Genomic DNA, 56,570 nt, shown 5'->3' on the forward strand with positions numbered 1-56,570 from the left:
AACGGACCGGCCGGCCGCCAGATGATCGGCTGGTCGGCGATCCTGCTCGGTCTGCTCGGGCTGATCAACGTCGCCAAGGGGCTGCCGCGGACCGACAAGCCGGAACTGCTGCGCGAGGCCGGCGGCATCCTCGGCTACATCTCCTCGACCCTGCTGGCGGACCTGCTCACCGTGTGGGTGGCGGTGCCGCTGCTGGTGCTGCTGCTGTTGTTCGGCCTGATCGTCGTGATCGGGATCCCGCTGCACCAGTTGCCGGATCGGGTCCGGTCGCTGCGCGAGTTCATGCAGCGGCCCGGCGACGACGATGACGAGGACGACGTCGCGTACGGCAGCGAGGAGCCGTACGAATCCGTCCTGACCATCGAGGCCGAGCCGGCCCCGGCCGGCGAACTGACCACCGGCCGCAAGCCGAGCCCGCAACCGGAACCCGAACCGGACGAGTTCGGCGCCGACGAGCCGACGGTGATCGTCGACGAGCCGGGCGACCGCAAGCCGGTCACGGCCGGCCTGCCGCCCGGCGTGACGGTGCACGGCGAAGATCAGGAACTCGAACCGCCGATGCACACGCCGATCCCGCAGCGGGTCGAGCAGCTGCAGCTGTCCGGCGACGTGCAGTACCTGCTGCCGGACTCCGAGGTGCTCAAGCAGGGCAGTGTGCACAAGGCGCGGACCGAGGCGTCCGATTCGGTGGTGCACCGGCTGACCGGCGTCCTGCAGCAGTTCGAGATCGACGCGAAGGTGACCGGCTACACGCGCGGCCCGACCGTCACCCGGTACGAGGTCGAGCTGGGCCCGGCGGTGAAGGTGGAGAAGGTCACCGCGCTGTCCAAGAACATCTCCTACGCCGTGGCCAGCAATGAGGTCCGGATCCTGTCGCCGATTCCGGGCAAATCGGCGATCGGCATCGAGATCCCCAACACGGACAAGGAAGTCGTCTCGCTCGGCGACGTGCTGCGGTCCAACCAGGCCCGCAATGATCAACATCCGATGACGGTCGCGCTGGGCAAGGACGTCGAGGGCGGTTTCGTGACGGCCAACCTGGCCAAGATGCCGCACCTGCTGGTGGCCGGTGCGACCGGTTCCGGCAAGTCCAGCTTCATCAACTCGATCATCACGTCGATCATGATGCGGGCCACGCCGGACGAGGTGCGGATGATGCTGGTCGATCCCAAGCGGGTCGAGCTGACCGCGTACGAGGGCATCCCGCATCTGGTCACCCCGATCATCACCAACGCCAAGAAGGCGGCCGAGGCGCTGCAGTGGGTGGTCCGCGAGATGGACCTGCGCTACGACGACCTGGCCGCGTTCGGCTTCCGGCACGTGGACGACTTCAACAAGGCGGTACGGGCCGGCAACGTCACCCCGCCCGAGGGGTCGGAGCGGGTCATCACCGCGTACCCGTATCTGCTGGTGATCGTCGACGAGCTCGCCGACCTGATGATGGTCGCGCCGCGCGACGTCGAGGACTCGATCGTCCGGATCACCCAGCTGGCCCGGGCCGCCGGCATCCACCTGGTGCTGGCCACCCAGCGGCCGTCCACCGACGTCGTCACCGGTCTGATCAAGGCCAACGTCCCGAGCCGGCTGGCGCTGGCCACCTCGTCGATGACCGACTCGCGGGTGATCATGGACCAGCCCGGCGCGGAGAAGCTGGTCGGGCAGGGCGACGCGCTGTTCCTGCCGATGGGTTCGAGCAAGGCGATCCGGATCCAGGGCTCCTGGGTCAGCGAGACCGAGGTCCGTTCGGTGGTCAAGCACGTCACCGAGCAGCTCAAGCCGGTCTACCGCGAGGACGTCACCGAGAAGCCGGAGAGCAGCACCAAGGTCGCCGAGGACATCGGTGATGATCTTGAACTGGTCCTGCAGGCGGTCGAGCTGGTGGTCAACCTGCAGCTCGGCTCGACCTCGATGCTGCAGCGCAAGCTCCGGGTCGGGTTCGCCAAGGCCGGCCGGTTGATGGACATCCTGGAGACCCGCGGAGTCGTCGGTCCCTCGGAGGGTTCGAAGCCGCGCGAGGTGCTGGTCAAGCCGGACGATCTCGAAGCCGTGATGGAGAATCTCAGGTCCTCCTGACCGGATCGCGCCCCGCGCGGTGGCGTGCGGGGCGGCGCCCGGCTCAGTAGGCTGCGGCGGATGTATTACATCGACTTCCTGACCGAGGTCCATCGTCGGCACCGTCCGGGTGCCTACCTGGAGATCGGTGTCGCCAGCGGCAAGAGTCTCCGGCTGGCCGAGTGCCGGGCGGTCGGGATCGATCCCGCCTTCGCGATCACGGCCCCGCTGGACAACGACGTCGCCGTGTTCCGGACCACCAGCGACGAGTACTTCAATCGCCCGGATCCCTTGCAGGCCACGGGAGGACAGCCGTTCGAGCTGTCCTTCATCGACGGCCTGCACCTGTTCGAGTTCGCGTTGCGCGACTTGATCAACGCCGAGCGCACCTCGAGCCCGCACGGCGTGATCATCATCGACGACATGTTCCCGCGTACGGTCGACGAGGCGGCCCGGGTCCGGCACACCGATGCCTGGACCGGCGACGTGTTCTGGATCATCGACGTGCTGGCGAAATACCGGCCCGGCCTGACCGTCGTCGGCGTCGACACGCGGCCGACCGGGCTGCTGCTCGTGTTCGGCCTCGACCCGTCCGACACCACGCTGGCCGATCACTACGACGAGATCCTGGCCGACTACCGCCGGGCCGATCCGCAGCCGGTGCCGGATCAGGTGCTGCAGCGCTCGATCGTGTTCCCGGCCGATCGGCTGCTCGAGTCCGAGTTGATCGAGGCGACCCGGTCGGCCGAGACGCCGGCCGCGATCCAGGCGAACCTGCAGCGGGTGGCTGAGGCTCGCCTGGGCGCCGACTTCGTCACGGCGTGAGGATCCGCGTCACGGCTTGATCAACCGGCGGATCCGTCGGTAGACGGCCTTGGCGGTCCGCGGGGCGGTCAGCACCGGAGCCGACCCGGCCGGTCCGACCGGCTTGACCGAGGCCGGCTTCGGCGCCACGGCCGGTGGCGGCGTGGTCGGCTTCGCGACCGCAGCCTTCGGCGGTACGGCACCAGCCGGCGCCTTCGGCGGGACCGCGGCCGGGCGGGGGATCACCTGCATCCGGCCGATCGGCGAGACGTCGAGCAGCAGCTCCAGCGGCGTCCGCGCCGTACCGAACCGGGTGGACAGCTGGACCCGGCCGCTGAGTCCGGAGACGTACGCCTCGAGCACGGCGACGCCGCCCTGTTCGACGATCCGGGCCGGCACCCGGAGGCCGCCCAGCCCGATCTCGCCGGCGAGCTCCGTACCCGGTTCGGCGACGATCCGGGGGAGGGTGAGCCGGAGCAGGGTGCCGCGGGCCGAGTCGGTGATGCTCGCGTCGCCGGCGTCGGCCTGCTGGACCAGGCTGGCCCGGACACAGCCGACGTCGAGATGCAACCGGTCGTCGATGGTGACGACGCCGACCGGTCGGCCGTCGAGCACCGCGCCGCTCGGGGCGCCGCCCCGGAGCGGGGCCTGGGCCCGGATCCCGACCGCGACCAGGTCGCCGTACAGCTGATAGATCGCGGCCTCCAGCGGCCGGCCGTCCCAGCCGGACCGGGGATCGAGTTCGACCTCCAGCCGGACCCCGCGGGAGCCCGCGGCGTCGCCGGCGCTGAGCCACTGGGTGCGGGCGGGCAGGATCAACTCGGTTCCGGCGGCCGGCTCGCGGACCCGGAGCACGCCCGCCGGGGCGGGATCGTCCGCGGTCAGCCCGGACACCCGGCCGGTCGCCTCGATCTGCAGCCGGCCGTCGGACCAGCGCAGCGTCGGCCGGTCCCAGGTCAGGCTCACCGGCGGGTGCGCGGCGTCCAGCCTGCGCAGTCGTTCGGCGACGCCGCCGGTCAGCAGCGACGGGTCGGCCACCGGGCCGGGCTGCCAGCGGCCCCGCCCACGCAGATCGAGGGCGGGATAGCCGGCCAGGACCACGACCGCCGGTTCCGCGGCCAGCAGCGGCCCGCGCTCACCGGGCAGGACAGCCACCGGGGCCGCCGCCGCGAGGCCGCGCCGGATCAACAGCGCCGGCTCCCGTACGGCCGCGGCCCGGAGCTCGTCGTCGGAGGCGACCAGACCGAACACCACGGGGTCGGTGAACGCGCCGGCCAGCCCCACCGAGCGGCCGACCACCAGGTCCCCTTCCGGGGCTCGGTCGGCCAGCAGCTCCAGCGAGCGGGGGAGCAGCCGGTCCTCGGGCCGCACCGCCAGCACCCAATGGCCGGTGGCGCGCCGGATCGCGGCCGCGGCGAGCTCGGCCTCCGACGTCGCGGTCTCGTCGGCGACGATCGCGAGATTGGGGCGTCGGCCGGCGCTCACGGTCGTCCCGATCGCGTCCGGCCCGGCCGAGGCGGGGACCGCGACGACGACCTCGAACTCGTCCAGCCGCAGCGACTGGCGGTCCAGCGAGCCGAGCAGGCCGGCCAGGTCGGCCGGCTCGGCGACAGGCACGATCACACTGACTCTTGGTGTTCTTGTTCCGTTCACCTCAGGTGTCATGCCGCCTCATCCTGGCAGGACCCGCGGTGGATCGACAGCGCGAACCACCGCGGGCCCTGAGGTTGGGCCCTCCGTCAGCAGGATTCCAGCGGCGTCGCGTCGACGAGTCCGTACTCGCTGCGGGCGTCCAGCAGCAGCGGGATCAGACCGCGGGCCGGCTGCCCGAGCGGCACCAGCCGGTCCCCGTCGGCCGCTTGCGACGTGATCCCGTGCAGGGCCAGCGTCGGCTTCAGCTGCTCGTACTGCGCGCCGGTCAGCCGATAGCCGCACATCGGGTGCGGCTCCACCTGGTCGGCGTCGGTCGGGATCATGTCGTCCTGGCCGCCGAAGTAGATCACGCCGGAGCCCTCGGCACCGGCCTCGGTCTGGCGTTCGGCCGCCGCGGCGGTCTCGGTGATCAACCGGTCACGCTGCTCCTCGACCAGCTGGATGCTGCCCAGCGCGCTGTTGTAGTTGACCGTGACCCGGCGCCGGTTCAGCAGCGCGGGGTCGTCCTCCTCGGCGTCGTTCAGCGGTGCGTTCGCGGTCTCGCTGAGCATCCCGACGATGTTGGCCAACCCGGCGTAGTTGCGCAGGATCCTGGCCTGGCCGTCGCCGGCGACCTGCAGGTACGGTTCGCCGTCCTTGATCAACTGGCCGTAGACGCCGGACGTGTAGCCGAGCGAGGTGACCTGCGCGGACGCGTACTCCTCGCTCATCTCCCGGGCCAGGTCGTGGATGCCTGCATCGACGTTGCGGTTGCGCGGCCACAGATGCAGCAGATCGGTCTCGTAGTGCTCCCGCGGGCCGTACTCGTGCAGGTCGTTCAGCACGTCCGGCTTCCAGTCCCGGATCACCTCGAGCACCGCTCGCGCCTCCGGCGTCGCCGCGGCCAGGTAGTCCCGGTTCACGTCGGTCCCGTCGGCGTTGCCCCGGGTGTCGGCGACCCAGCCGTCCGGGTTGGCGTTGACGAACAGCACCGTGGTGCGCTCCAGGAACCGGGTCACGGCGGCGTCGGCGCTCAGCGCGAGGTCGCGGGCCAGCTGCAGGCAGGCCTCCCGGCCGGACGGCTCGTCGCCGTGCACCGAGCAGACGAACAGTGCGACCGAACCCTGCGCGGCCTCGGCGACCGGCTTCGGCTTCGGTGCCCCGACCGAGACCAGCTGCAGCGGGCGGCCCTCGGTGGTACGGCCGATGTTCTCGACCTTCACCCGGTCGCTGGCCGAGTCCAGCGAGCGGTAGTAGCGCAGGCTCTGCGGGTGGCTGGTCCAGCTCGCCCCGTTCGACTTCTCGAACGGGGTCGGCAACTGGTCGCGGGGCGTGTCGGCGAGGGCCTGGGCGAGCGGCCGGTCGGAGCCGGCGCCAGGGTTGGGTTCCGCCTGGGCCGAGACGGCGACGGCGGTGGTGAGCAGGGCCGCAGTGGTGACGGCGGCGAGGACGAATCTGGGCTTCATGATGCGGGATCCCCTTCGCAGATGGGTACGGCGATGGACGCCAGCCAATGTCCTCCCGCCGAGCCGTGTCAATGGCCGCGCCGGGGGTGCCGATCGAGGATGCAGGACCGAGTGCCGGGCGCTGTCATACTGGTCCGGTCATGACTGCAGACGCTCTCACCTCGGTTCACCTGATCACCCTCGGCTGTGCTCGGAACGAGGTCGACTCCTCCGAACTGGCGGCCCGCCTCGAGGTCGGCGGCTTCCGCCTGGTCGACGACCCCGAGGCCGCGGACGCGGTGATGGTGAACACCTGCGGGTTCATCGAGGCGGCCAAGAAGGACTCCGTCGACACGTTGCTCGCCGCCGCCGATCTGAAGACCGAGGGCAAGGCGCAGGCCGTCGTCGCGGTCGGCTGCATGGCCGAGCGGTACGGCAAGGAGCTAGCCGACTCGCTGCCGGAGGCCGACGCGGTGCTCGGCTTCGACGACTACGCATCGGTGGCCGAGCGGCTGCAGTCGATCCTGTCCGGCAATCAGCACCAGGCGCACGTGCCGCGGGACCGGCGCACCCTGCTGCCGATCTCGCCGGTGGACCGGCAGGCCGCAGCGGGCGGTGCCGCGATCCCGGGCCACGCCCCGGTCGCGCCGGACCTGCCGACCGGCCTGGCCCCGGCCAGTGGTCCGCGGGTGGTCCGGCGGCGGCTGGACGGCGCGCCGTCGGCGCCGCTGAAGCTGGCCTCGGGCTGCGATCGCCGCTGCACCTTCTGCGCGATCCCGTCGTTCCGCGGCGCGTACGTGTCGCGGACGCCGGACGAGATCGTCGCGGAGGCGCGCTGGCTGGCCGAGAACGGTGTCCGGGAGGCGTTCCTGGTCAGTGAGAACTCGTCCTCGTACGGCAAGGATCTGGGCGACATCCGCCTGCTGGAGCGGCTGCTCGGCGACCTGGCCGCCGTGGACGGGCTGGACTGGGTCCGGGTGTCGTACCTGCAGCCGGCCGAGACCCGGCCGACGCTGGTCCAGGCGATGGCCGGCACGCCGGGCGTGGTGCCGTACTTCGATCTGTCGTTCCAGCACGCCTCGGCGCCGGTACTGCGCCGGATGCGCCGGTTCGGCCACGCGGAGACCTTCCTGGGCCTGATCGAGTCGATCCGGGCGCTGGCCCCGCAGGCCGGGATCCGCAGCAACGTGATCGTCGGCTTCCCGGGCGAGACCGAGGACGACGTCCAGGTCCTGTCGGACTTCCTGATCGCGGCCGGCCTGGACGCCATCGGCGTCTTCGGCTACTCCGACGAAGAGGGTACGGAAGCGGCCGGCTTCGACGGCAAGCTCAGCGAGGACGAGATCGAGGACCGGCGGAACCGGCTGACCGACCTGGCCGACGAGCTGGTCGCGGCCCGGGCCGAGGAGCGGATCGGCGAGTCGGTCCGGGTGCTGATCGAGGAGGTCGCCGACGGCGAGGTGGTCGGTCGGTCCGAGCACCAGGGCCCGGAGGTGGACGGTGCGACGACCGTCACCGGGCTGGCCGACGCGCGGCCCGGCATGATCGTCTCGGCGACCGTGGTGGCGACCGACGGGGTCGATCTGATCGCCGATGCCGGTGAGCCGGCGTGACCACCGATCCGCCGGACGAGGCCCGCGAGGCCTCTCCGTGGAACGTGCCGAACGCCCTGACGGTGTTCCGGATCGTCCTGGTCCCGGTCTTCGCCTGGATGCTGCTGGCTCATCCCGCCGAGGCCGGCTGGCGGATCGCGACGACACTGGCGTTCGCGGTCGCCATCGGCACCGACTGGATCGACGGCTACCTGGCCCGTAAGTACAAGATCGTCACCAGCTTCGGCAAGCTGGCCGACCCGATCGCCGACAAGGCTCTGACCGGGATGGCGTTCATCGGGCTGTCGATCATCGGCGAGCTCTGGTGGTGGGTGACCATCGTGATCCTGGTCCGGGAGTGGGGGATCACGATCATGCGCTTCGTCATGCTGCGGTACGGGGTGATGGCGGCCGGTCGCGGCGGCAAGATCAAGACCGTCGTCCAGGCCGCGGCGTTGATCATCGCCCTGTTGCCGCTGCCCGGCTGGGCGCTGCCGATCTCCTGGACCGTGATGGGCGCGGCCCTGGTGCTCACGGTGATCACGGGCATCGACTACGTCCTGGAGGCTCGCCGGCTGCGGACGGCCGGGAAGCCGGCCGGGTGACCGAGCGGCCGGAACAGCTGGCCGCGGCGGTGATCGCCCGGCTGACCGAGCTCGGGGCGACCCTGGCCACCGCCGAGTCGCTGACCGGCGGCTCGATCGGCGCTCTGCTGACCGGAGTTCCGGGTGCCTCGCTGGCGTACCGCGGCGGGCTGATCGTGTACGCGACCGACCTCAAGGCCTCCCTGGCCGGCGTCGCCGCCGAGACCCTGGTCCGGGAGGGCGCCGTCGCCGAGAGCACCGCCGCCGAACTCGCGTCCGGTGCCGCCGACCGGTGCGGCGCGACCTGGGGGCTGTCCGCGACCGGCGTGGCCGGGCCGGATCGGCAGGAGGGCCATCCGGCGGGCACCGTGTTCGTCGGGCTGGCCGGGCCGGATCGGCCGGCCGAGGTGCGCGGGCTTGCGCTGACCGGGGACCGGGCCGCGATCCGCCGGCAGACCTGCGAAGCGGCGCTGGAGCTGCTGCTCGAGCGCCTGACCGGACTCGACCCGACGTCGAACTGAACCGGCCCTCCGGTCCGATCTCGATCAAGTGCGGTCGATTCCGGTCACGATCTCGGAATGCGGGCGGCTCGCGTGGTGTTCGGGAGTGGTGTGCGTGAGTTGTCGGACGGGGTGGGTAGAGTTTCGGTATGCGACCGGAGGATTCGTTGAGGCCAGTGCTGATGCGCGAGTTGATCGGCGAGTCCTTGCGTGAGGAACGGGTCACGCAGGGCAAGACGTTGCGCGAGGTCTCCAAGGAGGCCCGGGTGAGCCTGGGCTACCTGTCCGAGGTCGAGCGCGGCCAGAAGGAGGCGTCCAGCGAGTTGCTGGCGTCGATCTGCGGCGCCCTGGAACTCCCGCTCTCCGTCGTGCTCGGCACCGTGAGCGAGAAGATGGCCCGCCAGGAACTGCTGGCCAAGGTCCCGACGATCCGCCCGGTGGCGAGCGTCGCGGCCGCCTGAGCCGCCTGAACGTCCCGAGAGCGTCACCGGCCCGAGGGCCGGTGACGCTTCTGTGTTCCCGGGTCAGCCCTTGACGGCGCCGGCGGTCAGGCCGCGGACGAAGAAGCGCTGCAATCCGAAGAACACCAGCATCGGCACGGCGATCGAGATGAAGGCGCCGGCCGGCAGCAGTTCGAAGCCCTGGCCCTGGGTGCCGAGCAGCCCCTGCAGCGTCACGATCACGGTGGCGTTCTCGCCCGCGCCGAGGAACAGCAGCGCGATCAGCAGGTCGTTCCAGACCCAGATGAACTGCAGGATGCCGAAGGCGGCGATCGCCGGCACCGACATCGGGACGATCAGCCGCCAGAACGTCTGGAAGTGGGTCGCTCCGTCGATCTTGGCCGACTCGATGACCGAGTTCGGCAGCGTCGCCATGTAGTTGCGCAGCGTGTAGATCGCCAACGGCATCCCGAATCCGGTGTGCAGGATCCAGACCGCGAGATACTGCCCGTTGATGTTCAGGTTGTTCGGGCCGAGCAGGTCGAGCATCGGCACGAAGGCGACCTGGATCGGCACCACCATGACGGCGACGATCATGATGAACAGCACGTCCCGGCCGGGGAACCTCATGAACGTGAAGGCGTACGCGGCGAAGGCGGCGAACATCAACGGCAGGATGGTCGCGGGGACCGCCACCACGATGCTGTTCAGGAAGGAGTTGGCCATCCCGCCGCCACCGCCGCCGGAGAGCACGGCGCGGTAGTTCTCGATCGTCCAGCCGCTGCCGAACGGGTTGAACAACGCGGTCCACCAGCCGGTGGAGACCTGGTCGTCGACCGGCCGGAAGGACGTGATCAGCAGGCCGATGGTCGGGATCGACCACAGCACGACGAGCAAGATCATGATGATCCAGGCCGGGATGTTCCGCGGCTTGATCGTGGGTGCCTCGCTCATCGCATGGCCTCCTGTTGGCGGAAGGCTCTGACCTGGTAGACCAGCACCGGGGTGATCACGATCAGCAGCACGACGACGATCGCCGACGCGATGCCGGACTGGGACTTGGCGAAGATCTCCTGGAAGAACAGGTTCGCGATGACGTTGGTGTCGAACTGTCCGTTCGTCATCACGTACACGATGTCGAACACCTTCAGCACCAAGATCACCAGCGTGACGAAGACAGTGACCATGGTGCCGCGGATCTGCGGGATGACGATCCGCATGAAGATCTGGAACTCGTTCGCGCCGTCGATCCGGCCGGCCTCGATGGTGTCCTCCGGGACGCCCTTGATCGCCGAGGACAGCAGCACCATGCCGAAGCCGGCCTGGATCCAGATCAGGATCACCATCAGCAGCAGATTGTTCAGCTTCAGCTGCGTCTGACTGAGCCAGGACACCGGGTCACCGCCCACCCCGGTGACCAGGGCGTTCAGCAGACCGGTCTGCGGCTGGCCCGGCGGGTTGTAGGCGTACATGGCGCCCCAGATGGTCGCCGCACCGACGAAGGAGATCGCCATCGGCAGGAAGATCAGGCTCTTGGTGACGTTCTCGGCACCGCCGGGCAGCCGGTCGGCGAGCACCGCGACGATGGTGCCGAAGAACACGACGGCCGCCGGCACGATCAGCAGCCAGAGCAGGTTGTTGATCAAGGACGACAGGAACTCGGCGTTGGTGAAGATCGAGGCGTAGTTCGCCAGGCCGACGTAGGCGGTGCTGTCGGAGTTGGCGAAGCTGAAGTTGATCGTCTGCACCGTCGGGTAGAGCAGCATCAGGCCGATCAGCCCGACCCCCGGCAGCAGGAAGGCGTACGGCATCAGGCCGCCGGACACCCGCTTCGGCAGGGCCTCGACGAACATGTTGATGAAGTAGAAGACCGCCGCCGCGCCGAGCACGCCGAGCACCACCGCCAGCAGTCCCTGCAGCAGCTTGGGGAAGAACTGGGGGTAGTAGACGAACGCCTGGAACAGCGAACCGATGCCGGCGATCAGCACCCAGATGCCGACCACCGCGATGATCATCCGGAGCACGGCGGGCAGCCGGTGATCGCGCGCGACCGGGCCCTCCGGACTGGCCGCGGTCTGTTGTCCGCTCGCCGCGTCCGCGGCTACTTCGGCCACGATGCCTCGATCTCGTCGGTGACCTGCTTGGTCGTCTTGGTGCCGCGCACCCAATCGACCATGCCGGTCCAGAACGTCCCCGAGCCGACCGCCTTCGGCATCAGGTCCGAGCCGTCGAACCGGAACACGTCCGCGTCAGAGGCGAACGCCGCGATCTTGCGCGTCGTCTCGTCCGGGTAGTTGCTCGGGTCGAACGTCTTGTGCGGCGACAGCCAGCCGCCGTCGGCCGCCCACTCCTTGCCGAACTGGTCGGAGGTGAGGAACTTCATCACCTCGATGGAGTCCGGGTCGTTGCCGTTGAACAAGCCGGCCAGGTCGCCGCCGCCGAGCACCGGGCTGCCCGAGTACTCACCGTCGTAGCGGGGGAACTTGAAGACGTCGACCCGGTTGTCCAGATCGGCCTGCACGTCCTTGGGATAGAAGGAGTAGGCGAAGTTGCCCTGCCGGTGCAGCAGGCACTTCGGCGGATTCTGGAAGGCCGGGTTCATCGCGTCGCCGAACGGGGTGTTGATCACGCCGTCGGCGCCGCCGAAGACGTTGCCCTGGGTCTTGATCAACTTGCCGAACTCCTCGAACGCCTGCTGGACCCGCTCGTCGTTGAAGGGGATCCGGTGGCTGGTCCAGTCGTCGTAGACGTCCGGGCCCCACATCCGGAGCATGTACTCCTCGATCCAGTCGGTGCCGACCCAGCCGGTCGACTGGTCGGCGTTGAAGCCGATGCACCAGGGAGCGATGCCCTTGCCGCGGATCTCGGCAGCGACCTTGTCCAGGGCCTGGATCGAGTCGACGTCGGTGGGGTAGCCGTCCTGCGAGTACGCCTTCGGGGTCCACACGACGCTCTTCACGGCCATCCGCATCGGCGCCCCGTACACCCGGCCGTTCAGCCGGGCCGATTCGAGGAACCCGGGCACCAGGGTCCGGTCGATGGCGTCGAAGTCGAGGTACGTGTCGATCGGCGCGATCTGCTTCTGCGCGGCCAGTTCGAGCAGGCCGCCGGGCTGCGGGAAGAGCGCGATGTCGGGCTCCGAGCCGCCCTGCACCCGGGTCTTGACGATGGTCGTGAAATCCGACGAGTCGACGTACTCGATGGTGATCCCGGTGCGCTGCTGGAACTCCTGCAGCGACTTGACGAAGGAGGCCTTCTCCGCGCCGCCGAAGGCGCCGAGGATCTCGACCTTCTTGTCGTTGTCGACCGTGTTGTTGTCGGCGATGGCCTCGCCGCCGCCCGAGCCGCCGTTGCGAGAGCCGGCGTTCGGGTCACGCAGGCAGCCGGTCAGGCCGACCACCAGGACCAAGCACCCGGTGATCGCCGCCAACAGTCGCTTCGAATGCGATGTCATGGTCACGCTCGCTTCCCCACGGGCCCGATCGCCCGCCGGATCGATCAGTCCTCTATCTCTACCCCCAAACCAGGTTGCTGTCCACCGAACGCGCCAAACCGACACCGGATCGCTGCCGGTGGAACCGGTTCATGATCACGAGCCGAACCGCCGGCCATGATCGACTTGCATGATCAACTGCCGGTGTAACCGACCGTGGGCCGGATCCGCAGTCCTTGCGGTGTCATCACGAATCCCGCTTCTTGAAGCGCTTTCCGTACCGGTTCGGAGCCGAAGACATGATCACCGTCGGCGCGCTGCACGGTCAGCTTGCCGAGCTGGCCGCGGCGCACGGCTGAGGCGAGCGCGACCGCGGCGGGCTCCAGCACGTCGCGCCGGTCGGTGAAGCTGAGCAGGGTCCGGCCGCCGCGCTCCACGTAGAAGATCAACTCACCGGCGACCAGGACCACCAGGGCGCCGGCCTTGCGGCCCGGCCGGTGGCCGGCCCGGTCGGGCCAGCTCAGCGCCGCCCCGTACGGGTTCGCGGGGTCGCAGGCGGACAGCACGATCGCCTCCGGCTGCTCCGGCTCGGCCGAGGCGGCGCGGAGCCGGTCGACGGCGCCGGGCAGCGCGAACTGGGCCGCGCCGAGCCCTTCGATGAAGTAGCCGCGGCGGCATTGGCCGGACTCCTCGAGCGTGGCCAGCGCCCGGTAGGCGGCGCCGAAGCCGCCCTCGGTGCCCTCGGCCGTGACGGCGCCGCGGGTGACCACGCCGTAGCGGTCCAGCCAGCCGAACACCTGGTCGGTGAACCGGGCCGAGCGCTCCGCCTCGGTGCGCTCGATCAGGGACCAACGGCCGGCGGTGGTGGGGGAGGCGTTGATCCGGGCGGCCACCCGGGCCCGCAGTTGCGACCGCAGCTGTCCCCGATGGGTCCGGCTGCGCGGCGCCGGCCGGCTCCGGTGGACGCCGCCGGTGACCCGGGCCCGGACCGGCGCGAACGTGTCGCCGGTGACCAGTCCGGCCCAGACCAGTTCCCAGAGCGCGTCCTCGTAGCCGGCCGCCTCGTCGTCGTCGCCGAGCCGCCGGGTCAGCTCGGTCAGGAACGAGGCCCCACCGGGATGGAACACCGACAGCAACGCGGCCGCTCGCTGATCCTCCGGCTCGCGGCGCGGCGGCGGCGCCTCCAGCCCGGGCAGCAGGAACCGGATCCACCCGTCCGCCTCGCCGATCGCCCCGTCGCCGGCCCAACTCACCTCGCCGGCCGTGATCAGCTGGTCCAGCAGGGCCGGCTGGTAGTCGGCGACCCGGGCCGGCAGGATCACTGACTCGACCGCGCTGGCCGGGACCGGATAGCCGGCCAGCGACTCCAGCGCGGCGAGCACGCCGTCGGTCCCGCGGCCGGGGCTGCCGATGCCGTGCCAGTCGATCAGGAACCGGGCGTAGGCGACCCGCTCGACCGGCTCGACCTCGCGGCGTAGCCGGGCCAGCGTGCGCCGCTTGATCAACGCCAGCACCCGCTGATGGCAGTACTGGCGCAGATGCTGCAGTTCGTCGCCGAGCTGGACGAAGTGGCCGGCCACGACAGACCCGTCGTCGATCAGCCGGCGGCAGGCGTCGGTGACCACGCCGGCCGGCAGCCCGTACCGGTCGGCGATCGTCTCGGCGACGAACGGCCCGTGCTGCCGGGCCCAGCGCAGCACCAGGTCGTCGATCGGCTGCGGCACCGGCTCGGCGAAGCTGGCGGCCACCCCGGGCGGCACCGGAACGCCGAGACCGTCGCGCAACCGGGGCACGTCCTCGATCACCGCGACCAGGTCGGCGCCGGCGATCCGCACCTCGACCAGCCGGCGCGCGGTGATCAACTCCCGGACCGCACCTTCATGATCGAATTCGGGCCGGCTGCGGTCGGCCAGCTCGTCGGTCCGGAACGGGCCCGCAGTGCGGATCAGGTCGTACACCTGTTCGGTGGTCGACGCCTGGCGCTCCTCGCTGAGCCCCTGCAGGTCCGCCTCGGTCTCGGCGATCACCTGCGGGTCGAGCAGTTGCTGCAGACCGTCCTTGCCGAGCAGTTCGGCGAGCAGGGTCGCGTCCAGGGCGAGCGCCGCGGCCTTCTTCTCGGCCAGCGGCACGTCGCCCTCGTAGACGAACGCGCCGACATAGCCGAACAACAGCGATCGCGCGAACGGCGACGGCTCGGCGGTCTCCACCTCGACGACCCGCAGGTCGCGGCTGGCGATCGACTGCTGGACCTTGATCAACTCCGGCAGCTCGAACACGTCGGTGAGGCACTCCCGCATCGTCTCGAGCACGATCGGGAACTCGGGGTAGCGGGCGGCGACGCCGAGCAGCTGGGCCGACCGCATCCGCTGCTGCCACAGGGGAGAACGGGCCCGCGGATCGCGGCGGGGGAGCAGCAGTGCCCGTGCCGCGCACTCCCGGAACCGGGACGCGAACAGGGCCGAGCCGCCGACCTCATCGGTGACGATCTGCTCCAGCGCCTCCGGGTCGGCGATGATCAACTCCGCGCCGGGCGGATCGGCGTCGGTGTCCGGGATCCGCAGGATGATCCCGTCGTTGGTCGCGGTCGCCTGCACCTCCGTTCCGTACCGTTCCCGCGCGGTGTGCTCGATCGCCAGCGCCCACGGCGTGTGCACGCCGAGGCCGAGCGAGGAGTGCAGGCAGACCCGCCAGTCGCCGAGCTCGTCGCGGAACCGTTCGAAGACCACGGTCCGGTCGGTCGGCAGCGCGCCGGTCGCCTGCTGCTGCTCGGTCAGGTAGCTGACCAGGTTGCGGGCGGCCGAGTCGTCCAGGCCGGCTTCGCGCAACCGCGTGGTCGCGGGCTCCGTCTTGAGTCCGGCCAGCTCCCGGACGAAGCCGCCGAAGGCCACCCCGAGCTCGGCCGGCCGGGCCGGGGCGTCGCCTTTCCAGAACGGCAGCCGGCCGGGCTGGCCCGGAGCCGGCGAGACCAGCACCCGGTCGTGGGTGATCTGCTCCACCCGCCAGCTCGTGGTGCCGAGGGTGAACACGTCGCCCACCCTCGTCTCGTACACCATCTCCTCGTCCAGCTCGCCGACCCGCCGGCCGGGCCCGGTGTCCTCGCCGGCCAGGAAGACGCCGAACAGCCCGCGGTCGGGAATCGTGCCGCCGGACGTGACGGCCAGTCGCTGGGCGCCGGGCCGGGCGCTCAGCCGGTCCGTGTCGCGCTGCCAGACCAGCCGGGGCCGCAGCTCGGCGAAGTCCTCCGACGGGTAGCGGCCGCTGAGCATGTCGAGCACCGCGTCGAAGACACTGCGGGGGAGGTCGGCGAAGTTCGAGGCCCGCCGGACCAGCCGGTAGACGTCGTCGGCCGCGACCTCACCGCCGGCGGTGATCGCGACGATCTGCTGGGCCAGCACGTCGAGCGGGTTGCGCAGCTCCGCCACCGCCTCGATGGCGCCCGCCCGCATCCGTTCCACGACCACCGCGGACTCGATGAGATCGCCGCGGTGGTTGGGGAAGAAGACGCCGCGGGACACGGCGCCGACCTGGTGACCGGCCCGGCCGACCCGCTGCAGCCCACTGGCCACCGAGGGCGGCGCCTCGACCTGGACCACCAGGTCGACGGTGCCCATGTCGATGCCGAGCTCGAGCGAGGAGGTGGCCACCACGCAGGGCAGCCGGCCCGACTTCAGGTCGTTCTCGATCTGGGCCCGCTGCTCCTTGCTCACCGAGCCGTGGTGGGCTCGGGCGACCACCGGCGTCGTCGAACCGTCGCGGCCGGCCGACTCGCCGGACTGGGCCATGATCTGGGCCGGCGGCTGGTGTGGCTCGGTGGCCTCGCCGAGCCGCTCCGCGTGCAGCTCGTTGAGGTGCGCGGTGAGCCGCTCGGCCAGCCGCCGCGAGTTGGCGAACACGAGTGTCGTCCGGTGCCGGCCGATCAGGTCGAGGATCCGGTTCTCCACGTGCGGCCAGATCGACGGCGGCCGGCGGCTGTCCGCGGACTCCGGCTCGTCCGCGACCGACGCCGTCGGTGCGGCGGCGGCCTGCAGGTCGCTCATGTCCTCGATCGGGACCACGATCTCGAGGTCCCAGCTCTTGTTCGCCGGCGGGGCCACGACGGTCACCGGCTGATCACCGCCGAGGAACCGGGCGACCCGCTCCGGCGGCCGTACGGTGGCGGAGAGCCCGATCCGCTGCGGCGGCCGCTCGGTCAGCTCGGCCAGCCGCTCCAGCGACAGGGCCAGGTGCGCGCCGCGCTTGGTGCCGGCCAGCGAATGCACCTCGTCGACGATCACGGTACGGATGCCGGTCAGGGTGTCCCGGGCCGCCGACGTGAGCATCAGGAACAGCGATTCCGGCGTCGTGATCATGATGTCCGGCGGCCGGGTGATCAACTTCCGGCGGTCCGAGGCGGTGGTGTCGCCGGACCGGATGCCGACCGTCACGCTCGGCGTCGGCTCGCCCAGCCGGGCCGCGGTCCGGCTGATCCCGGCCAGCGGTGCCCGCAGGTTGCGTTCGACGTCGACCGCGAGCGCCTTGAGCGGCGACACGTACAGCACCCGGCAACGTTCCTTGGCCGGCGGCTCGGGCTCCCGGATCAGCCCGTCCAGCGCCCAGAGGAACGCCGCCAGCGTCTTGCCGGAGCCGGTCGGCGCGATCACCAGCGCGTTCTGCCCGGCCGAGATCGCCGACCAGGCACCGGCCTGGGCCGGCGTCGGGGCGGCGAAGACGTCGGTGAACCAGGTCGCGGTCGCCGGGGCGAACGCGGCCAGCGGATCGGGGGCCTGCACGGACATGCTTCCCATCCTGCACCCGACCGCTGACAGCCGGCGCCGCCACCGGCAGCCGACCCGCCTGCGGTCCCGTCAGCGCGCCCGGATCACCAGCTGCGCGATCGCGTGGAGGTCCAAGCAGTCACTCTTGTCGATCGGTGACTGGGACACCGCGACCGGATCGCCGTCGGCGACCTGGATCCGGAGGACGGGCTCGTCGGCCGGTGGTTCGGGCGGAGCGCAGAGTCCGGTCCGCAGGATCAGCCGGATCGCGTCCCGTTCGGGCGCCGCCAGGTCGAGCGTGCGGGTCTCCGGGTCCCCGGAACCCTCGGTGCTCTGGACCACGGACCCGTCGGGCCGGAGGTCGAGGCGGATCCGCGGCTCAGCGGTGTCGCGGCCCCAGCGGACCGTGATCTTGGGCAGGTCGGGTCGGCCGTCCGGCAACGGCTCCCGGAAGCCGTCCCGCCGGTACGGCTCCAGCAGTTCCCTCAGTTCGGCGAGCGTGGGTCGGTCCGACGTCGTACACGGGACGTCCACCGCGAGCCCGCCCATCCGGAACGTCTCCCGGAACGACGCAAGATCACCGCAGACCTTCGTCTCGACGTCGTCAAGCGGCCGGGTGAGCTGATCGTTGAACTCGGGCGAGGCGATCAACGCCCGGAGCCGTTCCATGGTCCGCGACTCGATCATGCCGCCCGTCGACAGCGAGCCGTTCACCAGGACGCCCGCGCCGTCGGCGAAGACTCGCAGTTCGATCTCCCGGCCGGCCAGCCGGAAGTCGCCGAAGCGCAGCGACGGTGCGGGATTCCGCGGCACCGAGGCGCACCCCGGAGCCGCCGCGACTGCGGCTCCGGCCAGGGCGAACGCGAACGCGCGTCGGGTCAGCATGGGCCCACCTCCGGACCTGACCGTAGCGGGAACGAGGTCGTCGCGACGCCGCCGGACCCGGGCGCAGCGTGATCAATTCGTTGGATTAACCGCGACGCGGACGGAGGGAAACCCCTAAGCTACGGCGGGTACCCAGGTCTCTCGAGGAGGACGTATGCGCCCCACCCGTACTGTGGTCGCTCTGCTGGCTGCGGCGAGTCTGTTGCTGGCCGGCTGCTCCGGCGGCCGGAATGCCCAGCAGGGCGGGCCGAGCACCGACCCGGGGGTGCAGCTCGACCAGGACGGCTACGCGGTGGTCACCGGCGAGGCCAAGAAGGGTGGCGTGGTCCGGGTGCTCGGCCAGCCCGAGTTCTCCCACCTCGACCCGGCGATGGGCAACGACGGCGGCGTGAACAACTTCTACCGGCTGATCTACCGGACGTTGACCACGGCGGCCAACGAGCCGGGAGCGGGCGGCACCAAGATCGTCCCTGATCTTGCGACCGACACCGGCCGGCCCAACGAGGATGCCACCGAGTGGACGTACACGCTGAAGGACGACATCTTCTTCGAGGACGGCACGCCGATCACCGCGGCCGACTTCAAGTACAGCCTCGAGCGTTCGATGGACGCGGCGCTGCGGATCGGCTCGGACTTCCACATCCAATACCTGGAAGGGGCCTCGGACTACAAGGGCATCTATCAGGACCCGAAGGGCCTGGACTCGATCGAGGTCGTCGACGAGAAGACGATCACGTTCCACCTGAACCGCCCGGTGGCCTACTTCCCCGTGGTGGCGATGACACCGCCGTTCGCGCCGTTCCCGGCCGGCAAGATCGCCAACGTCCGGCAGATCGACGAGAAGCCGATCGCGTCCGGGCCGTACAAGATCGAAAGCTACCAGCGCGGCTCGAAGTTGATCTTGGTCCGGAACGAGCAGTGGAAGCCGGAGTCCGACCCGGTCCGGCCGGCCCTGCCAGACGGGTACGAGTTCCTGTTCGGCATCGATGCGGCGACGGTGGACGACCGGATGCTCGCCGCGCAGGGCGAAGACGCGAACGCGGTCGGCGTCTACTCGATCCAGCCGGCGACGCTGGCCAAGATCCAGACGCCGGAGCTGAAGGCCCGCACGATCCGTGATCATCCGAGCTGCACGTTCTATCTCTACCTGAACATGGCGAAGAAGCCGCTGGACGACCTCAAGGTCCGGCAGGCGATCAACTACGCGATCGACAAGCAGAGCGTGATCACCGTGACCGGCGGACCGCTGGTCACCCAGCCGGCCACCGACATGCTGCTGCCGAGCGTGCCGGGCCGGGAGGAGTTCGACCTCTACCCGACGCCGGAGTTCAAGGGTGACATCGAGAAGGCGAAGCAGTTGCTCGCCGAGGCCGGCCACCCGGACGGGTTCAAGGTCACCATGGACGTCCGCGGGCTGCCGAAATGGCAGGCGCAGTCGGAGGCGATCCAGGCCTCGCTGGCCAAGGTCGGCATCGACGCGACGCTGAACGTGATCGACGCGTCCACCTACTACGAGGTGATCCAGACGACCGCCAAGCAGCACGAGATCGGGATCACCGGCTGGTGCGGCGGCGGGCAGACCGGCGAGACCCTGCTGGCCCCGCTGTTCGACGGCAAGCGGCTGTACCCGACCGGCAACAACAACAACAGCCAGCTGGACGATCCCAAGATCAACGCCCGGTTCGAGGAGATCGCCAAGATGAGCAACATCGACGAGCAGAACGCCGCGGTGGCTCAGTTGAACCGGGAGATCATGGAACTGGCGCCGGTGGTCCCGCTGGTCCGGGACACCCCGCTGCAGCTGATCGGGCCGAACATCGGCGGCGCCTTCGCCCATGCCGGGATGACCGGGTACGTCGACCTGACCTCGCTCGGCCTGAAGAACCCGTGATCCGGCGGGCCGTCCGAAGGTGAGTACGCCGACGCGGCTGACCGGCCCGGGACCGGACAGTGACGGCGCGGGCGGACCGGGGGCGCCGGCCGGGCTGCCGCGCCGCCGTCGGCTGCCCCGGCTGCTGCTGTCCCGGCCGGCGACGGTGATCAGCCTGGTCTTCCTCGCGCTGCTGGTGCTGATGGCGATCTTCGCTCCGGTGCTGACGGCGATCTCCGGCCACGATCCGTACGCCTTCGACGAGGACGCGATCGACCCGCGCCTGGGCGGTCTGCCGATCGGGCCGCTGGGCGGCATCTCGGCCGAGCACTGGTTCGGCGTCGAGCCGCTGAACGGGCGGGACATCTTCGCCCGGATCGCTTACGGGGCACGGTTCTCGCTGAGCATCGCGGTGCTGGCGACAGTGCTCACGGTCGCCATCGCGGTGCTGCTCGGCACCATCGCCGGGTACGCCGGCGGGGTGGTCGACACGGTGATCGGCCGGGTGATGGACTTCCTGATGGCGTTCCCGTCGCTGATCTTCATGATCGCGATCCTGTCGGCGGTGCCGCAGGCCAACCGGATGGTCATGTTGATCACCGTGCTCAGCCTGTTCGGCTGGCCACAGCTGGGCCGGGTGGTGCGGGCCCAGGCGATGTCGCTGCGGAACCGGGAGTTCGTCGAGGCGGCGGTGGCCTCCGGCGCCGGGCCGTTCCGGATCGTGTTCGCCGAGGTGATCCCGAACCTGTCCGGCACGATCATCGTGGTGGCGACGCTGATGCTCCCGCAGTACATCGCCACCGAGGCCGGGCTGAGCTTCCTCGGCGTCGGGGTCCGGCCGCCGGACCCGTCCTGGGGCCAGATGATCGCCGGCGCGGTCCAGTGGTCCGCCACGAACCCCATGTTCTTCGCCATTCCCGGCCTCTTCCTGACCTGCACCGTGCTGTCCTGCATGGTGGTCGGTGATCACATCCAGCGGATCATGGCCCGGCGGGAAGGGGTCTGACCATGATCAGTTACGTGCTGCGCCGGATCGGCTGGGCCCTGCTCACCCTGTTCGGGGTCTGCCTGTTCACGTACGCGATCTTCTTCCTGCTCTCGCCGGACCCGGCGGTGCTGATCTGCGGCCAGACCTGTACGCCCGAGCGGATCGCGACGATCCGTGATCAACTCGGGTTGGACCAGCCGTTCTGGGTCCAGTTCGGCACGTTCCTGCTCGGCCTGGTCGCCGGTCGCTGGTACGGCAGCGGGCCCGGAGCCGTGCACTGCGCGGCACCGTGCCTGGGCCACAGCTTCCAGAGCGGACAGAACGTCGGCACCATGATCGGTGAGCGGATCGAGGTGACCGTCACCCTCGCGGTCGGCGCCTCGCTGATCTGGCTCGCCTGGGGCCTGCTGTCCGGGGTGCTCAGCGCGCTGCGCGAGGGCACCTGGGTGGACCGCTCGTTCAACGCGGTGGCGCTGGCCGGGATCGCGCTGCCGAACTACTTCGTCGCGCTGGTGCTGCAGTTCGTGCTGGTGGTGCAGCTCGGCGTGCTGCCGTTCCCGACCACGGTCCGGTTCAGCGAGGACCCGGCGCTGTGGTGGGACAGCTACCTGATGCCGTGGATCGTGCTGGCGCTGATGTATGCCGCCATGTACACCCGGCTGACCCGCTCCAACGTGCTGGACACGCTGGGCGAGAACTACGTCCGGACCGCCCGGGCGAAGGGCCTGCCGCCGGTCACCGTGGTCGGCAAGCATGTGCTGCGGCCGTCCCTGACGCCGATCATCACGATCTTCGGGATGGACGTGGCGACGCTGATGGGAGGCGCGTTGATCACCGAGTCCGTGTTCGGCCTGAACGGGATCGGCAAGATGGCCCGGGACGCGATCAGCACCAACGACCAGCCGGTGATCATGGGCTTCACGCTGGTCGCCGCGTTCTTCGTGATCACCGCCAACATCGTGGTCGACCTGCTCTACTCGGTGCTCGACCCACGGATCCGGGTGCGGTCGGCATGAACGACCTGATCACCGTGGAGGGCCTGACGATCCGGTTCCCGACCGCGGACGGGGAACCGGCGACCGTGGTGGACGGGCTGTCGTTCACGATCGAGTCCGGCGAGGCGCTCGGCCTGGTCGGCGAGTCCGGGTCGGGCAAGTCGATGACCGCGCTCGCGATCATGGGCCTGCTGCCGCCCGCCGCGCAGGTCACCGGTTCGATCCGGCTGGCCGGCCCCGGCGGCGAGGCGCTCGAACTGGTCGGCCGGTCCGACCGGCAGCTGCGGCGGATCCGCGGGATGCGGATCTCGATGGTGTTCCAGGACCCGCTGTCCTCGCTGAACCCGTACTACACGGTCGGTGATCAGGTGGCCGAGGCGTACCGGGCGCACCGGGGCGGGTCTCGGGCCGACGCCCGGAAGGCCGCGATCGCGGCCATGGAGCGGGTGCACCTGCGTGAGCCGGCGCGGACGTACCACAACTATCCGCACCAGTTCTCCGGCGGCATGCGGCAGCGGATCATGATCGCGATGGCCCTGGTCTGCGAGCCGCAGCTGGTGATCGCGGACGAGCCCACCACGGCACTGGACGTGACCGTCCAGGCGCAGGTGCTCGACCTGATCAAGGAGGTCCGGGCGACCACCCGGGCGAGCCTGCTCTTCATCACCCATGATCTTGCGGTGGTGAGCCGGGTGACCGACCGCGTGCTCGTGCTGAGCCAGGGCGTACGGCAGGAGTTGAGCACGACTCGGGAACTGTTCACCGACCCGCAGTCGGCGTACACGAGGATGCTGATCGACGCGACACCGCGTCTCGTCGATCCCGGTCACGACGGAGGGGACGCGTGACGACCGAGACCATGACCCCGCCGGTGATCCTCGCCGCGGAGAACCTGATCAAGGACTACCGGGTGTCCCAGCCCGGCCGGGTGCTGACCAGCCGGCGCACCTTCCGCGCGGTCGACGGCGTCTCGCTGGAGATCCTGGAGGGGCAGACGGTCGGCCTGGTGGGCGAGTCCGGCTCCGGCAAGTCGACCACGGCGCGGATGATCGGCCGGCTGATCGAACCGAGCAAGGGCCGGGTCCGGATCGGTGATCGGGACGTCACCCGGGCCACCGGGCCGGCGCTGCGGGAGTTCCGGCGCAGTGTCCAGTTCGTCTTCCAGGATCCCTTCTCCAGTTTGAATCCGCGGCAGAACGTCGAGCAGCTGGTGTCGGCGCCGCTGCGGTACCAGGGCCTCTCGTCGCTGGCCGCCGCGGTGCCCCGCGTCAAGGAACTGATGGAGCGGGTCGGGCTCAACCCGGACCACTCGCGGCGCTACCCGGCCCAGTTCTCCGGCGGCCAGGCGCAACGGATCGGGATCGCCCGGGCGATCGCCTGCAATCCGCGGGTGATCATCTGCGACGAGCCGGTGTCGGCCTTGGACGTCTCCGTGCAGGCCCAGGTGCTGCGGCTGCTGACCGAGTTGCAGGCCGACTTCGGCTTCAGCTATCTGTTCATCTCCCATGATCTTGCGGTGGTACGGCAGGTGGCGCACCGGGTCTGCGTGATGCAGGGCGGCACGATCGTGGAGCAGGGGGAGCGGGACCAGATCTTCGCCGAACCGCGGCACGAGTACACCCGGACGCTGCTGGCCGCGGTGCCGACCATCCCACCCGAATGGGAACGCGAGCGACGCTCGCGAGGAGGAGCGAGATGACCGAGGCAGCGGGGGCTGTGCCGTCCGGAGACGGCGCGCTGCGGCGGCTGTACACCGACGAATGGGCCTGGCGGACCGGCGAACTCGGCCATGGCAGCTGGCGGTCGACCGAGACCGACCCGTTCCTGCCCGACGTCGGCCCGGCCGCTCAGGAACGCCGGCAGCGGCACTGGGAGGAGACCCTGGCCGCGGTCCGGGGGATCGACCCGGCCACCCTGTCGGAGGCCGAGCGGACCAATCAGGCCGTGTACGACAACCAGCTGCAGACCTTGATCAACCAGCAGCGGTTCCGGACCTGGGAGGCTCCGGCCAACGCCGACAGCTCGTTCTGGAACGACCTGATCGACCGCGGTCGCCGGCCGATCACCGACCCGGACCAGGCCGAGCGCTGGCTGAGCCAGCTGGAGCACGTACCGGCCTACCTGGAGCAGCAGATCGAGAACCTGGGCGCCGGCCTGGCCCGCGGCTTCGGCCCGCCCAAGATCACCATGACCGGGCGCGAGACGACCGCCCGGACCGTCGCCGAGGCCGCCGACCCGGCCACTCTGCCGTTCGTGACCACCCTGGACGGCCTGACCGGGCCGCGAGCGGAATCCCTGCGCAGGAAGGCGATCCGGCTGGTCGAGGAGCGCGTCCAACCGGCGTTCCGCGGGCTGGTCGACTACCTGACCGAGACCTACCTGCCGAACCTTCCCGAGGCGATCGCGGCCGTCGAGATCGCTGGCGCCGACTACTACGCCGCACAGCTGCGCGAATTCACGACGCTCGACCTGACGCCCGAGGAGATCCACGCGATCGGGCTGCGCGAGGTGGACAAGATCAGGACCGAGATGCGGGGGATCGCCGAGCAGACCGGCTTCGGCGGCGACGTGGACGCGCTGCTGGCGTTCATGCGCACCGATGATCAGTTCTACGTGGACGAGCCGCGGGAGCTGCTTCGCGAGGCGGCCTGGCACGCCAAGAAGTTCGACGCCGTGGTGCACCGCTACTTCGGTCGGGTGCCGCGGCAGCGGTTCGCGATCATCGAGGTGCCGCCGGACCTGGCGCCGTTCTACACCTTCGGCCGCGGCGGGGTGGACCGCTATCTACTGAACACGTACGCGCTCCGGGAGCGGCCGCTCTATTCGCTGCCGGCGCTCACCCTGCACGAGGCCGCGCCCGGCCACGCGTTCCAGATCCCGCTGGCGCTGGAGCAGCATGATCATCCCGAGTTCCGCCGCAACGACTACCTGTCGGCCTACGGCGAGGGCTGGGCGCTCTACACCGAGCGGCTCGGTGTCGAGATGGGGATGTACGAGACCCCGTACGAGCTGATGGGCATGCTCGGCTACCAGATGTGGCGGGCGGTCCGGCTGGTGATCGATCCGGGGATCCACGCCCTTGGCTGGTCCCGGGACCGGGCGCAGGCCTTCCTCCGCGACAACACGGCGATCGGCGGCCACGAGGTGATCACCGAGGTGGACCGCTACATCGCCTGGCCCGGCCAGGCCTGCGCCTACTATCTCGGCCAGCTGGAGATCCTGGACCTTCGGGCCCGGGCGGAGCGGGAGCTCGGCGAGGCCTTCGATCTTCGGCACTTCCATGATCAGGTGCTGTCGCTCGGCTCCGTACCGCTGCAGGTGTTGCGGGCCGAGGTCGAGCGGTTCATCGCCCGCGGCGGTGCGTCTCCGTACCCCGCGGAGGGCCTTACACGGTGACGATCGAAACGTCGCCGTCGCGTACCCCGGTCAGTCGAGCAAGATCGTCTGGATCACTGGTCAACAACTGATCGCCCGGCCTGGTGAGCATCGCCACGAGCGCATCGACGACGTCCGACGATCCCGATCGACTGAGGAGGACGCCGGCCTCCTTTGCATCCTCAAGGCCGACCTCGCGAACCTCGACGCCGGCCAGGAACTGTGCCAAGCGGGCTTGCCGACTTCCGTGACGCCAGGCCTGTCCCACCACGGGTGCGGTGGTGATCACGTCCGCACCCGCGCGGCGACCAAGCAAGATCATCCCCGCGATCCGTCGGTCGGCCCGGTCGACTGCGATCAAGGCACCGGCGTCGAGGACGAGGTTCATGCCGCCGTCGACTTGTCGCTCTGCGCCGTGGCAGCTGGAGGAAGATAGGGGACTCCCGCGTCCTTGGCGAGGGCCTTGAGTTCGTCTTCGCTGAACCTGCCGTGCTCCGCCTGATACTCACCCAGCCAGGCGTCGATCAGCTGGCCGCGGGCCCAGGCCCCCAGCGCGGTCGAGACGACGGCCGAAAACGGCAGGCCGAGCTGATCGGCTTTGTCGGCAATGATTTGCCGCAGCTCCTCCGGCAGCGTGATCGTGACGCGCGACGTTGTCATACCGGATAGTGTATCTCGATATGCGCGCTGGAGTCAGATCCAGCCGTGCCGGCGGGCGACCTTGATCGCCTCGTGCCGGTTGCCGGCGCCGAGCTTCGCGGTGGCCGAGGACAGGTAGTTGCGCACGGTGCCGAGGGACAGGTGGCTGCGGGCGGCGATCTCCTCGGCGTCGGCACCCTCGGCGGCGAGTTCCAGGACGTCGGCCTCGCGCGGCGACAACGGGGATTCGCCTGCTGCGATGGCGTCGGCGGCCAGGTCGGAGTCGACGTAGCGGCCGCCGGCGGCGACGGTCCGGATCACCTCGGCCAGCACCTTCGCGGACGTGGTCTTCGGGACGAAGCCGCGGACCCCGGCGGTCAGCGCCGCCTTCAGGTAGCCGGGCCGGCCGTGGCTGGTCACGATCACCAGCCCGCAGCCGGGCTGCTCAGCGGCCAGTCGCCGAGCCGTCTCGATGCCGTCCAGGCCGGGCATCTGAAGATCGAGGACGGCGACGTCCGGCCGCACCTTGGCCGCGACCGCAAGGGCCTCGGTGCCGGACGCGGCCTGGCCGACCACCTCAAGATCGTCGACCAGGTCGAGCAGCGCGGCGAGCGCGTCCCGGATCAGGTTCTCGTCGTCGGCCAGCAGCACGGTGATCATGGAACATCCTTGGTGGGCAGGGTGACCAGCAGCGTGAAGGTAGCACCCGAGCGGCGCCGTTCGACCACGCCGCCGAGCGGTTCCAGTCGTTCGGCCAGGCCGAGCAGGCCGGAGCCGGTGTCACCGGGATCGGCGTCGACACCGTTGTTGATCACTTCCAGCCTGACCCAGGCGTCGGCTCGGATGATCGAGATCGTGCACTCGGTGGCGGCGGAGTGCCGGATCACGTTCGTCACCGCCTCGCGGACCGCCCAGCCGAACGCTGTGGCCTGTTGGTCCGGCAGTTCGAGGTTCTCGCCGAGCACGGCACAGGCGATGCCGGCCGACTCGAGCAGGGCCCGGGCGCCGCGGAGTTCCTGGCCGAGATCGGCCTGCCGGTAGCCGGCCGCGACGGCGCGCACCTCGGCCAGCGACTCCTGCGCCAGTTCGCGGACCTCGAGCATCGTCGCGGCGGCGTCCTCGGGCCGCCGGCCGGTCAGTTCGGCGGCCAGTTCGCTCTTCACCGCAACGGCGGCCAGCACCCGGCCGAAGACGTCGTGCACGTCCCGGGAGAATCGCAGCCGCTCCTCGGCGACGGCCAGCCGGGCCGCGGTGCCGCGGGCCCGGTCGAGCTCCCGGACGACCCGGAGCATCCAGGCCGAGCTGGCGTACACACTGAGCCAGATGATCACCCAGACCACCGTGCCGAACGAGACCAGGACCGCCGCCACGGTCCCGTACGGGAGCTGGATGGCGACCATGATCACGACACAGCCCAGCCCGAACAGGGCGACGGTCCGCGGTCGCAACACCGGCACCCAGCTCGCTGCGGCTCCGGTGATCACCAGCAGCTGCGCGAAGATCGGCGGGCTGAGGAAGACGGACTCCACCGGGTCCCGGCTCAGCCCGAGCACGATCAGCGCGGCTGCTCCGCAGAGCACCTGGACCGCCACGAGCACCGGCGGGATCTGGTCGCCGGCCAGGCTGCGGCGCAGCATGATCAGGTTGAGCACCGTCTGCGCGACGTACGGCAGCAGCGCGGCCCAGGCCGGCCAGCCGACCGGGGCGCCGGCGGCCAGCTGGAAGGCGTAGAGGAACGGCGGCAGCGCGGACAACGGATAGAGCGACCAGCGCATGTACGCGTCGAACCGCTCCGGCTGACTGCGCTCCCGCCACGGCTTGATCCGCCATCTCACCCGGCCCACCCTTCCATGCGGACGGGCGGGATCGGCGCATCAGGGCTGTTCGCGCGGCTCGCCGGGGAGGTCGCGGAGGAAGCGGGACGACCGCCCGGCCTGGTCGACGTAGCCGAGGCGGCGGTAGAAGGCGTGGGCGTCGTCGCGGCGGTCCGAACTGGTGACCTCCATCCGGACGCAGCCGCGGTCGGCGGCGAAGGCCTCCGCCTCCGCGACGAGGCGACGGCCGACGCCGAGCCCGCGGGCCTCGAGCGAGACGACCAGGGCCACGATCCGGCCCCAGGAGCCGTCGCGCTCGAGGAACGGGCAGCAGTGCACCGCGATGACACCGAGCACGGTGCCGTCGACCTCGGCGACGAACGCGGCCCCGTCCGGCTGGTCGGCCCAGGCCTTGAGCCGGGCCGCGGTGGCGTCCGGATCGTCCTGCGGATAGCCCAGCTGGTGCAGCAGGTCGTCGATCGTCGAGGCGTCGTCGGGCTGGGCTGTTCGGACGTTCATGCCTTCCTTCCTGTCCGGGTCAGGCGACGGGGAAGTCGTAGTAGGTGTCGGGGTGCGGTTCGTCCCGCAGCAGGTAGTGCCACCATTCGCGATCGTAGGCATCGAAGCCCGCGGCCCACATGATCGACCTCAGATAATGCCGGTTCCGGGCTTCGGCGGCCGTGATGCCCGGCGCGCCGTGGTGCGAGAGCGGATCCATCAGATCATGATCACCGCCCATCGGTACGGGTTCGCCGGTGGCCAGCCGGAACAGCGTCAGGTCGATCGCACTGCCGCGGGTGTGACCGGACCGGGCGGCCACATAACCGCGTTCGAACAATTCCGACCGGTCCAGGTTCGGGTGGTGCTTGGCTTTCGTACGGCCGTTCTCCGGCGAACGGGACCAGCGCAGAAAGGCGTCGACCGCCCGCTGCGGCCGATACCCGTCCCAGAGCAGCAGTCCGAAGCCGATCGATTCCGCTTTCTCCTGCGCCAGTTCGAGAGCGACGCAGAGCGTCTTCGTCCCGATCACCCGATTCGCGAGATACCCGTCCACCGGTGCACCGGTGAAATTGTCGGCCGTCGCATAGCGGGCGTCCCACCGAATTCCGGGTACGGCCTCGTCGACGTAGACGAAGTCGTCGATCATCGCCCGTTGCCGGCGAGCGCCAACGTCACCAGCCGGTCGATCAATTCGGTCATCGAGATCCCGGCGGCCGCCATCATCCGCGGGTAGCGGCTGTAGGAGGTCAGGCCCGGCAGCGTGTTGACCTCGTTGAGGATCGCCCGCCCGTCCTCGGTGAGGAACAGGTCGACCCGGGCCAGGCCGCGGCAGCCGAGCGCGCGGTAGATCGCCTTCGCCGTGTCCTTGATCAATTCCTGCGACGCGGCCGGGATGTCCGCCGGGACGATGAACGACGCGTTCTCCGAACCGGTCTCCGGGCTCTCCTCCTGGTGGATCTTGAAGAAGCCGTGGGTCAGCGCGACCCGGTCCACCTCGCCGGTGATCAGATCGCCCTCGTTGCCCAGCACGGCGCAGCCGATCTCGCTGCCGATCACCGCCTCCTCGATCACGACCTTGCCGTCGAACTCGCGCGCGGTGGCCAGCGCGTCGGCCAGCTCGTCCTTCCCGGCGACCTTGCTGACGCCGAACGACGATCCGGACCGGGCCGGCTTCACGAAGACCGGGTAGGGCAGCGCCTCGGGGTCCGGCTCCTCGCCGTCGGCCAGGATCCAGAACTTCGGGGTGGCGATCCCGGCGTGCCCCACCACCGCGTAGGTGAGCGTCTTGTCGATGCAGAGGGCCGAGCTGGGGATGTCGCAGCCCGCGTACGGCAGCCCGGCGAGCTCGAACAGCCCCTGGATTGCGCCGTCCTCGCCGTGCCGGCCGTGCAGCACCGGCAGCACGACGTCGAGAGCGACGGTCTCGTAACGATCTTGGTCCAGCACCAGCAGCCCGGGCGCGTTCCGGTCCGGCGAGAGCACGACGGGACGGCCGTTGCCGTCGTCCCAGCCGTCCTCGGGACCGTCGCAGAGCAGCCAGCCGCCGCTCTTGGTGATGCCGATGTAGTACGGCTCGTACTTCTCCGGATCGAGGTTCCTGGCGACCTCGCGGGCCGACTTGACCGAGATCGGGTGCTCCTCGAAGAGGCCGCCGAAGACGATGCCGAGCTTCACCTTAGCCATGCTGATTCCTGCTTTCGAAGTCCAGACAGTTGATCATTGAGTTCTCGACCGTGTCCCGCAGGGCATGGTCGGTGTAGTAGGCGGTGTGTGGGCTGATGATCACGTTCGGCAGCGACTGCAGCCGGAGCAGGTGATCACTGCCGACCGGGCCGTCGCTGCGGTCGGCGTAGAAGATCCCCTCCTCGCCCTCGAGCACGTCCAGCGCGGCCCCGCCCAGCCGGCCGTTCTCCAACGAGTCGAGGAGAGCCGCGGTGTCGAGCAGCCCGCCGCGGCCGGTGTTGATCACGTACGCCCCCGGCCGCAGCCGCTCGATCCGGTGCCGGTCCAGCAGATGGTGCGTCTCGTCGGTCAGCGGCGTGTGCAGCGTGATCAGATCGCTGTGCCGCAGCAGGTGATCGAGCGGGACGTAGTCCCCGGCGATCTTGGGCCGGAGATCGTACGCCAGCATCCGGCAGCCGAAGCCGTGCAGCCGTTGCAGCACCGCCGCCCCGATCCGCCCGGTCCCGATCACGCCGACCGTCAGGTCGCGCAGTTCCCGGCCCCGGGTCTCGTGCAGCCGGTAATCGTGCACGTCCGTCCGGCGGATCATGGCTTTCGCGTTCCGTACCGCCATCAACATCAGCATCAACGTGTAATCGGCGACGCTGTCGGGCGAATAGGACACATTGCCGACCGTGATCCCGACCTTTTCGGCGAACGTCACGTCGAGATGGTTGGAGCCGATACTCCGGGTGGACAGATAGCGGACGCCGACCCGGCTGAGGGCGAGCAGGGTGGAATGCGTGATCGGGGTCTTGTGGCCGACGCTGATGCAGCGCCGGCCGAATGCCAGTTCACTGTTGAGTTCGGACACCGGTTCTTCGGTGAGTTGCGCGTCGACGCCGAGCCGGGGCGCCAGGGCGCGGAACAATTCCGCCTCATCCGGTCCGCAGCCGTAAACGGTCAGGCCCACCTTCTGCGCAACCGAGGCCGGCGAACGGCGCATTGTTTCGCTGAAGGTCATGCCGCCATTGAAGAAGAATGCGTGTTGCCGGCACGTATCCGGTTTTCGATACGCGGGCGATACACCCGGTTGCGGAAGCTGACGCGCATGATTCCTCTCAGTCTCGGCGAACTCTCCGCCGTCGTCGGCGGCACGGTCAAGGGCGACGAGACCGTCACGGTGACGGCCCCGGCCGTGCTGGACGGCCGGGACGCCGAGCCCGGCGGGCTCTTCGTGGCCTTCGCCGGCGAGCGCGTCGACGGCCACGACTTCGCCGACCAGGCGGGCCGGGCCGGCGCGGTGGCCGTGCTGGGCTCTCGGCCGACGGCGCTGCCGACCGTCGTGGTCGAGGACACCCAGGCCGCGCTGCAGGCACTCGCCGCCCACGCCATCGCCCGGCTGCGGGACGGCCTGACCGTGGCCGGGGTGACCGGTTCGCAGGGCAAGACCAGCACCAAGGATCTGCTGACGGCCGTCCTGTCCGGCGCCGGCCCGACGATCGCCACGATCGGGTCCCGGAACAACGAGCTCGGGGTACCGCTCACGATGCTGCGCGCGGACGCGGCGACCCGGTTCCTGGTCCTCGAGATGGGTGCCCGGCACATCGGTCAGATCGCCGATCTGACCCGGCTGGTGGCGCCCGACCTCGCCGTGGTGCTCAACGTCGGCCGGGCGCACCTGGGCAAGTTCGGGTCGCGCGGCGGCATCGCCAAGGCCAAGGGCGAGCTGGTGCAGGGCCTGGCGCCCGGCGGCACCGCGATCCTCAACGCCGACGATCCCCGGGTGGTCGCGATGCGCGCGCTCACGGACAACCCGGTGCTGACCTTCGGCCTGGCCGAGCACGCCGACGTCCGGGTGATCGACCCGAAGCTGGACCGGCTGGCCCGGCCGTCCTTCGAACTGCGGACCGCGGCGGCGTCGGCCCGGGTCACCTTGCCGTTGCTGGGTGCGCACCAGGCCCTGAACGCGGCCGCCGCCGCGGCGGCCGGGCTGGCGGCCGGGCTGTCGTTGGACGAGGCCGCGGCCGCGCTGGCCGGCGCCACGCTGTCGAAGTGGCGGCTGGAACTGCACGAGCTCGCGAGCGGCGCGACCATGATCAACGACTCGTACAACGCCCATCCGGAGTCGACGATGGCCGGCCTGGACGCCCTGGCCGCGGTCGAGGGCGGCCGGCGGATCGCGGTGCTCGGCGCGATGCTCGAACTCGGTGACGAGAGCGACGCCGAACACCGCGCCGTGGGGGAGTACGCGGCCGACCGGGCCGATGTGATCGTTGCCATCGGTGAGATCGCCCGGCCGATCGCCGACGGCGCCCGAGGGGCTGCCGGCGGTGCGCCCGAGCGGGCGGTCGCGCTGCCGGACAACGACGCGGCGGTGGACTGGCTCCGCCGCGAACTCCGGGCCGGCGACGTGGTGTTGATCAAGGCCTCCCGCGGCGCCAACCTCGACGAGGTCGCCGCGGCGCTGGTTGCTCAGTCCAGCTAGTGGGCTGAACGCCGCCGCGCCATCCACCAGGAGAACGCGCGGTAGATCACCGGGCGCAGCGGCAGGTCCCACTCGCCGACGTAGCGGACGGCCCGGCCGCCGGTGCCGACCTTGAACTGGATCAGCCCCACGTGCGGGTCGTCGGCGGCGAGCGTCGGCGTGATACCGCGCAGGTCGTACACGTCGCAGCCGGCCACCAGCGCGTCCCGGATCATCTCCCACTGGCAGGCGTTGGAACCGCGCACCTCGCGCTTCTCGGTCGACGACGCGCCGTACGAGTACCAGGCATGACGGCCCACCCGGATGCCGAGCGTCGCCGCGACCAGATCGCCGCGATGCCGGGCCAGGTAGAGCCGGATCCGGTCCGGGTCCTCGGCGCTCAGCTCGGTGATCATGGTCTCGAAGTAGGGCAGCGGCCGGGGCGTGAACCGGTCCCGCTCGGCGGTGTGCACGTAGAGATCGTGGAAAGCCTTCAGCTCCCGGCCGGCCGAGTCGCCCGCGACCGTCACCTCCACGCCCTCCTTGGCCGCCTTCTTGATGTTGCGCCGCCAGAGCTGGTTCATGCCGCGCAGCACGTCGTCCTCGGACCGGCCGGCCAGCGGGAGCTCGTACTTGAACTGCGGCTGGCCGGCGCCGAAACCGTCCGCCGGATTCTGTGGCAGCCAGCCGGCGCCGGTGAGCCAGTCGGTCACCCGGGCGCCGACCGGGTCGGCCGGCTCGGCGGGCACCTGGGTGAGCCGGTCGATCTCGGGATCGGCGATGCCCTCCTTGACCTGGGCGGCGGTCCAGGTGTTCGTCCGTACCGGCGGCACCAGCCGGATCGCGAACGCGCCGCGGGCGATCAGGTAGGCCGCCAGCGGGTCGAGCCAGGCGTCCAGGTCGCCGCTCCAGTCGATCACCGGGCCCTCGGGCAGGTACGCCAGCGTGAACCGCTCCAGCCGCGGCACCGGTCGGTGCAGCACCAGACCGGCGCCGACCAGGCGGCCGTCGTCGTACCAGCCGAGGGACTCGCTGCGCCACTCCGTCTTCACCCGTCCCCAGGCCGGGGTCTGCAGGAAGCTGACCGACCGTTGCGCCCGGATGAACTCGAGATGCTCGGTGGGACTGATCGGAGCGACGGTCAGAGCCATGCCGGCCAGCCAAGCGGAGCGGGCGTTCCCGGCACGTATGCGGTTTTCGATACGCCGGCGATACGTCTGTTGTGCCCGGGCTAGGCGGGCCGGACGCCGCGGAAGGTCGAGCAGGTGCCGAAGCCCCACCGGGCCTTCACGTCGCCGGTCCGGGCGACCTCGGTGAAGCCGTGCCCGCGCAGCCGGTCCGGGATCCGCTCGGCGGCGCCGGCCCGGATCCGCTCCGGCATCCGGCCGTGGCCGCCGCCGGTGAAGTCGAGCAGGTGCAGTTCGCCGCCGGGCCGGAGTACCCGGAACGCCTCGCGCAGCGCGCCGTCCTTCCCGGCCTCGTCGAGATGGTGGAACATCAACGACGACAGCACCCGGTCCTGGCTGCCGTCGGGGTACGGCAGCGCGTCCGCGTAGCCCACGTCGAGCCGGACCGAGAGCCCGCGCCGGGTGATCTTGCGCTCGGCGTGGCCCAGCGCGATCCGGTCCGGATCGAGGCCGGTCACGGTCGCGCCGGGGTGCCGTCGGGCCGCCCGGATCAGCAGGTTGCCGGTGCCGCAGCCGATCTCCAGCACCGCTAGGCCCGGTCCGATCGCCGCCTGGTCGAGCAGGGTGTCGTGCATCCTCGGCACGCCGGCCAGCCAGCCGGTGAGGTCGTACACGGGAAGGAAGCGCTGCTGGCCCATCGCGGGGATGAAATGGCGGTGTTCGTGGACCTGGTCGGCCATGGGACTGCTCCTCGTGTGGGACGATCATCGGGTGGTAGCTCCGAGTCTTTCCGCTGGCACAGATCGAATCCATGGATCATTGCCTGCAAGAGTGGGACGATCTTTCGCCTCTGAGGACACGGGTCGGCGGATCGCCGGCCGCCCCGTGTACGGCTATCGACGGGTGCCCGGCCTGCCGCCGGTCGGGGTCTACCGGCAGCACCGGTCGGAACTGCCGGACCGGGCGCTGCCGCACGCCCACGACTTCCTGGTGCTCGGCTTCGTGGTGGCCGGTAGCCAGCTGGTCCGGCTGGACGGCCGGGACCGGCGCCTGCGGTCGGGCGACCTGTTCCTGGTCGCACCCGGCGAGGTGATCGACGTCGAGCACGGCGGGCCGGGGCAGCCGGCGGAGGAGGGCGAGCTGGAGGTCTGGACCGCGTTCTTCCCGCCCGACGCCGTCGACGCCAGCGCGCTGCGGGCCTGGCATGATCATCCGCTGCTCGCCCCCTTCGTCCGGGCCGGCGGCGGTCTGCAGCGGATCCCCGTACCGGAAGGAGAACGGGACCGGCTCGCCGACCGGTTCGCCGCGCTGGAGCGGGAACTGCGGGACCGTCGCGAGGGCTTCGCCGAGGCCGCCCTGGCCCAGCTGACCCTGCTGCTGGTCGAGGTGCTGCGGCTGGCGGCCGACGTGGCCGGCGGGCTGCGGCTGCGCGACGAACCGCTGCTGGCCGACGTGTTCGCCGTGATCGAGGAGTGCTACGCCGAACCGATCTCGCTGCGCGACGTCGCCGACGCGGTCGCGATCACGCCGGCTCACCTGACCACCGTGGTCCGGCGCCGGTCCGGCCGGACCGTGCAGCAGTGGCTCACCGAGCGCCGGATGATCGAGGCGCGCCGGCTGCTCGCCGAGACCGGCCTGACCGTCGCCGCGATCGCGGGCCGGACCGGGTTCGCCGATCCCGGCTACTTCACCCGCGTCTTCCGGCGCGAGCACGGCGTGCCGCCGCAGGCCTGGCGGGACGCCTGATCCTTCGGTCGACCTCTGACGGGCCGACTGTCCGAGGTGCCGCGTACAGTGACCGCCGTGGTGGAGCAGACGAGCGAGGTGCGCCGATGAAGGAGACCGAGCTCTGGAATCGGCTGAATCGCCACCTCGGCGACGGCTATGCCCGGGTCTGGGCGGCCGAGCACAATGTGGCGGGCCTGGACGGGCGGACCGTGGTGCAGGCCCTCGCGGACGGGGTGCCGGCGAAGACGATCTGGCGCGCGGTCTGGGCCGCGCTGGAACTGCCGGCGCGTGAGCGCTGAGCTGCGGCAGCATCCGCTGCGCAACCGGGTCACCCCGGTCGGCGAGCTGATCGCGACCGAGCACCGCGGCCGTTGGTACGGCAATCGCGGCGTGCTGCACAACGAGCGGCTCGACCTGGTCCGCCGGCACCAGGGTCGCCGGTGGATCATCTGCGTGCTGCGGTTCAAGGACCGTCGCCGCCCGCTACTGCGGCCGGGCCGGTTCACCGAGCTGTTCTTCCTGGACGAGGCGGGCGCGCTGGCCGCCGGGCACCGGCCGTGCGCCGAGTGCCGGTACCCGGACTACCAGCGGTTCCGGACGGCCTGGGCGGCCGGCCACCACCTCGGCGCCCTGCCGTCGGCCGACGAACTGGACCGGGCCCTGCACCCGCAGCGGATCCTGCACGACGGGGTCCGGCTGCTGCGCCCGGCGCCGCTGGACTCGTTGCCGGACGGGGTGTTCGTGCAGTGGCAGGGCGCCCCCTGGCTGTGGGCGCGGGGACGGCTGTGGCGCTGGACGCCGGCCGGGTACGACGAGCGCAGCGACCCGTTCGACGGACCGGCCGAGGTGCTCACGCCGCTGTCGACCGTCGCCACGATCCGAGCCGGCTACCGGCCGCAGATCCACGAGTCCGCCGCCCGATGATCGAGGTCGAGCCGGTCGCCGAGGCGTTCGGTCTGGTCGCCCCGATCGGTCCGGTCGAGCCGGTCCGGGCCCGCGGTCAGGTACAGGCGTGGAGGATCGGCACCGGCGCCGGGCCGGTGCTGGTGAAGCGGTTCTGGGCTGAGCTCGAGCTGCCCTGGCGGGACCAGTTGGAGACGGCGATGGAGTTCGAGGAGCTGGCCGTGCGTGCCGGGATCGCGACACCGGCGCCGCTCCGGCCCGCCCGACCGTGGTTCGGCAGCGTGGTCCGGCTGGACGGGGTCGGGCTGCTGCGGGCCTTCCCGTACCTCGAGCACCGGCCGCTCGCCGATCACGACGACGTCGCAACCTGGCTGGGCGAGACCCTGGCGCGGATCCACGGGCTGGCCGACCGGCTCGACTCGCCGGAGCCGAACTGGTGGTACGGCCAGCAGCCGCCGGTGCCGGCCGACGCCTGGCGGGACTGGCTGGCCGCGGGGGAGCGCCGCGGCGCGTCCTGGGCACCGGTGCTGCGCCGCCGGCTCGCCCTGGTGCTCGAACAGGCCGGGCGGGTGGTCCGGACCTTCGCCGACACCGGTCCGCACGTGATCAGCCACCGCGACATCGAGCCGTGGAACGTGTTGATCACCGAGTCCGGCCCGATGGTGATCGACTGGGACACGGTCGGCCCGGAGAGCGCGCCGCTGGAGGCGGCGGCGGTGTTCGTCCGGTTCGCCGCCCGGGGCCGGGAGGATCCGGACCTTGATCAACTTCGCCGGTCACTGGCCGCCTACGCGGCGGCGGGAGGGGAGCCGTTGCCCCACCGCACCGGGATCCTGGATCGCCTGATCGGCTACGAGCTGGCCAAGATCTCCAGTGCGCTGGGCCGGTTCTTCGACGAGTTCGACGACGATGACCGGATCCGTGACCGTCTGGAGCGGCTGCCGTCGGCCGTCGAGACCGTACGGCGCTGGGAGCGGGTCCTGGCCCGGGCGTAGGCTTCCGTACAGCACCGTATGGAAGGAAGTCGATCATGAAGTCTCTTCGCGAGGCGCTCGGCCGGATCCCGCCGGCCCGGGCGGCCGGGCTGACCGAGGTGCCGCCGGCCGACGACCTCCGGCACCGCCGCCTGGTCCTCGCCGGGGTGACGGCCGGAGCGCTGGCAGCGATCGGCGGACTGCACGCGGTCTGGGGTGCCGGGATCAGCTGGCCGGCCCGCGACCGGGCCTCGCTCGCCCGGCATGTCGTCGGGTCCGACAGGGTGCCGCCGCCGGCCGCCTGTTTCGCCGTGACGGGCGCCCTGGGCGCGGCGGCCGCGCTCACCCTGGCCCGCACCGCGGACGACGGCCGGGTCCGGTGGCTGGGTCATCTCGGCACCGCCGGCATCGCGGCCGTGCTGGGGGTGCGCGGGCTGGCCGGTCTGGTCGGTTCGGGCCTGCTGCCGACCGGGCAGCCCGAGTACCGCCGCCTCGACGTCGCGGTCTACTCGCCGCTGTGCCTGGCGCTCGCCGGCGCGTCGATCATGGTGCGCCGGGTTCCGGCCTAGGCGGTCCGGGACCAGTCCGGGTTGCGGCCGGCCTGGCCGAGGGCCCGGTCGAAGGATGGACGATCCGTCGGTACGGGGACCTCGTCGCCGTACGCGCCCATGGTGCGGCCCAGGTCGGCGGACTCGGCGACCAGCCGGAGCAGTTCCGCGCCGACCGGTTCGGGAACGGTGAGGGTACGGCCGCCCGTCCGGGCCAGGTCCCAGCCGTGCAGCAGCGCCTCGGCGAACGCCATCTGGCCGACCGCTTCGGCGGTCATCTCACTGGTGCCGAAGTCGACCGACCCGTGCCAGGCACCGGACTCGGCCCACGCCTCGCCCAGCCGGTCCAGGCTCGCGGCCAACCGGAGGTTCCAGTCGTCGGCCGCCGGCCGGCCCTGACCCCACGGGTTGTCGGCCTCCAGCGGCTCACCGCGGCCGATCCGGCCGAGCGCCTCGGCGGTCCCGGAGAAGTGGCTGATCAGGGCGCCGGCGTCGAACTCGGCGCACGGCGTCGGGGTCGCGAGGTCGAGGCGGTCCAGGCTGCGGACGGTGTCGGCGACGATCTCGACGGCGGTCGGGAAGAGGGAGGCTGTGGTCATGCAGACGAGTCTGGTGGCACGGCGCCGGGCCGTGCTTGAACGAATCCGACGTCCCGCTCGGCGAGGTCGGCGTGTCGGTTGGCCGTTCGAACATGTGTTCGCCTAAGTTATCCACCGAGGGACGGCAACTTTTTGCGTCATCCACAGATTTTCGGGGCGCTGAACGACTGTCAGCGGTTCTGCTTAGAGTCCGGAACGAAGAGCTATCCACGAAGCGGCACGGCGAACCCCGACGGGTTCGGAGGAGGGAACACCAATGGCAGGAGCAGCCACCAAGGATCGCGAGAAGGACCGGGCGAAGGCCCTCGAAACGGCTCTCTCGCAGATCGAGCGACAGCACGGCAAGGGCACCGTCATGCGCCTCGGAGACGAGGTGCGGGCGCCGATCGAGGTGATCCCGACCGGATCGATCTCGCTCGACGTCGCGCTCGGCATCGGCGGCCTGCCGCGCGGCCGGATCGTCGAGATCTACGGCCCGGAGTCCAGCGGCAAGACGACCCTGACGCTGCACGCGATCGCCAGCGCCCAGGCGGCGGGCGGCATCTGCGCCTTCATCGACGCCGAGCACGCCCTCGACCCGGACTACGCCGGCAAGCTCGGGGTCGACACCGACGCCCTGCTGGTCAGCCAGCCGGACAACGGCGAGCAGGCGCTGGAGATCGCCGACATGCTGGTCCGGTCCGGCGCGCTGGACCTGATCGTGATCGACTCGGTGGCCGCGCTGACGCCGCGGGCCGAGATCGAGGGCGAGATGGGCGACAGCCACGTCGGCCTGCAGGCCCGGCTGATGAGCCAGGCCCTGCGCAAGATGACCGGCGCGCTCAGCGGCGCCAACACGACCGCGATCTTCGTCAACCAGCTGCGCGAGAAGATCGGCGTCATGTTCGGCTCGCCGGAGACGACGACCGGCGGCAAGGCGCTGAAGTTCTACTCGTCGGTGCGACTCGACGTCCGCCGGATCGAGACCCTGAAGGACGGCCAGGACATGGTCGGCAACCGGACCCGGGTCAAGGTCGTGAAGAACAAGGTCGCGCCGCCGTTCAAGCAGGCCGAGTTCGACATTCTGTACGGGCAGGGCATCAGCCGTGAGGGCGGCCTGATCGATCTCGGTGTCGAGGCGGGCCTGATCCGCAAGGCCGGGGCCTGGTTCACCTACGACGCCGATCAGCTCGGCCAGGGCCGGGAGAACGCCCGCGGCTACCTCCGCAGCAATCCCGACCTCGCCAACGAGCTGGAGAAGAAGATCAAGGAGAAGCTCGGCATCGGAGCCCGGGTCGACGATCCCGCCGACGTGCCGGAAGGCATCGATCCGGTGACCGGCGAGGTGGAGTTCTGAGTTGACTCCGGTCGACCCGGTCCAGCAGGCGCGCGAGTGGCTCGCCACCCACGCGCCTGCCGACGCCGTGCCGGCTGAGCCACGCGGCACGCTCCCTGAGCTTGTCGAAGAGCAGGGCCAGGGCGGCCCGGCCACTGAGCCGGACCCGTCGTCACCCGAGCCCGCCGAGCGACGGTCGGGGTCGGCACGCGGCTCGCGGCGGCCGAGCCGGCGGCGCCGTAGCGAGGAGCCGGACGAACGCCATGACGGGCCGGACGCCGATCCGGAGGCGACGGCCCGGTCCATCGTGCTCCGCAAGCTGACCGGGCAGGCCAGGACCAGGCAGGAACTGGCCGACGCGCTGGCCGATCGCGAGGTGCCGGACGACGCGGCCAACGCGGTGCTGGACCGGATGGAAGAGGTCGGCCTGGTCGACGACCGGGGCTTCGCCCGGGACTGGGTGGAGAGCCGGCAGTCGCGCCGTCAGCTGTCTCGGTCGGCGATGCGGCGGGAACTGTCCGCGAAGGGTGTGGACCGCGACCACATCGACGAGGCGCTGGCCGAGGTCGACGACGCCGACGAATTCGGTGCGGCCCGGGCACTCGCCGAGAAGAAGGCACGGGCGATGTCGAAGCTCGAGCCGCAGGTCCGGTATCGGCGCCTGGCCGGTGCGTTGGCCCGGCGCGGCTTCCCCTCGCACGTCACCGCGCAGGTGCTGGACGAGGTCCTGTCCGACCGGTCCGAGTCCTGACCGGCGACACCGACCAACCCAGGTGGGCGATGCTTGACCGTTCATGCAGGCCCACTTACGCTGCCAAGTGAGGGTTGAACTGCAAGCTTGATCGATATGAACAACACACCACGCTCCGGTGAGCGTGCGGTGACTGATGATTTCGCAATATCGCAAGGTCGCTCGTCGAGCGAGGTCTGATCGAGGGTTTTCAACGTGGCATGACCGCACTCCGCGGCAGCCTGCCCTTCGACCGGGCCGAACTGCAGCGCCCTCCTGAGCACACGCGTCAGCGTGGAGAGGGGAGTGCGACATGGGAACCTTCGAATTCCTGGTACTCGCCGGCCTGGTGATCCTGATCGGGGTCGTGATCGTCGCCGTCCTGGTGTTGCGGAAATCGAGTGCGCGTGCGGCCGAGGCCGAGCGCTCCGCCCAGGCATCGGCCAACGAGGCCGCCCTGGCCGCGGCCAACGAGGCGGCCCAGGCCGCCACTGCGCGGGCCGAGACCTGGGCGGCGCACGTTCGCGACGACGCGCGGGCCTATCGGGACCAGGTCAGGGCCAAGGCCGACGACCTGCTCGAGCTGGCCAAGGCGCAGCGCGCCGAGGCCGAGGAGGAATTGCGGGTTCGCCGTGCCGAACTCCAGGAACGCCGGCTCGAGCTGGAACGCCGTGAGCAGCGACTGACCGACCGGGAGGAACGGCTCGATGCCGAGGCCCGGCAGGTCGACGCCCGGGCGCACGAGTTGGACCGGTCCGAGGTCGAGCTGCGGGACGGGCGGCGACGGCTGGCAGAGGCCGATGCCGAGCGCACCGCCGAACTGGAGCGGATCGCCGGTCTCAGCGCGGAGCAGGCCAAGGCTGAGCTGGTCGGCATCGTCGAGTCGGACGCGAAGCGGCAGGCCGTGATCGTCACCCGGGAGATCGAGCGGGAGGCGGCCCGGGAGGCCGACTCGCGGGCACAGCACATCATCGTGGGCGCGATCCAGCGACTGGCGTCCGACCAGACGGCCGAGTCCGTGGTGACCGCCGTGCACCTGCCCGGCGACGAGATGAAGGGCCGGATCATCGGCCGCGAGGGCCGCAACATCCGCACCTTCGAGCAGGTCACCGGCGTCAACGTGATGATCGACGACACCCCGGAGTCGGTGCTGCTGTCCTGCTTCGACCCGGTCCGGCGCGAGACCGCCCGGCTGACCCTGACCGACCTGGTCGCCGACGGCCGGATCCACCCGGCCCGGATCGAAGAGGTGCACGAGCGGAGCAAGTCCAAGATCAACGAGCAGTGCCTGCGCGCCGCCGAGGACGCGCTCGCCGAGGTCGGCATCTCCGACCTGCATCCAGCCCTGGTGCCGATCCTGGGCACGCTGCGCTTCCGTACCTCCTACGGCCAGAACGTGCTGAAGCACCTCGTCGAGTGTGCCCACCTGGCCGGCCTGATGGCGGCCGAGCTCCGGCTCGACGTCGCCACCTGCCGCCGGGCCGCCTTCCTGCACGACATCGGCAAGGCCCTCACCCACGAGACCGAGGGCTCGCACGCCCTCGTCGGTGCCGACCTGGCCCGCCGCTACGGCGAACACCCCGACGTCGTGCACGCCATCGAGGCGCACCACAACGAGGTCGAACCGCACACCGTCGAAGCCGTGCTGACCCAGGCCGCGGATGCCATCAGCGGCGGCCGGCCCGGCGCCCGCCGGGAGAGCGTCGAGGCCTACGTCCAGCGACTGGAGCGCCTGGAGCAGATCGCCGCCGGCCACGACGGCGTCGACAAGGTCTTCGCCATGCAGGCCGGCCGCGAGGTCCGCGTCATGGTCGCCCCGGAGACCGTCGACGACATCGCCGCCCAGGTCCTCGCCCGCGACATCGCCAAGCAGGTCGAAGAGGAACTGACCTACCCCGGCCAGATCCGGATCACCGTCGTCCGCGAGTCCCGAGCCACCGAAACTGCCCGCTGACCTCTCGGTTCCGGGCCGGAGCGCCCCGACCCTCTCGCTTGCCCTTCGACAAGCTCAGGGAACGTCCTCTACTCGCACGACGACGAGCCTGCACCCTCGCGAACCCACCCACCGCTCGGTCAACCGCGGGCGGATGGTTGTCCGCGCACAGACCCCCGAACCCCACCCGCGTGATGATCCAGAGTCAGCGCGACGAGACCACACCGGCCGCCGGATCGGGCGCCCCGATCACGGCCGCCTCCGGCTTGCGCCGAGACGCCCGGCCGGACCGCTTGAGGCGCTGTTCCAGCCAGCCGGCGACCCGGGTCAGCGCGTAGTTGATCACGATGTAGATCACGGCTGCGACGAGCAGGGCCGGGATGGTGTTCGCGTACGCGGAGCCGATGTTGCTGGCCTGCTGGAGCAGGTCGGAGGCGGTGATCCAGGTGCCGAGGGCGGTGTCCTTCAAGATCACGACCAGCTGGCTGATGATCGACGGCAGCATCGCGGTGATCGCCTGTGGCAGCTGGACGGTGAACAGGGTCTGCATCTCGGTCATGCCGATCGCCAGCCCGGCCTCGCGCTGACCGCGGGGGAGTGACCCCACACCGGACCGGACCAGTTCGGCGATCACCGACGCGTTGTAGAAGAACAGGCCGGCGACGACGCCGAAGAACAGCCCGGCCATGCCGGTGATCTGCAGCACGTACAAGCCGAAGAAGTACGCGAACAGCATCATCATCAGCACCGGTACGGCGCGGAAGAACTCCACGAACACACCGCACACCGCGCGCACGATCACATTCGGGGCGAGCCGGCCGAGGCCGAGCAGGATGCCCGCGATGATCGACAGCACGACCGCCGCGAGCGCCGCGCTCAGGGTGAACAGCAGGCCGGGGACGATGTAGGAGGTCCAGGTGCTGCGGAGCAGGAACGGGTACCACTTCTCCGGCGCGAACTGGTTGTTGGCCGGGTTGGCCAAGCCGATCACGACCAGCACCACGACCAGGGCCACCAGCAGCAGGCCGACGGCGCCGATGATCCGGTGCCGGAGCTGCGCCTTGGGGCCCGGGGCGTCGAAGAGAACGGTGGGAGCTGCACTCATCGTTGCACCGCCAGTCGTCGGGACAGCCAGGTGAAGAGGATGCCGAGCGGCAGCGTCAGGATGACGAACCCGGCCGCCATGATCAGGAAGATCAGGTAGAGCTGCGAGCCGTCGAACTCGATCATGGCCCGCATCGTGTACGCGGCCTCGGCGACGCCGATCGTCGCGACCACGGTGGTGTTCTTGGTCAGCGCGATCAAGGTGTTGCCGAGCGGCGCGATCGCACCGCGGAACGCCTGCGGCAGCACGATCGAGGTCAGGGTCGGCAGGAAGCCGAGGCCGATCGACCGGGCCGCCTCGGCCTGGCCCGGCGGCACCGTGTTGATACCGCTGCGCAGCGCCTCGGCGACGAATGAGGCGTGGTAGACCGACAGCCCGACCACGCCGAGCCGGAAGGCGTTGTCGGCCAGCGAGGTCGGTGAGTTCGGGTCGGCGAGGCTGATCTGCAGCGTGTTCGCCAGCCCGAACAGGCAGAAGAAGACGATCAGGGTGAGCGGGGTGTTTCGGATCAGCGTCACGTAGGCGGTGCCGGCGGCTCGCAGCACCGGCACCGGCGACACGCGGAAGACCGCGATCACGGTGCCGATGATCAAGGACCCGATCGCACCACCCAGGGTGAGCTTGATCGTCATGAAGAACGCGCCGATGACGTCGTACCTGCCGAGCAGGTCGAACAGGTCAGCCACGGATCACCTCCGATCGTCGTCAGAGAAAGCATTGGCCCGCCGACTCGGCGGCGGGCCAATGCACAGGGAATCAGGAACAGGCGTCCGGCTTCGGCGGGTTCTTCGTCTCGTCCGGCGTGAACGCCTCACCGACGGTGTCGGTCAGGGCCTTCTTCCAGGCACCTTCGGAGACCATTTTCTCCAGCGCGGTGTTGATCTTGGTGCAGAGCTCGGTGTCGCCCTGCTTGATCCCGACGCCGTAGCGCTCCTCGGTGAACGGCTTGCCGACCACCTTGAGCTTGCCCTTGTACTGCTCCTGCGCGGCGAAGCCGGCCAGGATGACGTCGTCGGTGGTGACCGCGTCGACCTGGCCCGAGTTCAGGGCCTCGACGCACTTGGAGTACGTGTCGAACTCGGCCAGCTGCACCTGAGTCGCGTAATCCTTCTTGATCTTCTCGGCCGGGGTCGATCCGGTCACCGAGCAGAGCTTCTTGCCGTTCAGCGTCTCCGGACCGGTGATGTCGGTGTTGTCGGCGCGGACCAGCAGGCCCTGGCCGGCGATGAAGTACGGCCCGGCGAAGGAGATCTTCTTCTTCCGGTCGTCGGTGATCGAGTAGGTCGCGAAGATCATCTGGACCTGGCCGCTCTGCAGCAGCGTCTCCCGCTGCGCGCTCGGCGACTGCTTGAACTCGACCTCGGTGTAGCCGAGTTCCTTGGCGACGTAGCGTGCCACCTCGACGTCGAAGCCGGTGTAGTCCTCACCGACCTTCAGCCCGAGGCCGGGCTGATCGAACTTGATGCCGATCACCACCTTGCCGCCTCCGCCCGGGTTGCCACCCGGGGTGCCGGTCTGCGTGTCGTTGACGCAGCCGGCGAACGCCGCGGCCAGGCCGAGACTCGCCAGCACCGCGACAACGGCCTTCATGATCTTCATGTTTCCTCCAGCTTCACCGGCCGGCCCGGCCGATGGTTCGGTTTCGGTCAGTGGGTCAGGATCTTGCCCAGGAAATCCTTGGCGCGTTCGCTCTTCGGCGCGGTGAAGAACGTGTCCGGGTCCGCCTCCTCGACGATGGCCCCGTCGGCCATGAAGATCACCCGGTTGGCCGCCTTGCGGGCGAACCCCATCTCGTGCGTGACGACGATCATGGTCATGCCCTGGCGAGCCAGGTCGACCATCACCTCGAGCACCTCGTTCACCATCTCCGGGTCGAGCGCGGAGGTCGGCTCGTCGAACAAGATCACCTTCGGTTCCATGGCCAGCGCCCGCGCGATCGCGACCCGCTGCTGCTGCCCACCGGACAGCTGCGCCGGGTACTTGTCCGCCTGGTTGCCGACCCCGACCCGGTCCAGCAGTTCGCGGGCCCGCGCCTCGGCCGTACGCTTCGGCACCCGGCGCACCTTGATCGGCCCGAGGGTGACGTTCTCCAAGATCGTCTTGTGCGCGAAGAGATTGAACGCCTGGAACACCATCCCGACGTCCGCCCGCAGCCGCGCCAGCTCCTTACCCTCACTGGGCAAGGGCTTCCCGTCGATCGTGATCGAGCCGTCCTTGATCGTTTCGAGCCGGTTGATCGCCCGGCACAGTGTCGACTTGCCGGAGCCGGACGGGCCGATCACCACGACCACCTCACCCTGATTGACGGTGAGGTTGATGCCCTGAAGCACGTGCAACTGACCGAAATACTTGTTCACGTCGTCGAGGACGACCAGTGGTCCGCCGAGCTGTCGTGGCGCCACGGACTCGCCCACGGTCGGATCGGTCAGGTCGACTCCGTCGTCGCTTGCCGGCTCGGCCGGAACGGTTTCACCGGTTTCGGTCATGGCCCGACCCTATTCGACCACCTCGGCACGAGGTGGGAATTTCGTGTTGAAATTCGGTTACGGCGCACGTCGTCATCAGGCGCCGCGGATACCCCAGCGACCGGCGAAGGAATCGCCGGGCCGGAGCACGATCACGTCGTCGTGGGTGACGCCCGGATTGAACGCGTCCGGTCCGCAGGTCATCGGCTCGACCGCGATCGACAGGTCCCGTCGGTCGGCACCGGTGTAGACCTGCAGCCAGCCGAACTTGGACTCGGCCCACAGTTCCGCCCAGCGTTCGCCGAGTTCCAGCCGGACCGACCAGGTGCCGCCGTCGCCGGCCAGTTCGGTGAACGCGGTGTCCAGGTTCACGTCGCCGAGCGGTTCGCCGGCCCGCAGGTCGTAGTCGGTCCCGGCCACCGGCTTGATCTCGATCGGCAGCAGCCGGTCGTCCACCTCGAGGTAGCGGGCCGCGGGCAGCGTCACCGACACCTCGTCGACCGTCGACTCGCCCACGGTCAGGTACGGATGCGCGGCATAACCGAACGGCACCGGGATGTCGCCGATGTTGGTCACGGTCACCTCGACCAGCAGCCCGGCCTCGGACACGCTGTGCCCGATCGTCGCCTCGACGGTCCCGGGCCAGCCCGGCTGCGGGTAGACGCGGACCCGCTGCACCACCCGGTCGGCACCCAGCTCGACCAGCGTCCAGGGCACGTGCCGGACCAGGCCGTGGATGGCGTTGTTACGGTCCGGCTCGGTGAGCGCCAGTTGCTGCGTCACGCCCTCGTACGGATAGCGCCCGTCCCGGATCCGGTTCGGCCACGGCAGCAACTGCTGGCCGAGGCCGCCGTGCACCACCTCGCCCTCGTCGAAGCCGCGGACCACGTCGCGGCCGGACACCCGGTAGGTCCGCAGCGTGGCGCCGACCTCCGTGATCACCGCCCGATGGTCGCCGGAGCCGATCTCGTACTGCTCGCCGGTGGGGTACGTCACGGGCCGAAACTCTACTGTCCGCCGGCTCAGCCCGGCGCCCGGCCCGGACCGCGCCGGTCCGCGGTGATCGACCGGGCCGGCCGGAGCTCAGCCCTTGACATAGGAGAACTTCTCGCAGATCAGTCCGTCCCGGAAGCGGAGGACGTCGACGCCGCGGACGTGGCCCGGGGCCGGGCCGCCCCACGCATAGCTCCAGCGGACGACGCCGCGATCACCCGCCACGAAGGACTCCTCCTCGGTGAACGTCATCCCCGGCGTGCCCATCACGTCGACCCAGGCGGTCCGGACCGCGGCCCGACCCTCGTACCGCCGGCCGTCCGGTGCCGGTGCGGTGGACTCGAAGATCACGTCGTCGGTGACCAGGGCGAGCGCCCCGTCGAGGTCGGCGGCGCCGAAGGCGGCGTTGAACCGGGCCAGGGCTCGATGGTTGGCGCCCCAACCCGCGTCGCGGCCGAACCGGGCGAGAAGATCATCCTGGGCATCGCCGGTCACCGGGCGGCGCGGCGCGATGGCACCCGCACCCCGGTACGCCTCCTCCTGACCGTCGAACCAGTCTGCGATCATGCGCACCGCCTCGGGGTCCAGCGTGGTCCCGCCGTCGACGGCCACGGCCAGGTCCCAGCCGTGCACCAGGTGATCGGCGGCCAGTTGCAGGGCGTACTCCGTCAGCGGCGTCTCCCCGAAGGACAGCTGTACGGTGCCGTCGCCCGGCAGCCGAGCGGCCATCGCGGCCGCGGCGGCATCGATCGCCGCCAGCGCGGACCTGGCGGGGTGATCGCCGAGCAGGTCCCGTTCGAACCGGTCACCGACCTCCGCGATGGTCGCCCCCTCCATGAGGGGGACGGTCCAGACGTTCTCGTAGGTCACGTGCTGGACCAGCTCACGTACGGTCCAAGCGGTGCAGGGCGTCGGGAGGTCCCAGTGCTCCGGTGCGATCTCCCGTACTCGGGCGCCGAAGTGGTCAAGCGCAAGCTGGTAGAGCGTGCTGACGTCCATTGCGTCCCACCACGGCCGTCACCGCGGAGCTTCCAGCCAGGGATCCCTCAGATCGAAGAAGACCTGCTCGCCGACGGTGAGGGCGTCCATCTCCTTCATGATCTCCTGCAGCTCCGGCGGCGGCTCCTTCCGCTCGCCCTCGCGCGCCGCCTCCTCGGAGGTGAAGTAGATCGCCATCGTCCAGGCACCGCCCTCGTGCCCTACCGAGAGGGTCCCCAGGATCTCCGGCCGGAACCGCTGCCAGTCGGTCGGATCCGTCGCCATCAGCTCACGGACCCGCTCCAGATCGCTGGTCCGCCCCTGCATGACCTGGACGAATCCGGCCTGGCCGGGATCGCCGACCTGGTCGGCGTCGACCGAGGTGCTGTTCTGGAAGGTGGGCTCGCCGGAGAACACCGACGCCGTCTCCTCCCACCAGGCCGTCTGTTCCGGCCGGTCGCTGTTCTGCTGGGCCGCCTCCTCCGATTCGAAGCGCGCCAGCGCGATGAACCGTCCGTCGTCGGTCACGCCCGCCGTACTGCCCAGCCAGCCGACCGATCCGGGCGCCAGCTCCCTGAGCCAGGTGTCGAACCGCGCCCGTATCTGCGCCGGGTCCGACACCTCACCTTGAATCACCTGCACGAACATGTCCGGGTACCCCGTTCTCCTGGTCCCGCACCTGTGTGGATCGAATGGAGGCCGACCCCTCCGGGTCTGCGGATACCCGGGAGGGCCAGCCCGTTGCCCTCACGTTAGGCCCGGGTTCCGGCAGCTCCGGTAGGGCCGTTCGGCCCGACGTTCGGGGTCATCCGTCCGGATCGGGAGCCGGCCGGCCGGTGAACTCGCTGGGCTGATCGAGCAGCATTACCCTTGGTCGCATCATGTCAGTGCAGAACAAAGGGGGACGACCCTCTTTGAATCCCCCGACCGCTCCGCGCAAGGACCCGACGATTTCCAACGCTCGCACGTACCAGATCCGTACCTACGGCTGCCAGATGAACGTCCACGACTCCGAGCGCCTGTCCGGGCTGCTCGAGGACGCGGGCTACCGGCGGGCCGGCGACGAGACGCAGGCCGACGTGGTCGTCTTCAACACCTGCGCGGTCCGGGAGAACGCCGACAACCGCCTGTACGGCAGCCTCGGCCATCTGCTGCCGACCAAGAAGTCACATCCCGGCATGCAGATCGCGGTCGGCGGCTGCCTGGCCCAGAAGGACCAGCACTCCATCGTGGAGAAGGCGCCCTGGGTGGACGTGGTCTTCGGCACCCACAACATCGGCTCGCTGCCGGTGCTGCTCGAGCGGGCCCGGATCGAGGCCGAAGCTCAGGTGGAGATCAAGGAATCGCTGGAGACCTTCCCGTCGACACTGCCGACCCGGCGCGACTCGCCGTACGCGGCGTGGGTCTCGATCAGCGTCGGCTGCAACAACACCTGTACGTTCTGCATCGTCCCGGCGTTGCGCGGCAAGGAGACCGACCGGCGGCCCGGCGACATCCTGGCCGAGGTCCGCGCGCTGGTCGCCGAGGGCGTCCAGGAGATCACCCTGCTCGGCCAGAACGTCAACGCGTACGGGGTCGAGTTCGGCGACCGGGCCGCGTTCGCCAAGCTGCTCCGGGCCTGCGGCGAGATCGAGGGCCTGGACCGGGTCCGGTTCACCTCGCCGCACCCCAAGGACTTCACCGATGACGTGATCGCCGCGATGGCGGAGACGCCGAACGTGATGCCGCAGCTGCACATGCCGCTGCAGTCCGGCTCGGACTCCGTGCTGCGCCGGATGCGCCGTTCCTACCGGAGCGAGCGCTACCTCGGCATCATCGACAAGGTCCGCGCCGCCATGCCGGAGGCCGCGATCACCACCGACATCATCGTCGGCTTCCCCGGCGAGACCGAGCAGGACTTCCAGGCGACGGTGGACGTCGTGAGGGCGGCCCGGTTCGCGGGGTCGTACACCTTCCAGTACTCCATCCGGCCCGGCACTCCGGCCGCGACGATGGACGACCAGATCCCGAAGCCGGTCGTCCAGGAGCGGTACGAACGCCTCGTCGAGGTGGTCGAGGACGTCGCCTGGACCGAGAACAAGAGCCAGCTCGGCCGCACCGTCGAGGTGATGTTCGCCGAGGGGGAGGGCCGCAAGGACGCCGCCACCGCGCGGCTGTCCGGCCGGGCCCGGGACAACCGCCTGGTCCACGTCGCCGTGCCGGAGGACCCGGCCCTGCGGCCACGGCCGGGCGACGTGGCCGACGCCGTGATCACGTACGCGGCACCGCACCACCTGACCGCCGACGACGGCATCACAGGCCTGCGCCGGACCCGGGGCGGCGACGCCTGGGCGGCCCGGCAGGCTCGTCCCGCCGACGCGGTTCCGGACCGTCCGGTGGTCGGCCTCGGCATGCCCGGAATCGGCGCACCGCTGAGCTGAGCGACGCTCCGGCGCCGTTCTGCCTGCGGTCCCGCGGACGGTCAGTGGGCCGTGTCACGATGGGGGCGCGGGTGACCATCCCCCTGACGGTCACTGGCGCAAACCCAGAGCGACCAGGAGCAAGACAGATGCCAGCAGAGCGTTTCGTGGAGCAACTCAACGTCCAGATCGGGCACGAGTTCTCCGCTCACCAGCAGTACATCGCCTGCGCCGTCTATTACGACGGCCTGACGATGCCGCAGATGGCCCAGTTCTTCTACAACCAGGCGATGGAGGAGCGGGACCACGCCATGATGATGGTGCAGTATCTGATCGATCAGAGCGCGCCGGTGAAGATCCCCGCCGTCGAGCAGCCGGTCAACGAGTTCGCCGACATCGTCGCCCCCGCCGAACTGGCGTTGGAGCAGGAGAAACGGGTCACCGGCCAGATCAACGAGTTGACCAAGATCGCCCGCGAGGAGAACGACTTCGCCTCCGATCAGTTCATGCAGTGGTTCGTCAAGGAACAGGTCGAGGAGGTCGCCACGATGGGCGACCTGGTGACGGTCGTGAATCGCTCCCGGAACAACATCGAGGCGATCGAGGAGTACGTCCAGCGGGAGCAGTCCGGCGGGGCGACCGACCCGACCGCACCGCCCGTCGCGGGCGCCGGCTGACCGACGCATGGACTGTTGCGGCCGGGCGGTGATCCCGCCCGGCTGAGCCGCCTGATGCAAGAATGACGGCCGTGCCTGACGATTGGGATTGGTTCTGGTCCAGCGAGTACGGCCGCGACCGGATGCTCCGCGAAGAGGTCGAGACCCTGTCGTACCAGGCATCCGCGGCCGCCAGCCGGGCCAGCCGGATGCAGAGCCAGCTGGCCAAGTTGCAAGGGTCGCTGGAGTCCCGGCTGAACGCGCTGTCCAAGGCCTTCGACGCGTACGTGGAGCTCGGCGACGTTCGTGAGGAGTTGGCCGGCTATCCGGACACGTCGGCCATCCGGCGCGACGTGATGGCCGTGATCGAGCAACTCTCGAACGGACTGCCGGCCGGCCCGGTCGACCCGCGCGGCGTCGACTACTGGCTGCCGCACGCCACCAACACGGTGATCGAGATCGTCGGCGGCGACGCCGAAGCGGGGAAGTCGGCGCTCGGCGCCACCCCGGAGTCGAGGTTGTTCGTGGTGGCCGCGGTCGGCGCGCTCGGCCACGGCGAACGGGTCGCCGACCGGCTTCCGGAACTGCTGATCACGGACCGGGAGCTGACCGGCCACCAGGTCGTCCTGCTGGACGCCGTCGTGGCCGGGGTCTTCGGCCCCAAGGCCCTGGAGTCGCTCGAGCCCTCGTTCCGCCCGATGCTGGAGCGGACCGACCCGGCCGGCTGGCGGTCGACGATCGAACGAGTCACCGGCGTGACGAACGACGACTTCATCCTCAACTGGATCCGCGGTCAGTTCGCCGAATCGACCGCGCCGTCACTGGACGCCCAACCGTCGTCGCCGGACGCCGCGCAGCCGGCCGGCAGCAAGGACAAGCCCGCCGAGGCGAAGGCCGGCAGCGACGATCCGAAGGCGCCGCTGCGCGCCGTGGTGGCGGCCCTGATCGGCGGCGGCTACGGCGGTGAGGGCGCGCTGCTGGCCCGGGCCCGAGAACTGCGCTGGCAGATCGAGAACCCCGGCCGGACCCGGCCCGAGTCGGAGCAGGGCCCGCCCCCGGTCGATGCACTCGACCGGCTGGTGCACCACCTGAAGGAGCTGGCGGTCGGCTCGCCGGAGCAGCGCACGCTGCTGCGCTGGGTGGCGCCCGGACTGCAGACCTTCGTCGAACCACTGGCCACCGTGGCGGCCCGGCCGGCGGCCTCGGTCGACATCCGGACCTACTACGGGTCGCTGCCGGTCACCGCCGCCGGACCGGACCAGAACCGCTGGCAACAGATCGTCCGCAACGTCGAGGAGTCCGGCAAGGTGGCGCCCGGAAAGCTGTACGGCTTCGGCATCGGGGCCGCGGCCTGCGCGGTGCTGGCGCTGGTCTGCGCACTGACCGGCCAGACCGTGCTCGCGGTGCTGGCGATCATCGCCGCCGTGATCCTCGGCGTGATGTGCGGCCTGCAGTTGCGCGCCCGGCACGAGGCGGCCGAGGCGGCCAAGGCCGGCCTGGACCAGGTGAACCAGCAGCTCGCCGACGGCGTGAAGCGGGCCGAACTGGCCGACACCGCCGCGCGCGAGTCGGCCGAGGAACGGACCCGGCTGGTCGATCACGTCCGAGCCAACTTGGCCCGGCTCTGAACGCAGGCCCAGCCGTCGGTGGCCGGGCATGGAGCGAGGGGCCGTCCAGGGACGACCCCTCGTCGTTCTTGGCCTATGTGCTGGCGAGAATCAAGCGGGCTGTTCCGGCTCGTCCTGGTTGCCACCGCCGAGGAAGTTCCCGGCCTGGTCCTTGACGAAGTCGGCACCCTGATCGATCTGTTCGGAGTGCTGCCCGCCGGTCTTCTCGTCGACAAAGTCAGCGGCCTTGTCGATGCCCTGGTCGACCGCTTCCTGGTTGTCGCCCAGCATTTCCTTGGCCTTGTCGAAGATACCCATACTCCGTCCTCCGTTCCTGCTCCGGTACCAGCCACCACTCTGGCGGCGTGGCAGGCGACCTTCCCGCATGAACGCGGACACCTGCGGTACGGCACCCTTTCTACCGCTTCCGGTGTCCACCTGGCCAGTGTCCCCGCCGTGCGCCGCGTCGGCGGCTCGGGGGCGGATCGGGCACACTGCTCGGGTGACTGTGGTGCTGGTCGGACCGACCGCTTCGGGCAAGTCGGCGCTGGCCCTGGCGCTGGCGGAGCGGCTGATCGCGGCGGGCCGGCCGGCCGAGATCGTCAACGCGGACTCGATGCTGGTCTACCGCGGGATGGACATCGGGACGGCGAAACCGACCGCGGCCGAGCTCGCTGCCGTACCGCATCATCTGGTGGACATCTACGCCATCGACCGGACCGCGACGGTCGCCGAGTTCCAGGAGCTGGCCCGCGCCGCGATCGCCGACTGCCGGGCCCGGTCGGTGCTGCCGATCGTCGTGGGCGGGTCGGCGCTCTACATCCGCGCGATCGTGGACGACTTCCGCTTTCCCGGTACGGACGCCGCGCTGCGGGCCGAACTGGAGACGGAGCTGGAGCGGCACGGACCCGAGCCGTTGCACGCCAGGCTGGCCGAGGTCGACCCGGCCGCCGCTGCCGTGATCGAACCCCGCAACGGGCGCCGGATCGTCCGGGCGCTCGAGGTGATCCGGCTGACCGGCGAGCCGTTCCAGGCGACGCTGCCGGCGCACGCCGCGGTGCTGCCCGACCTGACCATGCTCGGTCTCGACGTGGACCGCCCGACGCTGGACCGGCGGATCGCCGACCGGGTGCGGGCGATGTGGCGGGCCGGCTTCGTCGACGAGGTACGCGAGCTCGCCGCCCGCGGCCTGCGCGACGGTCTGACCGCCTCCCGCGCGCTCGGCTACCGGCAGGTGCTGGCGTACCTCGACGGCGAGACCGACGAGGCCGGCGCGCTGGAGGCGACGATCACCGCGACCCGGAAGTTCGCCCGCCGGCAGGACGCCTGGTTCCGCCGCGACCCGCGGATCCGCTGGCTGCCGTACGACGCGGACGACCTGGTCTCCCGAGCACTGGCGTTGGTGGAACACTGAGACCGTGCACAGCTTGACCTTCACCAAGGCCCACGGGACCCGGAACGACTTCGTCATCGTGCTGGACCGGGAGGACATGCACGACCCGACCCCGGACGAGGTGCGGGCGGTCTGCGACCGCCGGGCCGGGATCGGCGGCGACGGGCTGCTCCGCGCGGTGAAGGCGGGCCGGATCGAGGAGTGGCACGGCGATCCCGATCTCTGGTTCATGGACTACCGCAACGCCGACGGCTCAATCGCCGAGATGTGCGGCAACGGGGTCCGGGTGTTCGCCCGCTACCTGGCCGACAACGGCCTGGCCGACGGCCCGGTGATCCCGATCGCGACCCGGTCCGGGGTCCGCGAGGCCACCCTGCTGCCGGACCGCCGGGTCCGGGTCGACGTCGGCGCCGTGACGGTGGACCCGGAGGCGGTCAAGGTCACCGTCGCCGGCCTGGTCCAGCCGGTTCCGGCCACCAAGGTCGACGTGGGCAACCCGCACGCGGTCGCGTTCGTCGACGACCCGACGGTGCTCGACCTGACCAGGCCGCCGGTCTGGGAGCCGGCCGAGGCGTTCCCGGCCGGGGTCAACTGCGAGTTCGTCCGGGTCGTCGGCGACCGTCATGTCGAGATGCGGGTGTTCGAGCGCGGGGTGGGCGAGACCCTGTCCTGCGGGACGGGCACCGTGGCGGTCGCCGCGGCCACCGCCGAGCGGGAGGGCGTGGTCGAGCGCCCGGTCACGTACCGGGTGGACGTGCTGGGCGGCACCGTCGAGGTCGAACTGACCGGCGGCGACGGCGTGGACCAGGCGTTCCTGACCGGACCGGCCGTCATCGTCGGCCACGGCGAGTTCACCGGGCCGGAGGACTGATCCGGGCGCGGGTGTGAAATCGGTGGTCCGGGCTTGCCCGGCGTGAGATTCTGGACTGACGATGACATCAGCCGCAGAGAACCCGATCGACGACCTGGACGTCGACGACACCGCACCCGAGCCGTACCCCAGCGACGAGCCTGATCCCGAGGCCGAACCCGAGGGTGTGAACGGCGGCTACGACGGAGCGCAATGGGACCTCGAGGACCGGCTGTCCCTCCGCCGCGTGGCCGGTCTGTCCACCGAACTCACCGACGTCACCGAGGTCGAGTACCGCCAACTCCGCCTGGAACGGGTGGTCCTGGTCAGCGTCTGGACCACCGGCAGCGAGGTGGACGCCGAGAACTCCCTGCTCGAGCTCAAGCTGCTCGCCGAGACGGCGGGCTCGGAGATCCTGGAGGGCCTGATCCAGCGCCGTCAGCGGCCGGACCCGGCGACCTACATCGGTCGCGGCAAGGTCGACGAGTTGCGCCAGGTCGTGGTCGCGACTGGCGCAGACACGGTGATCTGCGACGGCGAACTGGCCCCGGCCCAGCTGCGTAATCTCGAGGACCGGGTCAAGGTCAAGGTGATCGACCGGACCGCGCTGATCCTGGACATCTTCGCCCAGCACGCGAAGAGCGCCGAGGGCAAGGCGCAGGTCGAACTGGCCCAGCTGCAGTACCTGAAGCAACGCCTCCGCGGCTGGGGCGGCAACCTGTCCCGGCAGGCCGGTGGGCGGGCCAGCGCCGGCGCCGGCATCGGCGGCCGTGGCCCCGGCGAGACGAAGCTGGAGTTGGACCGGCGCCGGATCAACAGCCGGATCGCCAAGCTGCGGGCGGCGTTGCGCGAGATGGACTCGACCCGGGAGACGAAGCGGGCCGAGCGGCGCCGGCACGAGATCCCGTCGGTGGCGATCGTCGGCTACACCAACGCCGGCAAGTCCAGCCTGCTGAACCGGCTCACCGGTGCCGGCGTGCTGGTCGAGGACGCCCTGTTCGCGACCCTCGACCCGACCACCCGCCGGGCCGAGACGACCGACGGCCGGGTCTACACGCTGACCGACACGGTCGGGTTCGTCCGCCACCTGCCGCACGATCTCGTCGAGGCGTTCGCGTCGACGCTGGAGGAGTCGGCCCAGGCCGATCTGCTGGTGCACGTCGTGGACGGCTCGGACGCCGACCCGGTCGGCCAGATCAAGGCCGTCCGTACGGTGCTCAACGACATCGGTGCCGGCAAGGTGGCTGAACTGATCGTGATCAACAAGGCCGACCGGGCCGACCCGGACCAACTGGTCGCGCTGCGCAGCCAGTATCCGGACGCCATGATCGTTTCGGCGCGGACCGGTCGCGGGATCGACGACCTGCGGGCTCGGGTGGAGGCGGGTCTGCCGCGCCCCGAGATCGAGGTGACCGCCCTGATTCCGTACCAGCGTGGGGATCTGGTCAACCGGATCCACCAGGCCGGTGAGTTGATCGACGTCGACCATCAGGCCGAGGGCAGCCTGATCCGGGCCCGGGTGAACGCCCAGCTGGCCGGCCTCCTGGAGCCGTATCAGGTGGCCCCGGCCGGCTGAGTTCCGTGCCCTGAGCCTGTCGACCTCCGTGCCCTGAGCCTGTCGAACCCCGTGCCCTGAGCCTGTCGAAGGGCCGACTGTCGGCGGAGCCCCTTAAGGTTGTCGGGTGGTGGCGGAACCGACGGCGCAGGTCCGGGAGAGCGAGACGACGGAACCGGGGCACCGGAAGGTGCTGGAGGCCGCCGTCTCGGGGATCTCCGGCCAGGAACGCCCGGGCCAGGTCGAGATGGCCGACGCCATCGCCGCCGCCCTGGACTCC

The 56,570-nt window shown here is 70.5% G+C and carries 54 protein-coding genes (2 of these 54 running past the window's edge); 28 read left to right on the plus strand and 26 right to left on the minus strand.

Annotated features, from left to right (window positions below; translation table 11 throughout):
- Both AC6CCG_RS16475 and AC6CCG_RS16480 read left to right on the plus strand, forming a co-directional pair.
- Positions 1-2,073, plus strand: the 3' portion of a protein-coding gene (locus tag AC6CCG_RS16475; RefSeq protein ID WP_496655673.1) for a DNA translocase FtsK. 510 nt of this gene lie to the left of the window's left edge; 2,073 of the gene's 2,583 nt are visible here — the last part of the coding sequence; its start codon lies off the left edge, out of view; its stop codon occupies positions 2,071-2,073.
- 60 nt (positions 2,074-2,133) lie between these two features.
- On the plus strand, positions 2,134-2,877 hold the full coding sequence (locus AC6CCG_RS16480) for a class I SAM-dependent methyltransferase (protein ID WP_496655675.1): 744 nt from the start codon (positions 2,134-2,136) through the stop codon (positions 2,875-2,877).
- 9 nt (positions 2,878-2,886) lie between these two features.
- Here AC6CCG_RS16480 and AC6CCG_RS16485 read toward each other — a convergent pair whose 3' ends face one another.
- Positions 2,887-4,473: a hypothetical protein gene (locus tag AC6CCG_RS16485; protein ID WP_496655676.1), complete on the minus strand. Its 1,587-nt coding sequence runs from the start codon at positions 4,471-4,473 to the stop codon at positions 2,887-2,889.
- A 122-nt stretch (positions 4,474-4,595) separates the two neighbouring features.
- A complete protein-coding gene (locus AC6CCG_RS16490) occupies positions 4,596-5,954 on the minus strand; it encodes a M14 family zinc carboxypeptidase (RefSeq protein WP_496655677.1) in 1,359 nt (452 codons plus the stop codon).
- A gap of 140 nt (positions 5,955-6,094) precedes the next feature.
- Here AC6CCG_RS16490 and rimO point away from each other — a divergent pair, with 140 nt between their 5' ends.
- The 4 genes from rimO (at position 6,095) to AC6CCG_RS16510 (ending at position 9,070) form a co-directional block, all read left to right on the plus strand.
- Positions 6,095-7,546: a 30S ribosomal protein S12 methylthiotransferase RimO gene (gene rimO / locus AC6CCG_RS16495; RefSeq protein WP_496655678.1), complete on the plus strand. Its 1,452-nt coding sequence runs from the start codon at positions 6,095-6,097 to the stop codon at positions 7,544-7,546.
- Positions 7,543-8,130 carry a CDP-diacylglycerol--glycerol-3-phosphate 3-phosphatidyltransferase gene (pgsA, locus tag AC6CCG_RS16500; protein WP_496655679.1) on the plus strand — a complete coding sequence of 196 codons (588 nt, stop codon included), beginning with the start codon at positions 7,543-7,545 and terminating at the stop codon, positions 8,128-8,130. The genes rimO and pgsA overlap by 4 nt, the downstream gene beginning before the upstream one ends.
- Complete coding sequence (locus tag AC6CCG_RS16505) at positions 8,127-8,630, plus strand: CinA family protein (protein ID WP_496655680.1); 504 nt, start codon at positions 8,127-8,129, stop codon at positions 8,628-8,630. Before pgsA ends, AC6CCG_RS16505 begins: the two co-directional genes overlap by 4 nt.
- 128 nt (positions 8,631-8,758) lie before the next feature.
- Entirely contained in the window at positions 8,759-9,070 is a 312-nt protein-coding gene (locus AC6CCG_RS16510; protein WP_179758207.1) for a helix-turn-helix domain-containing protein, read from the plus strand.
- A 63-nt stretch (positions 9,071-9,133) separates the two neighbouring features.
- Here the strand turns inward: AC6CCG_RS16510 and AC6CCG_RS16515 are convergent, their stop codons facing one another.
- From AC6CCG_RS16515 to AC6CCG_RS16535, 5 genes are all read right to left on the minus strand, one after another.
- Positions 9,134-10,003, minus strand: a complete 870-nt coding sequence (locus tag AC6CCG_RS16515; RefSeq protein WP_496655682.1) for a carbohydrate ABC transporter permease — start codon at positions 10,001-10,003, stop codon at positions 9,134-9,136.
- Positions 10,000-11,163: a carbohydrate ABC transporter permease gene (locus tag AC6CCG_RS16520; protein ID WP_496655683.1), complete on the minus strand. Its 1,164-nt coding sequence runs from the start codon at positions 11,161-11,163 to the stop codon at positions 10,000-10,002. Before AC6CCG_RS16520 ends, AC6CCG_RS16515 begins: the two co-directional genes overlap by 4 nt.
- The gene (locus AC6CCG_RS16525; RefSeq protein WP_496655684.1) at positions 11,151-12,503 is read right to left on the minus strand and encodes an ABC transporter substrate-binding protein; all 1,353 of its coding nucleotides are present in this window, start codon (positions 12,501-12,503) and stop codon (positions 11,151-11,153) included. Before AC6CCG_RS16525 ends, AC6CCG_RS16520 begins: the two co-directional genes overlap by 13 nt.
- 173 nt (positions 12,504-12,676) lie before the next feature.
- Entirely contained in the window at positions 12,677-17,257 is a 4,581-nt protein-coding gene (locus AC6CCG_RS16530) for an ATP-dependent helicase (protein ID WP_496655685.1), read from the minus strand.
- 69 nt (positions 17,258-17,326) lie between these two features.
- Positions 17,327-18,121 carry a hypothetical protein gene (locus AC6CCG_RS16535; protein ID WP_496655686.1) on the minus strand — a complete coding sequence of 265 codons (795 nt, stop codon included), beginning with the start codon at positions 18,119-18,121 and terminating at the stop codon, positions 17,327-17,329.
- Positions 18,122-18,275: 154 nt separating this feature from the next.
- On the opposite strand from AC6CCG_RS16535, the gene AC6CCG_RS16540 reads away from it, so the two are divergent.
- Genes AC6CCG_RS16540 through AC6CCG_RS16565 form a run of 6 tightly spaced genes read left to right on the plus strand, consistent with a single transcriptional unit; the run spans position 18,276 to position 25,370 of the window.
- Entirely contained in the window at positions 18,276-20,012 is a 1,737-nt protein-coding gene (locus AC6CCG_RS16540) for an ABC transporter substrate-binding protein (protein WP_496655687.1), read from the plus strand.
- Between the two features lie 19 nt (positions 20,013-20,031).
- Positions 20,032-20,997, plus strand: a complete 966-nt coding sequence (locus tag AC6CCG_RS16545; RefSeq protein WP_496655688.1) for an ABC transporter permease — start codon at positions 20,032-20,034, stop codon at positions 20,995-20,997.
- A gap of 2 nt (positions 20,998-20,999) precedes the next feature.
- The gene (locus AC6CCG_RS16550) at positions 21,000-21,995 is read left to right on the plus strand and encodes an ABC transporter permease (RefSeq protein WP_496655689.1); all 996 of its coding nucleotides are present in this window, start codon (positions 21,000-21,002) and stop codon (positions 21,993-21,995) included.
- Positions 21,992-22,822 carry an ABC transporter ATP-binding protein gene (locus tag AC6CCG_RS16555; RefSeq protein ID WP_496655690.1) on the plus strand — a complete coding sequence of 277 codons (831 nt, stop codon included), beginning with the start codon at positions 21,992-21,994 and terminating at the stop codon, positions 22,820-22,822. Before AC6CCG_RS16550 ends, AC6CCG_RS16555 begins: the two co-directional genes overlap by 4 nt.
- Complete coding sequence (locus AC6CCG_RS16560) at positions 22,819-23,673, plus strand: ATP-binding cassette domain-containing protein (protein ID WP_496655691.1); 855 nt, start codon at positions 22,819-22,821, stop codon at positions 23,671-23,673. Before AC6CCG_RS16555 ends, AC6CCG_RS16560 begins: the two co-directional genes overlap by 4 nt.
- Complete coding sequence (locus tag AC6CCG_RS16565) at positions 23,670-25,370, plus strand: DUF885 domain-containing protein (RefSeq protein ID WP_496655692.1); 1,701 nt, start codon at positions 23,670-23,672, stop codon at positions 25,368-25,370. Before AC6CCG_RS16560 ends, AC6CCG_RS16565 begins: the two co-directional genes overlap by 4 nt.
- Here AC6CCG_RS16565 and AC6CCG_RS16570 read toward each other — a convergent pair.
- From AC6CCG_RS16570 to AC6CCG_RS16605, 8 genes are all read right to left on the minus strand, one after another.
- Positions 25,360-25,638, minus strand: a complete 279-nt coding sequence (locus AC6CCG_RS16570) for a hypothetical protein (protein WP_496655693.1) — start codon at positions 25,636-25,638, stop codon at positions 25,360-25,362. The two genes, AC6CCG_RS16565 and AC6CCG_RS16570, sit on opposite strands and share 11 nt — an antisense overlap.
- Before the next feature lie 95 nt (positions 25,639-25,733).
- Complete coding sequence (locus AC6CCG_RS16575; RefSeq protein ID WP_496655694.1) at positions 25,734-26,009, minus strand: ribbon-helix-helix domain-containing protein; 276 nt, start codon at positions 26,007-26,009, stop codon at positions 25,734-25,736.
- A gap of 33 nt (positions 26,010-26,042) precedes the next feature.
- A complete protein-coding gene (locus tag AC6CCG_RS16580) occupies positions 26,043-26,648 on the minus strand; it encodes a response regulator (RefSeq protein ID WP_496655695.1) in 606 nt (201 codons plus the stop codon).
- On the minus strand, positions 26,645-27,823 hold the full coding sequence (locus AC6CCG_RS16585; RefSeq protein ID WP_496655696.1) for a sensor histidine kinase: 1,179 nt from the start codon (positions 27,821-27,823) through the stop codon (positions 26,645-26,647). Before AC6CCG_RS16585 ends, AC6CCG_RS16580 begins: the two co-directional genes overlap by 4 nt.
- Before the next feature lie 39 nt (positions 27,824-27,862).
- On the minus strand, positions 27,863-28,321 hold the full coding sequence (locus AC6CCG_RS16590) for a GNAT family N-acetyltransferase (protein ID WP_496655697.1): 459 nt from the start codon (positions 28,319-28,321) through the stop codon (positions 27,863-27,865).
- A gap of 19 nt (positions 28,322-28,340) precedes the next feature.
- The gene (vanX, locus tag AC6CCG_RS16595; protein WP_496655698.1) at positions 28,341-28,949 is read right to left on the minus strand and encodes a D-Ala-D-Ala dipeptidase VanX; all 609 of its coding nucleotides are present in this window, start codon (positions 28,947-28,949) and stop codon (positions 28,341-28,343) included.
- Positions 28,946-29,986 (minus strand): D-alanine--(R)-lactate ligase, encoded by a 1,041-nt coding sequence (gene vanA / locus AC6CCG_RS16600; protein WP_496655699.1) that lies wholly within the window; start codon positions 29,984-29,986, stop codon positions 28,946-28,948. The genes vanX and vanA overlap by 4 nt, the downstream gene beginning before the upstream one ends.
- Positions 29,979-30,989 carry a D-isomer specific 2-hydroxyacid dehydrogenase family protein gene (locus AC6CCG_RS16605; protein ID WP_496655700.1) on the minus strand — a complete coding sequence of 337 codons (1,011 nt, stop codon included), beginning with the start codon at positions 30,987-30,989 and terminating at the stop codon, positions 29,979-29,981. The genes vanA and AC6CCG_RS16605 overlap by 8 nt, the downstream gene beginning before the upstream one ends.
- A gap of 87 nt (positions 30,990-31,076) precedes the next feature.
- Here AC6CCG_RS16605 and AC6CCG_RS16610 point away from each other — a divergent pair, with 87 nt between their 5' ends.
- Positions 31,077-32,453, plus strand: a complete 1,377-nt coding sequence (locus AC6CCG_RS16610; RefSeq protein ID WP_496655701.1) for a UDP-N-acetylmuramoyl-tripeptide--D-alanyl-D-alanine ligase — start codon at positions 31,077-31,079, stop codon at positions 32,451-32,453.
- On the opposite strand, the gene AC6CCG_RS16615 is transcribed toward AC6CCG_RS16610, so the two are convergent.
- Positions 32,450-33,583: a lipid II:glycine glycyltransferase FemX gene (locus tag AC6CCG_RS16615; RefSeq protein WP_496655702.1), complete on the minus strand. Its 1,134-nt coding sequence runs from the start codon at positions 33,581-33,583 to the stop codon at positions 32,450-32,452. The genes AC6CCG_RS16610 and AC6CCG_RS16615 overlap by 4 nt on opposite strands.
- An 80-nt stretch (positions 33,584-33,663) precedes the next feature.
- Entirely contained in the window at positions 33,664-34,299 is a 636-nt protein-coding gene (locus tag AC6CCG_RS16620; RefSeq protein ID WP_496655703.1) for a class I SAM-dependent methyltransferase, read from the minus strand.
- Positions 34,300-34,390: 91 nt separating this feature from the next.
- Here AC6CCG_RS16620 and AC6CCG_RS16625 point away from each other — a divergent pair, with 91 nt between their 5' ends.
- From AC6CCG_RS16625 to AC6CCG_RS16645, 5 genes are all read left to right on the plus strand, one after another.
- Positions 34,391-35,305, plus strand: a complete 915-nt coding sequence (locus AC6CCG_RS16625) for an AraC family transcriptional regulator (protein WP_496655704.1) — start codon at positions 34,391-34,393, stop codon at positions 35,303-35,305.
- A gap of 86 nt (positions 35,306-35,391) precedes the next feature.
- On the plus strand, positions 35,392-35,586 hold the full coding sequence (locus AC6CCG_RS16630) for a DUF3046 domain-containing protein (protein WP_496655705.1): 195 nt from the start codon (positions 35,392-35,394) through the stop codon (positions 35,584-35,586).
- Positions 35,576-36,211, plus strand: coding sequence for a hypothetical protein (locus AC6CCG_RS16635; RefSeq protein WP_496655706.1), 636 nt, complete (start codon positions 35,576-35,578; stop codon positions 36,209-36,211). The genes AC6CCG_RS16630 and AC6CCG_RS16635 overlap by 11 nt, the downstream gene beginning before the upstream one ends.
- Positions 36,208-37,185 (plus strand): phosphotransferase enzyme family protein, encoded by a 978-nt coding sequence (locus AC6CCG_RS16640; protein WP_496655707.1) that lies wholly within the window; start codon positions 36,208-36,210, stop codon positions 37,183-37,185. The genes AC6CCG_RS16635 and AC6CCG_RS16640 overlap by 4 nt, the downstream gene beginning before the upstream one ends.
- 35 nt (positions 37,186-37,220) lie before the next feature.
- Entirely contained in the window at positions 37,221-37,733 is a 513-nt protein-coding gene (locus AC6CCG_RS16645; protein WP_496655708.1) for a DUF3995 domain-containing protein, read from the plus strand.
- Here AC6CCG_RS16645 and AC6CCG_RS16650 read toward each other — a convergent pair.
- Positions 37,730-38,311, minus strand: coding sequence for a TIGR03086 family metal-binding protein (locus tag AC6CCG_RS16650; RefSeq protein ID WP_496655709.1), 582 nt, complete (start codon positions 38,309-38,311; stop codon positions 37,730-37,732). The genes AC6CCG_RS16645 and AC6CCG_RS16650 overlap by 4 nt on opposite strands.
- A gap of 256 nt (positions 38,312-38,567) precedes the next feature.
- Between AC6CCG_RS16650 and recA the strand changes: the two genes are divergently transcribed.
- The 3 genes from recA to rny all read left to right on the plus strand — a co-directional run bounded on the left by recA (position 38,568) and on the right by rny (position 42,310).
- Complete coding sequence (gene recA / locus AC6CCG_RS16655; protein WP_496655710.1) at positions 38,568-39,647, plus strand: recombinase RecA; 1,080 nt, start codon at positions 38,568-38,570, stop codon at positions 39,645-39,647.
- Between the two features lies 1 nt (position 39,648).
- The gene (locus AC6CCG_RS16660) at positions 39,649-40,377 is read left to right on the plus strand and encodes a regulatory protein RecX (RefSeq protein ID WP_496655711.1); all 729 of its coding nucleotides are present in this window, start codon (positions 39,649-39,651) and stop codon (positions 40,375-40,377) included.
- 292 nt (positions 40,378-40,669) lie between these two features.
- Positions 40,670-42,310, plus strand: coding sequence for a ribonuclease Y (gene rny, locus AC6CCG_RS16665; RefSeq protein ID WP_496655712.1), 1,641 nt, complete (start codon positions 40,670-40,672; stop codon positions 42,308-42,310).
- A 184-nt stretch (positions 42,311-42,494) separates the two neighbouring features.
- On the opposite strand, the gene AC6CCG_RS16670 is transcribed toward rny, so the two are convergent.
- The 7 genes from AC6CCG_RS16670 to AC6CCG_RS16700 form a co-directional block, all read right to left on the minus strand.
- Positions 42,495-43,394 carry an amino acid ABC transporter permease gene (locus AC6CCG_RS16670; RefSeq protein WP_496655713.1) on the minus strand — a complete coding sequence of 300 codons (900 nt, stop codon included), beginning with the start codon at positions 43,392-43,394 and terminating at the stop codon, positions 42,495-42,497.
- Positions 43,391-44,080, minus strand: coding sequence for an amino acid ABC transporter permease (locus tag AC6CCG_RS16675; protein ID WP_496655714.1), 690 nt, complete (start codon positions 44,078-44,080; stop codon positions 43,391-43,393). The genes AC6CCG_RS16670 and AC6CCG_RS16675 overlap by 4 nt, the downstream gene beginning before the upstream one ends.
- Before the next feature lie 70 nt (positions 44,081-44,150).
- A complete protein-coding gene (locus AC6CCG_RS16680; RefSeq protein WP_496655715.1) occupies positions 44,151-44,993 on the minus strand; it encodes a glutamate ABC transporter substrate-binding protein in 843 nt (280 codons plus the stop codon).
- Between the two features lie 47 nt (positions 44,994-45,040).
- Positions 45,041-45,880 (minus strand): amino acid ABC transporter ATP-binding protein, encoded by an 840-nt coding sequence (locus tag AC6CCG_RS16685; protein ID WP_496655716.1) that lies wholly within the window; start codon positions 45,878-45,880, stop codon positions 45,041-45,043.
- 75 nt (positions 45,881-45,955) lie between these two features.
- A complete protein-coding gene (locus AC6CCG_RS16690; RefSeq protein WP_496655717.1) occupies positions 45,956-46,855 on the minus strand; it encodes an aldose 1-epimerase family protein in 900 nt (299 codons plus the stop codon).
- A gap of 87 nt (positions 46,856-46,942) precedes the next feature.
- Positions 46,943-47,851: a TIGR03086 family metal-binding protein gene (locus AC6CCG_RS16695; RefSeq protein ID WP_496655718.1), complete on the minus strand. Its 909-nt coding sequence runs from the start codon at positions 47,849-47,851 to the stop codon at positions 46,943-46,945.
- An 18-nt stretch (positions 47,852-47,869) separates the two neighbouring features.
- Positions 47,870-48,478, minus strand: coding sequence for a hypothetical protein (locus AC6CCG_RS16700; protein WP_496655719.1), 609 nt, complete (start codon positions 48,476-48,478; stop codon positions 47,870-47,872).
- Between the two features lie 233 nt (positions 48,479-48,711).
- On the opposite strand from AC6CCG_RS16700, the gene miaB reads away from it, so the two are divergent.
- The 3 genes from miaB to AC6CCG_RS16715 all read left to right on the plus strand — a co-directional run bounded on the left by miaB (position 48,712) and on the right by AC6CCG_RS16715 (position 52,513).
- Positions 48,712-50,250 (plus strand): tRNA (N6-isopentenyl adenosine(37)-C2)-methylthiotransferase MiaB, encoded by a 1,539-nt coding sequence (gene miaB / locus AC6CCG_RS16705; RefSeq protein ID WP_496655720.1) that lies wholly within the window; start codon positions 48,712-48,714, stop codon positions 50,248-50,250.
- A 128-nt stretch (positions 50,251-50,378) separates the two neighbouring features.
- Positions 50,379-50,906 carry a ferritin gene (locus AC6CCG_RS16710; RefSeq protein WP_496655721.1) on the plus strand — a complete coding sequence of 176 codons (528 nt, stop codon included), beginning with the start codon at positions 50,379-50,381 and terminating at the stop codon, positions 50,904-50,906.
- Between the two features lie 71 nt (positions 50,907-50,977).
- Positions 50,978-52,513: a hypothetical protein gene (locus tag AC6CCG_RS16715; RefSeq protein ID WP_496655722.1), complete on the plus strand. Its 1,536-nt coding sequence runs from the start codon at positions 50,978-50,980 to the stop codon at positions 52,511-52,513.
- Positions 52,514-52,603: 90 nt separating this feature from the next.
- Here AC6CCG_RS16715 and AC6CCG_RS16720 read toward each other — a convergent pair whose 3' ends face one another.
- A complete protein-coding gene (locus AC6CCG_RS16720; protein WP_496655723.1) occupies positions 52,604-52,810 on the minus strand; it encodes an antitoxin in 207 nt (68 codons plus the stop codon).
- A gap of 193 nt (positions 52,811-53,003) precedes the next feature.
- Here AC6CCG_RS16720 and miaA point away from each other — a divergent pair, with 193 nt between their 5' ends.
- The 4 genes from miaA to AC6CCG_RS16740 all read left to right on the plus strand — a co-directional run.
- Positions 53,004-53,906, plus strand: a complete 903-nt coding sequence (miaA, locus tag AC6CCG_RS16725) for a tRNA (adenosine(37)-N6)-dimethylallyltransferase MiaA (RefSeq protein ID WP_496656276.1) — start codon at positions 53,004-53,006, stop codon at positions 53,904-53,906.
- A gap of 4 nt (positions 53,907-53,910) precedes the next feature.
- The gene (gene dapF, locus AC6CCG_RS16730; RefSeq protein WP_496655725.1) at positions 53,911-54,756 is read left to right on the plus strand and encodes a diaminopimelate epimerase; all 846 of its coding nucleotides are present in this window, start codon (positions 53,911-53,913) and stop codon (positions 54,754-54,756) included.
- A 61-nt stretch (positions 54,757-54,817) separates the two neighbouring features.
- Complete coding sequence (gene hflX, locus AC6CCG_RS16735; protein WP_496655726.1) at positions 54,818-56,311, plus strand: GTPase HflX; 1,494 nt, start codon at positions 54,818-54,820, stop codon at positions 56,309-56,311.
- A gap of 109 nt (positions 56,312-56,420) precedes the next feature.
- Positions 56,421-56,570 carry the 5' end (the start) of an ATP-dependent DNA helicase gene (locus AC6CCG_RS16740; RefSeq protein ID WP_496656277.1) on the plus strand. It continues 1,953 nt past the right edge of the window, so 150 of the gene's 2,103 nt are visible here — the first part of the coding sequence; its start codon is at positions 56,421-56,423; the stop codon falls past the right edge of the window.

It is taken from the genome of Microlunatus sp. YIM B11417, assembly GCF_059617205.1.

Bases quoted from the DNA above. Each gene is read 5' to 3' on its own strand.
- AC6CCG_RS16525 (WP_496655684.1), bottom strand. From the start codon at position 12,503: ATGACATCGCATTCGAAGCGACTGTTGGCGGCGATCACCGGGTGCTTG.
- AC6CCG_RS16650 (WP_496655709.1), bottom strand. From the start codon at position 38,311: ATGACCACAGCCTCCCTCTTCCCGACCGCCGTCGAGATCGTCGCCGAC.
- AC6CCG_RS16535 (WP_496655686.1), bottom strand. From the start codon at position 18,121: ATGCTGACCCGACGCGCGTTCGCGTTCGCCCTGGCCGGAGCCGCAGTC.
- AC6CCG_RS16720 (WP_496655723.1), bottom strand. From the start codon at position 52,810: ATGGGTATCTTCGACAAGGCCAAGGAAATGCTGGGCGACAACCAGGAA.
- vanA (WP_496655699.1), bottom strand. From the start codon at position 29,986: ATGGCTAAGGTGAAGCTCGGCATCGTCTTCGGCGGCCTCTTCGAGGAG.
- vanX (WP_496655698.1), bottom strand. From the start codon at position 28,949: ATGATCGACGACTTCGTCTACGTCGACGAGGCCGTACCCGGAATTCGG.
- AC6CCG_RS16490 (WP_496655677.1), bottom strand. From the start codon at position 5,954: ATGAAGCCCAGATTCGTCCTCGCCGCCGTCACCACTGCGGCCCTGCTC.
- AC6CCG_RS16685 (WP_496655716.1), bottom strand. From the start codon at position 45,880: ATGACCGAAACCGGTGAAACCGTTCCGGCCGAGCCGGCAAGCGACGAC.
- AC6CCG_RS16615 (WP_496655702.1), bottom strand. From the start codon at position 33,583: ATGGCTCTGACCGTCGCTCCGATCAGTCCCACCGAGCATCTCGAGTTC.
- AC6CCG_RS16515 (WP_496655682.1), bottom strand. From the start codon at position 10,003: ATGAGCGAGGCACCCACGATCAAGCCGCGGAACATCCCGGCCTGGATC.
- AC6CCG_RS16710 (WP_496655721.1), top strand. From the start codon at position 50,379: ATGCCAGCAGAGCGTTTCGTGGAGCAACTCAACGTCCAGATCGGGCAC.
- AC6CCG_RS16645 (WP_496655708.1), top strand. From the start codon at position 37,221: ATGAAGTCTCTTCGCGAGGCGCTCGGCCGGATCCCGCCGGCCCGGGCG.
- miaB (WP_496655720.1), top strand. From the start codon at position 48,712: ATGTCAGTGCAGAACAAAGGGGGACGACCCTCTTTGAATCCCCCGACC.
- AC6CCG_RS16540 (WP_496655687.1), top strand. From the start codon at position 18,276: ATGCGCCCCACCCGTACTGTGGTCGCTCTGCTGGCTGCGGCGAGTCTG.
- AC6CCG_RS16700 (WP_496655719.1), bottom strand. From the start codon at position 48,478: ATGTTCGTGCAGGTGATTCAAGGTGAGGTGTCGGACCCGGCGCAGATA.
- AC6CCG_RS16605 (WP_496655700.1), bottom strand. From the start codon at position 30,989: ATGACCTTCAGCGAAACAATGCGCCGTTCGCCGGCCTCGGTTGCGCAG.
- AC6CCG_RS16640 (WP_496655707.1), top strand. From the start codon at position 36,208: ATGATCGAGGTCGAGCCGGTCGCCGAGGCGTTCGGTCTGGTCGCCCCG.
- recA (WP_496655710.1), top strand. From the start codon at position 38,568: ATGGCAGGAGCAGCCACCAAGGATCGCGAGAAGGACCGGGCGAAGGCC.
- AC6CCG_RS16575 (WP_496655694.1), bottom strand. From the start codon at position 26,009: ATGACAACGTCGCGCGTCACGATCACGCTGCCGGAGGAGCTGCGGCAA.
- rimO (WP_496655678.1), top strand. From the start codon at position 6,095: ATGACTGCAGACGCTCTCACCTCGGTTCACCTGATCACCCTCGGCTGT.
- hflX (WP_496655726.1), top strand. From the start codon at position 54,818: ATGACATCAGCCGCAGAGAACCCGATCGACGACCTGGACGTCGACGAC.
- AC6CCG_RS16510 (WP_179758207.1), top strand. From the start codon at position 8,759: ATGCGACCGGAGGATTCGTTGAGGCCAGTGCTGATGCGCGAGTTGATC.
- AC6CCG_RS16550 (WP_496655689.1), top strand. From the start codon at position 21,000: ATGATCAGTTACGTGCTGCGCCGGATCGGCTGGGCCCTGCTCACCCTG.
- AC6CCG_RS16680 (WP_496655715.1), bottom strand. From the start codon at position 44,993: ATGAAGATCATGAAGGCCGTTGTCGCGGTGCTGGCGAGTCTCGGCCTG.
- AC6CCG_RS16620 (WP_496655703.1), bottom strand. From the start codon at position 34,299: ATGGCCGACCAGGTCCACGAACACCGCCATTTCATCCCCGCGATGGGC.
- AC6CCG_RS16695 (WP_496655718.1), bottom strand. From the start codon at position 47,851: ATGGACGTCAGCACGCTCTACCAGCTTGCGCTTGACCACTTCGGCGCC.
- AC6CCG_RS16590 (WP_496655697.1), bottom strand. From the start codon at position 28,321: ATGAACGTCCGAACAGCCCAGCCCGACGACGCCTCGACGATCGACGAC.
- AC6CCG_RS16555 (WP_496655690.1), top strand. From the start codon at position 21,992: ATGAACGACCTGATCACCGTGGAGGGCCTGACGATCCGGTTCCCGACC.
- AC6CCG_RS16670 (WP_496655713.1), bottom strand. From the start codon at position 43,394: ATGAGTGCAGCTCCCACCGTTCTCTTCGACGCCCCGGGCCCCAAGGCG.
- rny (WP_496655712.1), top strand. From the start codon at position 40,670: ATGGGAACCTTCGAATTCCTGGTACTCGCCGGCCTGGTGATCCTGATC.
- AC6CCG_RS16565 (WP_496655692.1), top strand. From the start codon at position 23,670: ATGACCGAGGCAGCGGGGGCTGTGCCGTCCGGAGACGGCGCGCTGCGG.
- AC6CCG_RS16480 (WP_496655675.1), top strand. From the start codon at position 2,134: ATGTATTACATCGACTTCCTGACCGAGGTCCATCGTCGGCACCGTCCG.
- AC6CCG_RS16630 (WP_496655705.1), top strand. From the start codon at position 35,392: ATGAAGGAGACCGAGCTCTGGAATCGGCTGAATCGCCACCTCGGCGAC.
- AC6CCG_RS16610 (WP_496655701.1), top strand. From the start codon at position 31,077: ATGATTCCTCTCAGTCTCGGCGAACTCTCCGCCGTCGTCGGCGGCACG.
- AC6CCG_RS16530 (WP_496655685.1), bottom strand. From the start codon at position 17,257: ATGTCCGTGCAGGCCCCCGATCCGCTGGCCGCGTTCGCCCCGGCGACC.
- AC6CCG_RS16580 (WP_496655695.1), bottom strand. From the start codon at position 26,648: ATGATCACCGTGCTGCTGGCCGACGACGAGAACCTGATCCGGGACGCG.